Source organism: Nocardia sp. NPDC004604 (genome assembly GCF_040609795.1).
GTDB lineage: Bacteria > Actinomycetota > Actinomycetes > Mycobacteriales > Mycobacteriaceae > Nocardia.
Map to the genome: position 1 here is coordinate 1 of NZ_JBEXLC010000050.1, position 55616 is coordinate 55616.

A 55616-nucleotide genomic window follows, 5' to 3' on the forward strand; every position below is an offset into this window, starting at 1 on the left:
ACCACGCTGAATACCATTTCCACGATCGGCGCCTTCATCCTCGGCGCGTCGATGCTGCCGTTCATCTGGAACGTCTTCAAGAGCTACCGCTACGGCGAAGTGGTGACGGTCGACGATCCGTGGGGTTACGGCAACTCGTTGGAGTGGGCCACCACCTGCCCGCCGCCGCGGCACAACTTCTACGAGCTGCCGCGGATCCGTTCCGAGCGACCCGCTTTTGAATTGCACTACCCGCATATGGTCGATCGCATGCGCTCGGAATTGCATGTCGGCTGGGGCTCGGGCGCCAAACATGCCGCGGCGGTCGCCGAACACACCGAAGCCGAGGCCGAAGCTCCTCGGGCGGAACCGTAGCCAGCGCGCTACGGGCCATAACACGCACCCCGATAGCCGCATTGATCGGGGAATTCGAGTAGTCGGTACGCAGGAGTTCGGGTGTCGGCCGAGTGAGAATCGGGTCGTAATCGATAAGTCGGTCGGGGCCTGATAGTGGATCGGTGTGTCATGACCACCCTACGTATCGCCACATTCAATGTGGAGAATTTCGACGAGACGGTGCCGAATGCGAGCACGCCGTCATTGGCGGATCGGATCGCGGTAATGCGACCGCAGCTCGAGCGGTTGCGGGCCGATATCTTATGTCTGCAAGAGGTGCACGGACAGGAACGGCCCGGCCAGCCACGGGCGCTACTCGCACTGGCCGAACTGCTGTCCGGCACGAAATTGGCTGGGGCAAATATTGTTTCGACGCAAACCGCCAATGGAGAAGTATTCGATCAGCGCAATCTGGTGCTGGTCACCTCGCTGACGGTGACCGGGCATACGCAATTGCTCAATACGCTCGTCGCCGCGCCGATCTATCAGATGCTGACCGCGGATCCACCCGCCGTCGCGCCGCAAGCAATTCGAGTCGAGCGGCCGATTCTGCATGTGGAGCTGAACGTCGACGGCGCACCCCTGCATGTGATCGTGGTGCATCTGAAGTCGAAACTGCCCACCGATATTCCCGGGCAGAAGCTCAATACCTTCACCTGGCGCAGTGCGGGCGCGGCCGCCGAGGGTTCGTTCATCTCCTCGATGAAGCGGATGAGCCAGGCGCTGGAGGTCCGGCGGCTGGTCGATCAGATCCTGGACCAGGACCCGAACGCGCGCATCGTGGTCGGCGGCGACTTCAATGCCACCGCCGAGGAGGTGCCCCTGGTGGCCATTCGCGGCGATGTCGAGGACACCGGCAATGGCGCGCTGGCAGGACGGGTGCTGGTGCCGCTGGAGAACACCATCCCCGAATCCGCGCGGTACTCGCTGTTCCACCAGGGCAAGGGGCAGATGCTCGACCATATCCTGGTCACCCGCAATCTGCTGGCCCACTACCGCGGCGCGGAGATCCACAACGAGCTGCTGCACGACGAATCCGGTGCATTCGCTACCGACGTCAAATATCCGGAATCCGATCACGCTCCGGTCGTTGTCACCTTCGACTTCGCCTGAGCGATTCGCCAAGTTTTGATGATGCCGCGACAGGGAAATATGGACCGGAGATCAGAATAAAAAGGACATAACCGGGTATTCGTCTGTTCTCGGTCCTCGAATTAGAGCGGATATCGACCGGAAAACCCGGTCATCCCCCAACTTCTCGACAGTCCGAAGGGGGCCGAAAGTCCCTAGTAGACTACGTGAATCGCAGAGATGATAGTTGCAAGGCAAATCATAATTGGATGAAACGCTTCTTTCTCGCGTTTCGTGCTCGAGCACCAATTCGGTGCAAGGTTCAAGTGAGAAGGCAAGAAGATGCACACCAAGATCGCAAGTTCCATTGCCGCAACTGCAATCGCACTATCCCTTGGCGTTGGCTCCATTGTGGCTCCCACCGCCTCCGCGACCGAGGCTCCAGCTCCGGTAACGCCTACCCAGGGGTCGATTGCCATATGCTTCCCCATCTGGCTGGGATCGGTGACCTGGGTCCTGTGTCTGTAGATTTTCCAAGGAACTGAAATAGGCTGGGGTATCGACGAATCCGGTGCGTTCGCCACCGACGTCGACGATCCGGAATCCGATCAACGCCCCGGTCGCGGTCACCTTCGACTTGCCTGAGCGATCCACCATGTGACGCTCGTCGCACCGCCTGCGGCCCGGGAACCAGCACCGGGCCACAGTCGACTTATGTGCGAGGGCTGGCACATCCGCTGCCCGTCACACATCTTCGGTTGCCCGGATTGGTGGAAAAACGTGCAGGTGAAGCGCTCGCCCGACCACTTCATCTGGCTGATTGCGGCGGTTGCCGCCGGTGCCGTCGTCCTCATCTCCGTCATCGCGGCCGGAGATATGCCCTACCGCCGGGCCGGGCTCGCATATCCGGGCTTCCCCGATGTCCTGATCTATGTCGCGCTGCGGGTGGTGGCGGCGCTGGCGGGCGCGGTCACCGTCGGCGCGCTGATCTATGCGCTGTGCTGCACCGTGGTCACCGCGCGTGGACGCGTCGATGTGGACGGATATGCCGGGGTCCGGGTGGCCGAGCGGGCGAGTCTGGTGTGGCTGGTCGCGGCCCTGATCTTGATTCCGGTCAGCGCGGCCGATGTGGGCGGACTGTCGATGAGCACCGCACTGGAGCGGGGTGCGATCGGCGCGCTGATCGATGCGAGTGAGAAGCCCAAGGCCTGGATCGTGGTCGCGGTGCTGGCCGGTGTCGTCGCGCTGGTGACGCGGCTGACCTTGGCCTGGACCGGTCTTGTGATACCGACAGTGCTCGCGCTACTGGCGGTGCTGCCGCCCGCGCTGGTCGGCAATGCGGGTGAGGGACCAGATCACGACTTCGGGACCGGCGCGATGATCATCTTCCAGCTGGCGGTCTCGGTGCTGCCGGGCGCGGCCTGGTGTGTCGCGGCGCAGCTGGGCCGTGCGGGTTCCCAGGTAGCGACCGCGGTTCGACGCTACGCACGCATCGGCCTGTTGTGTCTGGCCGCGGCCTCCGCGAGCGGTCTGGTGCTCGGTGCGATCCTGTTGCCGTGGTCGGCGTTGTTCGATACCGGCTATGGGCGGCTCGCGCTGGTGGTGGTCGCAGCGGCCATCGGCATCGGACTGATATTGAGAAAGCTTGCGGTCGAACCGGATTCGTCGCCTCGTACGCGACAGCTGATCGCCGGTTCCGGTGCGCTGTCGGTGTTGGCGACGGCCGCATTGGTAGCGATGGCGGTACAACCCGCCCCGGCCTTCGCCGATCGGTCGTTCACGGCACAGGAGGTCTTCCTCGGTTTCGATCTGTCGGGCCGGGCCGACCTCTGGCGGCTGATGACCATGTGGCGCTTCGATATCGTCCTCGGCAGCGCCGCGTTGGCTGGCATCGGGTTGTACTTTGCGGGTGTGCTGCGACTGCGGCGGCGCGGCGATACCTGGTCGCCATGGCGCACGCTGTCGTGGACCAGCGGCTGTGCGGCCCTGCTGATTTCGACATCATCGGGCATCGGCACCTACGGCTACGCCATGTTCAGCATGCACATGATCACGCATATGGCCCTGAATATGTTCGTGCCGGTGCTGCTGGTGCTCGGCGCACCGGTGACCCTGCTGCTGCGCACCGTGCCCGCGGCCCCGAAGGATACGGTTCCCGGTGTGCGCGAATGGGTGCTGTGGATCCTGCATTCGCGCCCGACCGCGATGCTGGCCCATCCCGGCACCGCGATCACGGCCTTCGTGCTCTCCCTCTACGGCCTGTATTTCACGCCGTTGTTCGCGAACCTGATCCGCTATCACTGGGGGCACGTGCTGATGAACGTGCACTTCCTGATCATCGGCTATCTGTTCTACTGGGCGATCATCGGCATTGATCCCGGCCCGCGCCGCCTGCCGCATCTGGGCCGGCTCGGCATGCTGTTCGCCATCATGCCCTTTCACGCCTTCTTCGGTGTCGCGGTGATGTCGATGAACACCATTATCGGCGAGCGGTTCTATCAACAACTGGAACTGCCATGGCATCTGGACCCGATGGCCGATCAGCGGGTCGGCGGCGGCATTGCCTGGGTCTCCGGTGAAATCCCGATCCTGCTCGTGGTCGGCGCACTGCTGACCCAATGGGTGGCACAGGATCGCCGCACCGCGGTGCGCACCGACCGCAAGGACGACGAGTACGGGGATTCCGAACTCGCCGCCTATAACGCGATGCTGGAGAAGTTGGCGCGATCGCGCCGCTGACTCAGCGTACGAGCCGAACGCGACGCAGTCGCAGGCTATTGGAGACCACGAAGAACGACGAGAACGCCATGGCCGCACCGGCGATCAACGGGTTGAGGAACCCGAGCACGGCCACCGGAATGGCGATCACGTTATAGCCGAAGGCCCACACCAGATTTCCCTTGATGGTGCGCAGGGTGGCGTGCGCCAGTTCGATGGCATCGGCGACCGCCCCGAGATCGTCACGCACCAGGATCACATCGGCGGCCGCGATCGCGACATCGGTGCCCGCCCCGATCGCCATGCCGAGGTCGGCGGTGGCCAGCGCCGCCCCGTCATTGATGCCGTCGCCGACCATCACGATGCGGCGGCCCTGCTCCTGCATGCGGGCGATGAGTTCGACCTTGCCCTCCGGAAGCAGTTCGGCGACAACCTCATCGATGCCGACCTCATCCGCGACCGACTGGGCGGCATAGGCATTGTCACCGGTGAACATCATGACGCGCAGGCCGAGCGCATGCAGTCGGGCGATGGCGTCGGCGGCGGAATCCTTGACGGTATCGGCGACCGCGATCACCGCGCTGGCCGCACCGTCGACCGCGACGAGCACCACGGTGCGTCCGGAACGTTCCTCTTGGCGCACAGCGCGACTCAGCGGTCGCGGCACATCGATACCGCGAGCGTGCAGCAGGCGCAGGCGCCCGACTATGACCTCGCGGCCCGCGACGATGCCACGTGCGCCCAATCCCGGTAGCGCCGTGAAGGATTCGACCTGCGGCAGTTCGTTCCAAGCTGCGGTGGCGTGCCGGGTGATGGCCGCGGCAACGGCGTGTTCGGAGGCCGCCTCCACCGCACCGGCCAGCCGCAGCACCTCGGCTTCGGTCAGCGTGTCGGTTACGGTCACCGCGACGACGCTCATGACCCCATTGGTGACCGTTCCGGTCTTGTCCAGCACCACCGTATCCACATCGCGGGTGGCCTCGAGCGCCTGATGTCCCTTGATGAATATGCCCAGTTGCGCACCGCGTCCGGAGGCCACCATCAGCGCGGTCGGAATCGCCAGCCCCAGCGCGCACGGGCACGCGATCACCAGCACCGCCAAGGCGGCCGCGGCGGCCCGGTCGATACCGGAACCGAGCAGCCACCAGGTGAGGAAGGTGCCAGCCGACACGGCGAACACGAATGGAACGAATACCGCCGAGACCCGGTCGGCGATGCGCTGCATGCGCGCCTTCCCGGTCTGCGCCTGCTCGACCAGTCGGATCATGCCGGACAGCTTGGTATCCGCGCCCACCGCGGCGGCCTCCACGATCAGGCGACCGGTGAGTGCGGTGGTGCCGCCGATCACCGCCATCCCCTCGGTCACATCGACCGGTATGGATTCGCCGGTCATGGCACTGGCATCGACGCTCGACGCACCCGAGACCACCAGGCCGTCGGTCGCGATGGTCTCGCCGGGCCGCACCACGAAGCGCTGTCCCTCGACCAGTTCGCCGATGGGGACACGCATTTCGCGATTGTCACGGGTCAGCACGGTGACCTCACGGGCGCCCAGCGCGGCGAGCGCCCGCAGCGCGCTGCCCGCCGACCGCTTGGCCTTGGCCTCGAAATACCGTCCGGCGAGCACGAAGGTGGTCACGCCAGCGGCGGCTTCGAGATAGATCGAATCACCGGACCAGAACGCGTCCCATACGCCATCGGGAGTTGCGGTCCGGTCCGCGTGCAGGAACATGGTGTCCAGCGACCACAGCGTCGCGGTCGTCACACCGACCGATACCAGGGTGTCCATGCTCGCGGTGAAATTCTTCGCCCCCGCCAGCGCCTTTCGGTGCAGTGGCGCGGCCGCCCACACCACCACCGGCAGTGCGAGCACGGTCAGAATGACCTGCCAGCCGGTGATCCTGGCCGCTGGCACCATGGCGAACATGACCGAAAGATCGGCGAGGGGGAAGAACAGTAGCAGCGCGACGACCAAGCGGCGGAACAGATCTCGGACCGCGGCCTCCTCGGGGGCCGCGGAGATCGGGCCGGTGCCCTCGGTGATCGGCTGCGCGCCGTAGCCCACCGCGACCACCGCGGCGCAGAGCTGTTCGGCCGAAATATCCTCGGCGGCATCGACGGTGGCGATGCCGGTCGCGTAGTTCACCGATGCCAGCACGCCGTCGACCCTGTTGAGTTTGCGCTCCACCCGATTCGCGCAGGCGGCACAGGTCATGCCGGAAACCGCGAGCGAGATGCGAACGGTGGTGCGTTGCGCCGCGGTGGCGAGGTCGGGCTTGTCCGTCGCGCGACCGCGCTCGGTCAATGCTGTAGGCCCACCCGCCGCCCGACCGCCACCCATTATCGAATCGCTGCGCGATGCTGTGTCCATTTGGTTCCGTTCGGTCAGGCGGCGGGGTCTTGGGTCGAGCGATGCTGGGTCGAGCGCAGATGGCCGGTGCGGCGGCCGAATCGGGCGCCGGGTGGCAGGACGAGTTCGGCGGGCACCGGATTGCTCGTGCGGGTCGGCGGTGCGGTCTCCGGTCGGCGGGTGCGATGTACCACCACGACCAGCACCAACGCGGCGACCAGGATGCCGTGCGAGAGCACCCGAGAGACCGTCACCACTCCGGAATACAGATCACCGATGACGAATGCGGTGAGCGTCGCGACCAGTACGCCGAGCACCGGCAGCACGCCCGAGGTTGCGTGCGGCCGCACCGCGCAGTACATGAATCCGATACCGATCGCCAGACTCCACGCGGTGGACTCGTTCATCAGATGCCGGGTCAGCTCGGCGCCGTGGTGGTGGGTCATGCCGAAGTCGAATCCGGCGAACTGGCCGATCGCCAGTGCGCACTGCACGATACCGAGCAGGCCCAGCAGCAGCCGGGTCCATTCGGACCAGCCAACTCCGGACAATGCAGTGCGCCAGCGCGATCCGCGCGGGCGCTCCAGGTCGGCGGCGGCGAAGATGGCGTCGGTGAGATCGGGCGCGTAGCCCGAACCGCCGCGCAGCAGGCGCGAGATCGCCACGGCGGCGGCGTACCAGGAACAGCACTCCGGGCACTGTTCCAGGTGTTCGTCCACGCGCGCCGCGGGCACGGTTTCGCGTTCGCCATCGATCCGCGCCGATAGCGCGGTCCGGCATACCTTGCACTCCACGTCCACATTGTCGGATCGGTGCACTACAAAGTTCCCGCGGGTTGTACCTGATGGCGGCGCAGCCGGGCCTACGGGCTCGCCGACATCGTGGAGCTGAAGTTGCTGCTCGCGGATCTTTCCGACGATCGGCGCGAGGCATTGGTGCTGACGCAGGTGCTGGGGTTGTCCCATGCCGAGGCGGCGGCGGTATGCGGATGTCCGGTGGGCACGGTGCGGCCCCAGGTGGTGCGTGCGCGCGAAGATCTCGTCGCGGCCACCCGCCTCGGCGGCAAGCGCCGCGCCAACGGCTGACCCGGCGGGCAGTTCTTTGGCGTGCTGTTCCGTCCGGCGCGTAACACTCGGTTTCTCTGCGCTCACCTCTCGGCGCGAGTCCCACCTTCGAGGGGCCGCACTTGCATACCCCGCGTCGGTGCTCGATCGAGTGCGGAGCCCGACCGGCAGTGCAGCCCCCGAACCGGCACTACTCGGAGGCCAAAGGCTGTGCGGCGTAATGCAATCGGACGATGCCGTCGTCATGTTGCTCGGCCCGCGCATTGACGCCGAAGACAGTGCGCAGCAGCTCGGGCGTCATTACCTCGAGTACCGTCCCCGCCGCGACGACCCTGCCGTGATCGAGCACGACCAAACGATCACAACACCGGACCGCAAGGTCGAGTTCGTGCAGCACCGCGAGTGTGGTGATCCCGGTCGAACGAACCAGGTCGAGCAGTTCGAATCGGGCGCGCACGTCGAGATGGTTGGTCAACTCGTCGAGGACGAGCAGCCGCGGATGCTGTGCCAGCGCCCTGGCCAGCAGCACGCGCTGGCGCTGGCCGCCGGACAGGGTGCCGATCGGCCGATCGGCGTACGCGGTGACACCCGTTCGCGCCATGGCCTTTTCGACGGCCGCGTGATCGGCGGCGGTATCGCGGCTGAAGAGCGCATGATGTGGATTGCGGCCGAGGCCGACCATTTCCGCGACGGTGAGCTCGGGTGATCCGGCCCCGTTCTGCAGGACCGCGGCGGTGGTCCGAGCCGCTGCCCGCACGGACATGCCGGTGATATCCGCGCCGTCGATCAGCACCATGCCCCGATCCGGCCGCAACGACCGGTAGATCGTGCGCAGCAGCGTCGTCTTACCGCTGCCATTCGGCCCGACCACGCCCACCACCGACCCGGGCGGGGCCTGCAACATCACCGCATCCAATACCCGCGCACCCCCGATCGCCACGCTCACCCCGACAACCGATAGCTCGGCGGTGCGGGCATCACGTGGCTCAACCGAGCTGCCCGATTTATGGAACGGTGGCCCGCTCATGCGATGCCTCCGTCGCGGCGCAGCAGCCAGAGGAAGAAGGGTGCGCCGAAGGCGGCAGTGAAGATGCCGAGCGGGAGTTCGTTGGGCGCGTCGACGGTGCGCGAAAGCAGGTCCACCGCAACCAGATACGCCGCGCCGAGCAGTGCCGCCAGTGGCAGTACCCGGCGGTGGTCCATGCCGAATGTCAGGCGCACCAGATGCGGAACCATCAAGCCGACGAAGCCGATTCCGCCCGCCACCGCGATCAGTACGCCGGTCAGCAGGGAGGCGAGTACGAGCAGGACCATGCGGGTGGTGCGGACGTCGACGCCCAGTGCGGTGGCCTGCTCATCACCGGTGCCGAGCACATCGAGGCGTCGGCCGAAGGCGAGCACGATCGCGACGACAACGAGAACCACGAGCGTGACCGGGCCGAGTCGCGACCAGCTCGCACCGGACACACTGCCCATGGTCCAGAACATCACCGCGCGCAGCTCATTCGGGGTGGCGCGCAGTTGCAGGTAGTTGGTCGCCGCCAGCAGCAGATATCCGACGGCGACACCGGCCAGTACGAGGCGGGTGGGGGCCAGTGTGCCGCGCCGCTGTCCGAGTGCGAAAACCACTGCGGCAGTACCGATGGCCCCGAGGAAGGCCGCGCCGGATACACCGATACCGCCGAGTGCCGCACCGGCGGTGACGATCACCGTCACCGCACCGAACGAGGCGCCGGAAGACAGGCCGAGCACATAGGGGTCGGCGAGCGGATTGTTCACCAGCGCTTGCAGAATCACGCCGGAGACCGCGAGCCCGCAGCCGCACAGCGCGGCCAGGATGACCCGGGGCAGCCGATAGTTCCAGACGATCTGGTCGACGGTGAATCCGACATCCGGTGTCCTACCCGATAAATGGGCGAAGATGACCCGGCCGGTATCGGCGATCGACACGGTGACCGATCCCGCGCCGATGGAAACCAGCATTACCGCGCACAGGATTGCCACTGCGACGGCGATCGCGACGGGCAGGGGTGTGGTGGCCAGCAGTCGCTGTTGTGGAAGGGTGCGCATCGGTCAGAACTGTTCGGGGTGAACGAGCCTGGCGATCTTCGCCACCGCGATGTCATTGCTCGGGCCGAGGTAGATCGAGTCCGAAAGCACCGTGTAGTTGGTTGTCTTGCTCGCATTCCACTGCGGGAACTGTTCCAGGATCCGCTTTGCCGTCCCGTCGATATCGGAATTGCGGTAGTTGACCACGATCAGGCCGTCGATCGGAGTGACGGCGAGCTGCTCCTTGCTGATCGTCACGAAAGTCGTGCCGTCCGTGCGGTTGAACGGGTTCACCGCACCGGCCCGCTCGATGATGTCGTTCCAGATGCCGCCCGCCGCAATGGCCGAGAAGTCGCCCGTACCGCCCATATCCATACCCGGGAAGATGAGCAGCACATTCTTCTCGGGCTGTCCGGCGACCCGTGCGGCGGTCTCGGTGATCTTGCCCGCGATATCGTTGATGAGCTGTTCGGCTCGGCCGGGTACGTCGAAGATCGTCCCGAAGTCGCGCAGCATGGCGTAGCTGTCCTCGATGGTCGGTGTGCCGGTGACCGCACCGGTCATACCGCAGTTCGCCCGGGGCACATAGGTATTGGCGCCCGCATCGGACAGCTCCGCGCGGGTGGCGAAGCCCTGATCGGCCGAGAAGCCGCCACCCCCGGTGGAGATGACGAGATCGGATCGCTGGGCGAGCATGGCCTCGCGGGGGATGTCCTGCAGGTTGTTCGGGGTGATGCCGCCGGTCGGGAGTGCCGCAATGGCGGCGGCGCGGCCGGGCACGTCGGAGGTGCCGTAGGACTGGGCGTTAGCGATGATGCGGTCGCCGACGCCGAGGGCGACCAGAGATGAGACCTCGCCGATGGAGCCGCCGTTCATCACCGCGACTCGCTTCGGTGCCTCGGTGAAGGTGTAGCTCTTACCACAGTTCTCGATGGTGATCGGATATTTGGTGATGCCCTCGGTCGCGGCGGGTGCGGTGGTCGCGGATTCGGTGACCGTGGTCGAACATCCGGTGACGGCAATGGCGCCGATGGCCATGGCCAGCACAGCGGCACGTTTCACAGGCGGGGTCGAGCTCTCGATGCGTCCGGCGCGGTCGCCATTGGCCGCACGCCGACGTGCTGCCAGTGCTGTGTGTTGCATGATCACTTGGTCGTTCGATACGGCGGTCCGGTTCCCGGGAATCGCGGCACGCGCCGTCTCTGTACAGACCCGGCGGACCCTGCTTCACTGATGTGACCAGGTCTGCACCCGGACCGCAGGAGCCCGCGTATGTCCACCCACTTCGCTTATCCGGCAGGGCGACCCGCTGACCGTGACAGACCGGAACACGGTGAGTGCGTCGATATTTCGACCGCGCCCGGAGCTCGGATCATCCAGTTCTCGGTGAGCCACCCACGCTGCGATGTGGCGCTGGTGGTCGTCACTGGCGAAGTCGATCTGTGCACCGCGCCACAGCTGCGGGATAAGCTATTGCGCGCCTTCGATTCTCAGGAATCGACCATGGTCGTCGATCTCTCACCGGTCACCTTTTTCGCCGCCGCCGGGCTCACGGCCCTGATCGAGGCCCAGGCGGCGGCCGAAAAGGCCGATCGCCGAATGGTGTTGATCACCACCGTGCGCTGTGTCGACCGCGTCATCGAGATCACCGGGTTGTCCACGACGTTCCGCCGCGTCGGTTCCCTGGCCGCGGCACTCGCGGACACCACGCCGGGATGTGCGGCCCCGGTGTAGTTCCGGCGATCGCGCCCGGCGCAGATCAGTGGCGCCGCCCCTCGACGCGTGCCCTGGCCTGCGCAATCCGCTCCTGTGCCAGCGCCATCCGCTCCTGGGCTTTGTCGAGACGGCGCAGGGCCCTATCGATCCCAGGCTGCGCCTTCTGAGCCCGGCGCTCGGCCTTCGCGGCTAGGCGCGCACCACGCTTCTGCGCCTTCGCCGACAGCCCGGCGCCGCGCGTACGCGCGGTCGAAGCCAATTCGGGCCCACGCTCTTTGGCGAGTTCAGCGAGTTCGGCCCCGCGGTGCTGGGCCTTTTCGGCGAGTTCGGCCCCGCGGTGCTGAGCCTTTTCGGCGAGTTCGGCCCCGCGATGTTGGGCGATCTCGGCCAGTAGCGTGCCGCGTTCGCGTGCGACCGAGGCGATTTCGGGCCCGCGTTCCTTGGCGATCTCGGCGAGTTCAGCAGCCTTCTCGGCCAGCTTCGCGCGGCGTTCCTTGGCGAGCTCGGCCCATTCGGGGCCGTACTCTTTGACCATATCGGCGATTTCGGAGCCTCGCTCCTGCGCGACCGCGGCAACCTTCGCCGCGGCGACATCGCCGAGTTCCCTGGCGCGCACGGCGGTGTCGTGCGCATGTTGACGCAGCGCCTCACCGGTCTGCGAATCCGCCGCCGCGAACGGCAAGGCGGCCGAGACCGCCGCGCTGGCATTGCTCGCGGCCCGGCGGCCACGCCAGCCGAGCGAGGGTTTGCCTCCGGTATCCGCGCTGGCGATCATCAACCCGCCGAGCAGACTCACATCCTTGAGAAAGGCGTTGCGCTTGGCCAGCCTGCGATCCGGATCCTTCTCCGCCCAGAAGTCCTGTTCGGTGACCGTTGCGGGAATCACCGTCGCGGCCAGGGTGAGCGAGGCCAGCCGCGGCATTTTGCCGAGCGCCAGCAACGCACCGGCCGAGACCTGGGCGATCGCATTGATCTTGACGGCCGTCCCCGGATCCGAGGGCAGTTTGGCGGCGAAATTATCGGGCAGTGATTGCTGGCCCTGCTGTACCAGCCCCGCGGCGGCCTTGGTGCGCTGCTCGGGGTGGGCGAGTGCGTCGACACCATCGGCGACGAATGCGGTCGCCAGCAGTGGACGGGCAAATCGGCGTAGCAACATGACGTCCCTTTCCTCGGTGTTTGAGGTTCGGTTTCCCGCGCTTCGCTTCGCCAAACAACCATATCAACACCCTGGAATCAGGGTTTGACCTGGTGTTTCTCTGATCGGTACTGCCGCACCTCCTTGGCGGCGAGGAAGGTGGTGATGGCATTCGTCACGGTCTGCGGCTCCTCGACCATCGGCAGATGTCCGCATTCGGTTAGCTGGATCCGGGTGTGCGTCCGCAGCGTCTCGTCGAGTTGAGCGCCCGCCCGCGCCGACAGGATGCGGTTCTGCTGACCCCAGATGGTGCAGATCGGCGGGAACCCGGGGCCGGGAGTGAACACATCGAGTTCGGCATAGGTCGGGAAGTCCTGCACCAGCCCGTGCAGCGCCTGCAGCCGCCCCTTATCGCCCCAGTATGCCCTCAGCCGCGGCGAGCGGTGCAGATTCCGGCGCCGCCCGTCCGCACCCAACTGGTCGGCAATGATTCGGGAGACGACCGCATCGGGCAGCGCCAGCCTGCGCGCCACCGGTGCGAGCGGGAGCCTGGCATCGACCCAGGCCAGTCCGGCTTGGCGTCCGGCGCGGACGGTATGCCAGGTCAGCGGGTTGCACAGCACCAGAGCCCGGACGTTGTCCGGATGCGCCATCGCATACCGCAACGAGGTGGCGGCCCCGAGGCAGTTGCCGATCAGCACGACATCGTTGAGATCCTGCGCGGCGAGGAAGGCCTCGAGCATCCGCACATAGTCCGCGAGCCGGTAGCCGTCGGCCGGCTGGTCGGATTCACCGTAACCGGGCAGGTCGAGTGCGAAAACCTCGTAGTGATGCCGCAATTCGCCGACCTGATCGTCCCAGATATGACGCTGGGTGCCCGCATTGTGCAGCAGCACGATGGGTGGCCCGCTGCCGACCCGGTCGTAGACCACATTCCGACCCTGGTGCGCAAATATCGCCACATCGCCTCCTTGCGAGTGGATAAGCGAACACCTGTGTTCGCCAGTAACAGATAAGGTAGCGCGGATCGGACGGCGACGCGAATCGCCGAGTGGCCGGTCGGTATGGCGGGGCGGATCTACTTTGCCGCCGTATTCGACGATCAGGTCCAAGAACGTGTCCACCGGATGCAGACCACCGCGCCAGCACTCGCCCCTGCAATCGTCTCGATCTCCGGTTCCACCTGCGCTCACAGCCGCATGCCCTCGTGTCGTACCGCACCCCGGTAGCAGTGGGAGTGTGGGCACTGCGGATCAACGATCCCGGCCAACGTCCACCCGTTCTTGCGCTCCAGGTCTGCGACCAGCCCCGACACATAGTCCCGCACCCGAGAACGCGGCTCCGACCTGGCGAAACGGGAACCGATCCGCTCCATCAACGAATCCAACTCTGAGTCCACAAAGGACTCGAAGGCGATCTACTGTGCACTCGGGAGGGATTGCGGCAGGCCGAATTTGGGGAGGACAGTGTTTTCGAAGACGGTCATGGCGCCGATTCGGTCGCCGGCGAGGGTGAGGACGAAGAGGCCGGATCCGTGGTTGCCGGTGGGGGTGTGTGAGTAGACCCCGAACGCCGGCTGACCGTTGGCTCGTGTCGGCACCAGTTCGAATCTCTGTCCCGAGCCGAAAATGGGTGCGAAGAAGCGGGCCACGATGTCTCGGCCCTGGTATTCCAGTGGCATCGGTGGCATCGACATGAACACGTCGTCGGTAAGCAGAGCCACCAACGCGTCGATGTCGGCGGATTCATAGGCGGTGACGAACTTCGCCACGATCGCGTCCTCGGCAGGTGAGTCGTCGGCAGTTGGCTGCTCAGTTACCGGCAGTCGGCGCTGCATTCCTGCCCGCGCGCGTTTGAGGGCGCTTTTGACCGATTCGACGGTCGTGTCCAGCATGTCGGCTACTTCGTTCGCGTGGAATCCGAGGACGTCGCGCAGGATGAGGACGGCGAGCTGGCGCGGCGGCAAGATCTGCAGGGCGGTCACAAAGGCCAGGGAAATGGATTCGGTTTGCTCGTAGCGCGCCTCCGGACCGAGCGGCACACTGATCGCACCGTCCAGAAGGGCGTCGGGATAGGGCTCGAGCCAGTGGATTTCGCCGAGTCCGGTGGGTTCCGGTGGTTCGATTCCCGGGATGTCCCACTGCTTTGCAGGGCGTCGGCGAGCGGAGCGCAGCGCGTCGAGGCACCGGTTGGTGGCGATGCGGTAGAGCCAGGTGCGAAGTGAGGCGCGCCCGTCGAATCGTTCGAGACCTCGCCAAGCGGCGAGCATCGTGTCCTGGAGAGCGTCCTCGGCATCGGAAAACGATCCGAGCATCCGGTAGCAGTGCACCTGTAGCTCGCGACGGTGTGGCTCGGTCAGCGCTCGGAATGCCTCGCCGTCGCCGGCCTGTGCCCTCGACATCAGGTCCGTTCGCGCCAACTCCACTCCCGCCACCTCATTCCTTGTGTGCAGTTCCATCCTGTATGGACGCCGGCCAGGGCGCGAACGGGGCGGTCGCGCAGCGCCCCCTTTTCCGACGCCGCGGCGTCCATACCCGTGACAGCCGACAACATTGTCAAAGGAGCACGGAAATGGGAAAGATCATCCTCACCTCGAATGTGACACTCGATGGAGTGGTCCAAGACCCGGACGGCGCGGAGGGCTTCGAGCGGGGCGGCTGGTTCCACCAGTTCGTCGGGGCCGGGGACCTGCAAGATTGGACCGCCCGCGAGACGCAGGAAGCCCTCGATGCCGAGGTGCTGCTGCTGGGCGGGCGTACCAATGAGTGGTTCGCAGACCGGATGACAGAGCGCAATTTGGCGGAGGGCCGTGTGAGCCCCGAGTGGGCGAACAGGGTGAGAAGCATGCCCAAGTACGTCGTGTCGTCGACTCTGGAAGATCCGCGTTGGGGCAACGTCACGGTCCTGGGCGGTGAGGTGGTGAAGGAGGTTTCGGAGCTGAAGCGGAAAGTGGACGGGGAAATCCTGATCTACGCCAGCTATCAGCTCGCGCGCACACTGATAGAACACAACCTGCTCGACGAACTGCGGATGGTAGTTTTCCCGGTCGTGCTGGGATCCGGCCTGCGTTTCTTCGACGAGATCAGCGACAAGAAGCCGCTGCACCTGGTCAACACACGAAAGATGGGTGACGGTCTGGTGTTCTACGCCTACGAATTCGTGCAAGGTTAACGACTGTAGACGGCGACCAAGTCGCGTTCGTCGGTGTTGACGTAGCGTCCCCCGGTTTGACGCAATTCGGGGAGAAGCTTGGTGGCGGGCGGGTTGATGGGGTCGCGGATGCTGTCGTAGGTCATGAACGAGACCCACTCGGTGTTGACGTCGAGCTCCATCGCCCGCACCGCGCCCGCACGGTTCAGCAGTTCGGCGAGTGTGCGCACGGACGCCGAAGGGCCCATGGCGTAGACGATGTTTCCGGCCGCGGTGATGCCGACGCCGGAGCGCCAGACGAAGTAGCGATTGTCGACGGTGAAGCGTAGGAACCGCAGGTTGTAGAAGGCCATATTGCGCAGGTGTGCACCGGCATCCGAAAAGCCCAGTTGCACACCGGGATCGGCCGCGAACTTGTCCAGCACCTGCGGCCGGTGGTTGGAAATGGTTGTCCGTCAACGCACTTTGCCGCAGTATTCGACGACCAGATCCAGGAACGCGTCGACCGGATGCAGTCCACCGCCCCAGCTCTGATGTCGTCGGCGCGGCTGTACCGCGGTTGCGAACCGTGCGGAGCCTGTCCAGAGTCATCCAGTGGCGGCGTCGGCATTCCCGGAATTTGTGGTGCCATCGGAAGTCTCCCCCAACCGATATAGCAGTCTCACCACCTCGAGCCCTACCCCACTCCGCCGCGACCGGCGTATCAACGACCGGCCCGCCGATCGGCAACCTTCAGCAACGGCTCCGGGCTAGCGCCGCGTCCAGCTAGCTCCTGCCGTGTCGAGCCCCGGGGCCGGGATCTGTCGAACGTATTCGAATGGTCGTCGCCCAGGCGCATTCGACCGCCCTATGACTACGCTCGACGGGCAGTCGCAAGGAGACCGGCCCGAACCGGCGCAAGCGCGGATGGCGTCGACTACGACGAGACCGGAAGGGCGGAACGTGCAACGGGGTGGTTCGATCCAGCGCCGGAACTGCACGCGTTGATCGGCGGGGCTCGGCAATGCGATGGTGCCGCCGGTACGGACCACCGAGACGTTGAGCCGGAACATTTCCGCGAAAAGACTGTTGTCATCGGGCAGGTCCGGCCGTACCAAATATGTCCACCGAGACGACCGCGGATGCGACAGGATCGGACCGACATCGCGGTCTTCGCGTTGCATGCGCGCCTTCACCGCTTGCCCGAGCGGGAGCGGCATCATCAGCGCCCAAACGAAGTCGGCGCGCACGATGATCCGACCCAAGTGCGGCGGGTCGATGGTCGCGGGAAGGTCGCGCACCTGCCGGTAGTAGACGCAGCGTGATGCGGGTGTGTCACCAAATGCTGTGTGCTCCACGAGTTTTAGACCCCCTGGTCGTGGTGGTCGGTGCCGGGTTGCTCGGCGGTGCTCCATTCGCGTAGCGCGTCGGCGAAGAGTTCGACCACATCGACGGTTGCGCCCGTGTAGGGGGCTGGTGGTCCGATGATCGGGATTCGCTGTGGAAGTTCATGTTTCGGCATCTGCCGACCTCCCGTACCTCGATGGTTCAAGGATTGGCGCAGCCCCAGTACCATCAGCATCGCGGCCTGAGCCGTGCTGAGTCATGGCGGTCGGTGTCCCTTCGGGTTGGTTGCTCGGTAGGCGAAGGAGGGATCACCGCGGTTTGGTGTTGGAGGGAACGGTGCGGCCGGCTTCGACGAGAACCTGGAGTGCGGCAGCTTTTCTCGGGCAGCGCCACGCCCGGCAGGCGACGTGGAATCGCATGATCTGGTGGGCTTCACCGGAGCTGAACGGTTCTGTCGGCGCCTGGTGATCTTCCTGTTCGATGAGCACGTTCAGCTGGTGGATGGCGAGCGAATGCATAGCGGATCTCTTCCGGTTCGGGGCTTCTCGACCGGTGAGGCCGAGGCGGTGGTACCCGGTACCGGGGGCGTTTGCTACCAAACCCCAGGCCGTCCAGGGGCCGGTACGCCTTCCGAGGGGTAAAGGCGTCACCCCGGTACCGGGTACCGGTCCCGACCGTAAGCCGCCGTTTGGGCCGTTGACCGGCGCAAATAGCCGAACCTTCTGAAAAATAACTGAAACCGTATAAAGTGCTTTCGGGGGCGAAAAGCGTTGCCGGGCAAGGGGTCCGGATATCCGATTCGTTCTTGCAGATGCACGTTCATGAGAGAGCGGGATGCACATGAAAACGGGCGAGGTCATCCGCCGTATCCGCAAGTCGCTCGGCATGACCCAAGCCGAACTGGGAGCCATTCTCGGCTATACCCAGCCCGCCATTTCTCAGCTTGAACATGGCGGTGCCGCAGTGCACGACGTGCGGGTACTACGCCGAGTAGCCAAGGCGCTCCACGTTCCACTTGCCATACTGGTAGTGGAGTCTGACGAGGAGGCGGATGTGAACCGTCGCAATTTCCTACGAACTGGTGCCGTCGGTGCTGGCGCGGCAATCAGTTCGGCAGCGGCTCAGCAGGCAGGGGCAAGCACCCCGTCAGCAGCGGGCGGCGTCCGCATCGGTGCCAGCGACGTCGCCGAGATCAACGCGACGGTGAACCAGATTCACGAACTGGACCTGCTCGTAGGCGGCGACCGGCTGTGCCGGGTAGCAGCCAATGAAGTGCGCTACGTCGGGCAGCTGCTGGACAACGGCACCTACACCGACGAAGTGGGCCGGGCCTTGACCACTGCCACGGCTGAGATGATGACCGCCGCAGGTTGGGTCCACTACGACGCCGGACGACTGGACGATGCGCGTCGCTTCTATGCCGATGCCGCTCAAGCCGCCACCGCGGCCGGTGATGGCATCGCGGTGGCGCATGCCCTGGGCAACGCGAGTTCCTTGCTGACCGAATGGAATGGCGGCACCCCGGCAGGCACACGGCAAGCGGTGCAATATGCTCAAACAGCTTCGCGGGCGGCGATGAGTCACGGTGGCCCAAAGCTGCGTTCGCTCATGGCGATTCGTGAAGCAGATGCGCTGGGGATGCAAGATCCGAGCGGCAACAAATCGGCCGTGACGGATGCACTCAGCCGGGCCTACCGGGCGTATGAATCTACTCGCGGGTTCGATCCGGAATGGGTCTATCTGCCAGATGCCTTGCTGAGCGGCATGACCGGGATCATGCATATGTACCTCGGCGAATGTACGGCTGCGTCGGAACAGATCCGGGCGGCGATCGACGGATCGGCGGCTTGGCCGCGGGAACAAGCAGAGTGGCAGGTGCAGCTTGGCCGCAACCTGGTGCAGGCCGGAGACATTGCCGAGGGCTGCCAGGTTTTGACCGACCACTACGACGCGATCAGTCAGATCGGGTCGACACGGGTTCATCAGAAGCTGGACACCGTCGCCACGGCGGTCCGGCCGCATGCCAAAGTGCCGGAAGTACGGGAGTTCCTGGGGATGTTGGCGGCGCGCTGAGGCGGTGAATTACGTTCCGCCACTAGCGGATCGTGGTTGCCGCCGCCCCATTGCTTGACCGATTAGTACCCGAGCGGCTTCACCGATCACCGCCTGCCCAAGGAGCGTTTGGAATACCTGCTCATAGAGCACCAGTTCCCGCGGTTGGGTGATGGTCAGTTCAGCCGAGATCGTTTCGACGTGGGCGACCCTGCGGTCGAAGATGACGAAGTTCGTCGTCGGCACCTGGTAATCAGACATGGTCGGGATGACGCTTACCACCACATTTGGCAGGCGCATCACGCTCAGGAGGTGATCCAGCTGGCCGATCATGATGTCGTCAGATCCGACCGTGGTGTACAACACCTGTTCGGCCAGAACGAAATTGAACCGGTGGTTGCCGTGACGGAGAACCTGCTGCCGTTCGATCCGGGCAGCGATACCCTCGTCGACCGGTTCATCGTGGCTATAGAAGGCTGACACCTTGCCGAGCATCGCCCGCATGTACTCCTTGGTTTGGAGCAGGCCCGGCATGATGACCGGCTCGAACCAGCGGGTCAGCCGCGTCTCGGCTTCCAGTCCGTGAAGTTGCTGCTGCTTGCGCCGTATGCCGGCGATTCGTTTCCATTCGACATAGGCCGCTTCAACGTTGCGCAGCGTGGCGATCAGATCGGGCACCTGCGGCTTGGCCTTGCAGTGGCGGCACCAGATCCGGATGTCAGCCTCGGACGGTGCCTGCTTGCCGCTCTCGATCTTGGATATCTTCGAGGAGTGCCACCCCGTCAGCTCGGCCAGCTGGACGCCAGAGAGGCCCGCGTCTTTGCGCAGCTCCCGAAGACGGGCGCCTAACGCCTCTCTGGCATCACGAACGCTGGAGCTGGTCACTTGGCAGCAGCGAAGTCGCTCTCCACGTAGTCAGCGTGCGGGACACCGAGGCCCCACACTTTGTCACGAATGGCGACGCAGTGAGCCGCGATCACCGGATCCTCGGTGACGGCGAACCCGCCGAAGTCACCATCTTCTTTGAAGGTGACGAAGACGACCAGGCGGTCATCAAACAGCCAGTAGTCGTCGCCGGCCAGCTCGGTGGAGTCGATCAGGGGGCGCGGCAGCCACTTGATCTCCTCGCCCGCTTGGATGTTCAGCGGGGCGATCGTCAGGCCGAACCGGGTGTAGTCCACATGCGGAATACTGACCAGCCGGACGCGATGAACCTGCTTGCCGGTTGACGTCACCTCGTTGATCAGGGTATCCCAGGAACGGCACCACTCGTAGTCGTCGGGCTCTCCGGCCAGAAACTTGCGGAACGGTTCATGCTCGTCAGCGATGAGGTACTCGTCCTGGGTTTCCAGGTGAAAGGCCCGCTTCCAGGCACCAGCGCGGAAGAGGTCGACGAATTCCTCGCCCTGGATCAGCTTCATACGGGCCGGATTTCCTTTCCTATTGGCACCTCGATGGCGGTTTCATGGTCGGGGAGGTTCATCTGCTGCAAGGCTTCCAGATCGGTCACCGGGGTGCCGCTGAGGGTGAAGGTTCCGCGTCCGGTATCCGTCAGCTCGGCACCGAGGCAGGTCCCCTGCTCCAGGAAACCCAGCAGCATATGGGGGATCTCGATCACCGAGCCGTCCGGCCCGATACGCCACCCCTGGATGACATACGTCCCCATGTCGGAAGCGAAAAGCGTTGGGCACGTGCCGTTTTGACTACCGACACCGAGGCATCGTAAACGCATGGCGACCATCCTTGATCTCATGATGCGTGTATTTGCTCGAACATCGTCATCGTGGCTTGTCGCGGGACGGTCGGTCAACGGTCCAGGCATGCCCGAAGCAAATCCGAGCAAAAGCGTGGCAGACAGCAAGCTCGCCGCTCTAGCGTCGATGAGCAGGCGCTCGGCACCAGATGAAAACCTGCTCAGGACATCACTGCGGCGGGATACCCCTGGTGCCGAGCTGCTCTACCACGGGAGCGAGGGGAGTGAATCGCGTTGCGCCAGTACTTGGTCAAGGTGCACTGCTGCGGCAGCCGGTGGCTGGTCCATGTGCCGGCGTTTGATCGCTGGACGCCGGTCGATGACAAGAAGGCCATTGCGCCGACAGCGAAGACGATGATCACTGCTCTCACCGGCGCCACTCCTGACACTTTCGGCATCGACCTTACCGAAGCCCGAGTGGTCGCCAGCATCGAAGAATTCGCCGCAAGCGCAGCAAGGCTTCAGCTCTGGCATGGGGATGTTCCGACCGGCGTTCCCCACGAGTGAATTACCGATAATTCAGCACATTACCTGGACGGCCTGGTTACACCGTCTGGGCTGCTGCCGTCCGGCTTCATAGACCTCAAAAAATAGCTCATACAATCGAAAAGGGCCGTCTATGTCTCACTTTGTGCCGTCAACTCGGGCTGAACATGTCCTGCGAACCGGCAGAATAATTGCTGCCGATGAGACACCCGCAGCGATGGTGCAGCGCGTCACCAAGGCTTTGGCTTGCCAGGAGGTGGAGTTCTCGGGCCAGAAGTCGGGAGCACAGTTTGCCGAGGCATTTGGAACGGCGCTCTGTAGCAAAGAAATTGTGATGAGTACGCCTGTCATGACTAACGCGGGCCGTTACATAAATAGGCCCCTTGCAGCGTGCACCGTGCCGACAGTCGATTTTGATCCAGTCAGTTCAAGGCGACTCAGAGAAGAGATCATCAAGCTGCATGAGCAAGGCATGGGTACCGGCTTCAATCTCGATGAGACTGACGATCCGGTCGCTACGCTCCAGTTTCTTAACCAGGTCGCCTTTGAAAGCGCCAACAATGGGCGAGAAGATCGGCCGGTGGGAAACATGGCGGTCCTGAGCGTCCGGCATCCAAAGATTTATGAGTTCATCAACGCCAAGGTGGACGCTTCGTCGGACGGAGCCGATTGGAAGTTCAATACTTCCGTCAACATTGACGGTGCATTTATGGAGGCAGTCGAGGCAGGGCATGGCATTGAACTAGACGACGAGCGGCAGGTTGATCCCCGCCACCTCTTTGACGAAATTTGTAGCGCTGCAACCATCTGCGCCGACCCCGGCCTTGTATTCCTCGATCGAATGAACGCACGCAACCCTATTCCCGCAATGGGCGCATACACGACGACGGCGCCGTGCGCCGAGGTTGGATTGATTGCTGGCGAGACCTGCCAATTCGGCTACATCAACGTCCGGAAGTTCGTCGCCACCGACACCGCGGGGCGGGTGATTATCGACTTCACGAGGCTTGCGCAAACAACGCGGCTGATGACGCGCGCTCTGGATAACAGTATCCAGATCAGCCAAAAGAACCTCGACGGGACGCGGGCGCAGCATGTCTCACGGCAGAAACGCAAGATCGGTGTTGGCCTCTGCGGCATCGCGGATGCATTCAGCGCCACAGGTCTTCCCTATGATTCTGATACGGCCCGAACCTTGATGGAGGATATGCTGTCCTTCGTCAACTTCGCGTCGAAAGAAGCCTCGGTGCGTCTTGCCGAGGAGCGTGGGCCATTCGGCGCGATGCGTACCACTGTGATTGGAAACTGTCACCGGGAGACACCGGGGCATATCGAGAGGCTTTATGGGCACCTGACTTCTGGCACGGTGACAGCCGACGAGTGGTGCAAACTGTCCAGGCATATTGCGGTGACCGGCATGCTGCGCAACGTGTCGACGATCGCGCTTCCGCCAACCGGCCGGAGCGCCTTGATTATCGACGCCTCTACGGGTATTGAGCCCCATTTCGATACCTTCGCGGCAAATGAAGAGGTGCTTGCTGCTTTGGAGCGAGTCGTACGAGCAAACTATGGCGAGTCTATCTATTCGGACTCTGCCACCCATTCGCAACCGGTCAGAGAGATTCTGGCATCCGCGTCTGACATAAGCCCTGCCGGGCATATTGGTATGGCGTCTGCATTGCAGCGGTACACCGATGAGGCCGTCTCGAAGACGATCAACCTACCACTCGGTTCGACGGCAGACGACGTGCGTGCAGTATACTGCGCGGGCTACGGGGCGAATATGAGTGGCGTGACCGTCTACGTCGACGGCACACGCAAGGCGCAGCCCAGGAAATTGCGTCAATTAACACGATGAGGAGCAATATGAGGGGCACCACTCATTTCCAGTACTGCCAAAAGCTCGTAGTGATCGACCCGGCGACAGATAGTATTCTTCTTGCACGCCGCAAGGGTGAGGCTGACTATGACGGCGTCTATTCCTTCATCGGCGGGAAAATGGAAACAACCGACGGTACTATCCTCGATGCTATCCGCCGCGAGAAGGAAGAGGAAATCGGCCAGGCTGCGACGATCCTGATCGCCGAAGACCTCTCGTACAATATTCTCTTCAAGAAGAAGGACGGCAACAGTATGATCCTGCCGCACTTCTATGCGGAGTATGCAGGCGGCGAGATCGAGCTAAACGAGGAGTACTCGGATTACGTGTGGGTTCCGAAGGACCAGCTGGATTCTTTCGGACCGATGATCCAGACGATTCCCGAGGCGGTCCGTTGGGCGGCTGAAATTGGTGAGATGGTCAAGAAGGGGCAGGGGCTTACGAAGCTGTAGCGCCCCTTCACCGTGTATTCCTCTCTGGCGATTGCTACCGGCCAAGGTGTGACCTTTAGGGAGATTTACCCAGTGCTGATCCGACACCACGTCCGCGGAGAAGGCCTCGGCGATCAGCGAATCGCCGGTCGGTACGGCTGGTCAGCTCTTCGTCGTGCCCGCCCGGAGGAACCGACCCGTGCGCTCGGTGCCCAGGACCGGCGCGGCCTCACCATCGCCGAAGACGTATTCACCCCCGACGAGCACCGCGGTCACGGTCGCATCGTTGCGGTTGACCATCCGGGGGAGGTCGTCGAATACCTCGACCGGATGTTCGGCGTAGGCCTCGACGGTCTCGTCGAGATGCGCTGGATCGATGACGACCAGGTCGGCGCGGTCACCCGGGCGCAGATGGCCCGCGTCGATGCCGTACCAGTCGGCGAGTTCGCCGGTGATCCGGTGCACGGCCCGTTCCAGGGATAGGAACGGTCGGCCCGCGCGCTCGGCGTCGTGCACCCGGCGCAGGAACCGCAGCCCGAAGTTGTAGAAGGCCATATTGCGCAGGTGCGCACCGGCATCGGAAAAGCCCAGCTGCACACCGGGATCGGCCGCGAACCGGTCCAGCACCTGCGGCCGGTGATTGGAAATGGTTGTCCGCCAACGCACTTTGCCGCCGTATTCGACGACCAGATCCAGGAACGCGTCCACCGGATGCAGTCCACCGCGATCGAGGCCGACCTGACCGAAGGTCTTGCCGAGTACCGATTGATCCGGGCACGCCACGATTTCGGCATCGAAGAAGTCGCGATGCCAGACCCGCGGCCCGAACTTCTTGTCGTAGTCCTTGCGGAACCGGCGTCGATAGCCCTCGTCGCGCAGCAGTTCCCTGCGCTGTTCCAGTTGGTTGGACAGGTGCAGGGCCGCCGCACCCGAACCGAACTCCTCGAAGACCGGCAGATCGATACCGTCGGAGTACACCTCGAACGGCACCGGCAGATGTTGCCAGCGGAAGTCGCCGCCCAGCCGGTTGAGTACCCGGGCGATCAGCGGAAACATCTGGGCGACAGCAGGAATGGCCTTGATATCGGCCGCTGAGAGCAGGCTGACCTTGAGCGGCTTGCGGAAGATGCCGAGGCTGCTCGCCGCCATCGCGACCAGACTCTGCGGCCGCGCCACATCCGGACCGCCCTGCAGCGCCCGGCCGCGGCTGCGCAGGATGGCATTGAGTCTGCGGCGTTCCCGCGTGGTGGCATAGGTCGATGGCAGGGTGCGCGAGCGGCACACCTCACCGTCGAGTTTGTCGAACAACAGCTGCTGGGAGGACATGCCGACGAAGCCCGCGTCCAGCGCCTCATCGAGTTTCGCGGCCATGGCCGCCAATTCGGCCTCGGTGGGGCGGACCTCCTTGCGGGTGGCGCGATCCAGTCCCATCTCGGCGGCCCGGATATCGGAATGTCCGATGAACGCGGCGAGATTCGGACCGAGCGGCAGTGCCTCCAACGCCGCCACATATTCGCGCGCCGATGTCCAGGATTTGGTTTCGGTCATCGCCGCGACCACATGTTTGCGCGGGATGGCCTCGACCCGCCCGAAGAGATCACCGGCGTCGGATGCGCCGACGTGCACCGTGGACAGCGAGCACGAACCGAGCAGTACGGTGGTGATGCCGTGCCGGATGGATTCGGCGAGTGCCGGACTCTGCAGCACCTCGACGTCGTAGTGGGTGTGGATGTCGATCATGCCGGGAATCACCCACTTCCCGGCGGCATCGATGACATTCGGGCAGTCGGTCTCATCGAGCGGTTCGGCCGAGACCACGGCGATAACGCCATCGCGAATGCCGAGGTGGCGGATGGCCGATGGGGAGGCGGCGCCGTCGAACCAGCGTCCGCCGCTAATGATGGTGTCGTACATGACTTCTCATATCTCAGTGCTGATCCGAGGCCGAGTCGGCAGACAGGGCTTCGGCGATTCCGGCGCGCACGACCTTGCCGGTCGCATTGCGGGTCAACGGTGTGGTGGTGAGCTGCCAGCGCGCGGGGACCTTGTAGTAGGCGATGCGCTGCTTCGCGAACTCGATGAGCTCCTGTTCGTTTGTGGCGGAAAGACTCTCGACGACAACGAGCGCCGCGACCTGTTGCCCCAGATCGTCATCGGGCAGGCCGACGATGGCGCATTCGCGGACCGCAGGATGTTCGTCCAGGCACTGCTCGACCTCGGTCGGATAGACGTTCTCGCCCCCGCGCAGGATGAGATCCGAACGCCTCCCGGATAAGCGGAGTCGACCCTGTTCGAGTACGCCTATATCGCCGGTGCGCAGCCAGCGGTCGGCGGTGATGGCAGCGGCGGTCGCGGCATCGTCGGCCCAGTAGCCGAGCATGACATACGGGCTGCGCACACAGATCTCGCCTTCCACCCCCTCGACGACCGGCTCCCCGAGCTCATCGCGGATCTGCAGCTCGACTCCGATTACCGGGCGGCCCACGGTATCCGGGAAGGCGGCGAGTTCGGCCGGAGCCGCGATGGTCGCCGCGGTACTGCATTCGGTCATGCCATAGCTGGTCACCAGCGCGGTTTTGGCGACCGGAAGCTGGTCGCGCAATTGCTGTTGCAGCGCGGCTGAGGACGGCGCGGAGTTGAGCGAGAAGGCGGCCAGCGATGACAGGTCGTACTTCGACATCTCGACCTCGAGCAGTCGACTCGCCATCGTCGGCATGGCGCCCCAGTTGGAGATCCGCTCCCGCTCGATCAGCCGCAGTATCCGTTCGGCATCGAATGCGCCCTGGTAGATGACGGCGGTATCGCCGGTCGCCATCCGCGGCAGCACCAGATTGTGCAGGCTGGCGATGTGGAACAGCGGGGAGGTGAGCAGGAAGCGACGTCCCTTCGGGCCACCGTCGTCGGCACCGCCCTGGAAGGCGGCGGCGAGTGCGTCGTTGAACCGGTGATAGTCGATGACCGCCACCAGGTTTCGATGGGTGTGCACCGCGCCCTTGGGGCGGCCGCTGGTGCCGCTGGTGTAGAGGATGACCGCGGGATCGTCCTCGTCCACCGCCGCGTGCGGCACCTCGCCGTCGCCGAATTCGGCGATCAGCGCGGGCAGATCGTGCTCCATGGTGAGCACGGGCACCTGAGTATCGAGCTGCGCCACCTGTGCCGCGCGTTTCGCATCGACGATCAGCACGGCGGGACCGGTGTGTTCGAGGCCGTAGGCGATTTCGCGCGGCATCCACCAGGCGTTGTAGCCGACCGCGATCGCGCCGAGCGCCTGCGCGGCCCAGAACGTCACCACCCATTCGGGAGTATTGGCCGCGAGAATGCCGATCCGGTCGCCCTTTCCGACGCCGTAGCGTTCCCGCAACGCCCGAGCCAGCGCATATACCGCGGCCGCATGCTCGGCATAGGACATCCGCCGGTCCTCGGTCACCAGGTAATCGCGATCGCCCAGCGCCACCGAATTCGCGAGGACATCGCCCAACGCGCGCACGCGATCCCTGATCACCGGAATCGGTGCGCCGAGGACATCCTCGACCGTCATCTCGAACTGACCACCCGGCCCGGTCAGCCGTGCCACGGCCTGGGCGGCCATTGCCTGTGGATCGAAAGGCTTTGTCATAAACGGCACTTCCTCATGGGTCATTAGGGCACCAGCACTGCGCGGCCGGTGATGAGTCCGCGTTCGAGCTGGTCGAGGGCTTCGCGGCCGTCCGCGAGATCGAAGCGTTCGACCTCGACGGTGAGCCTGCCCGATCGGGCCAGTGCAATGGAGTTGATCAGATCGGATTTGGTGCCGCCGTAGGACTTTCGAACCGACGCACCCCAGGGCCAGCCGGGTCCACCCGCCGGTCCCGCGGTGATCTCCGGTGCGCCGCCGCCGAGTCCGATCATCCGGTATGCGCCATTGGGGGCAACCGATTCCACGGCGAGGGTCGCGGTCGCGTCCACGCCGACGAAGTCGAATACGGCATCGGCGCCGCGACCGTCGGTGCGGTCCAGGATTTCGCGTGCGGTGTCGGCGCCGCTGAGCAGCCCCTCGGCCGCGCCGCAGCGGGCGGCGAGGGCGAGTTTGTCCTCGCTGATATCGACCGCGATCACCTGTGCCGCGCTGGTCGCGGTGAGGATCTGCACCGCGACGTGGCCGAGCCCGCCGATGCCGATGACCACCGCGACCGAACCCGGTCGCAGCTGTGCCCGTGCGCCCTCGATGGCGTGATAGCTCGACAGAGCCGCGTCGGCCAGCGGTGCGGCCTGGAGGAAATCCAGGTCGCCGATGGGTACGAAAGAGCTTGCGGGGATGCGGATGTACTCCGCCATACCACCGTCGGGACCGAGTCCGGGACATGGCGGCATGGCGGTCCGACCGGCGGCCAGACAGACATTCTCATTGCCGCTCACACACTCTCGGCACACACCGCAGGACCAGCACAGATAGACGATGCCCCGGTCGCCGGCCACCCGCCCCTGGACATCGCTGCCGACCGCTTCGATGGTGCCCGCGACCTCGTGTCCGAGCGTCAGCGGTTCCTCGCGCATCTTGAACGGGATATGCAGCACGTGCAGATCCGAATGGCAGATTCCGGCCGCGCCGACGCGCAGCAGCAGATCTGTCGGCCCGATCTCGGGCACCGCCACCTCGCGCAGCTCCAGCACACCCGGATCGGTGAGCTGCAATGCCCGCATCATGACCGCACCACCGAAAACACCTCGCGCAGATAGGCATTCGCGCGATCGGAGCCGATGAGTCCCGGTGCCATCTTGTTCATGGTGTAGGCGAAGGTGACCCGGTGCTCGAGGTCGTTGACCACGATGGCGCCGCCGAATCCGGCCCACCAGCAGACCCGGCCGCCGGGGACCTCCGGTGCGGTCTGCGGTTGGGGGAGTCCGTACCCGAGTCCGAAGCGCAGCGGCAGCAGCAGCGCCAGATCCGCACCGTCGGACTGCTGTTCGAAGATCAGGTCGATGGTCTTCTCCGACAAGAACCTGCGTCCGTTCAATTCGCCACCGCAGGACACCAGCGATTGCACGCGGGCCACCGAACGGGCATTGCCGTGTCCGTTCACCGCGCCGATCTCGGCCGTGCGCCACGCGGCGCTATTGGCCTCCGGAATATCGAGCAACGGGCTGGTGAGCGTCTTGACCAGGATGCTCTCCTGATCGAGCGCCGCCATATCGAATTCCAGCAGCGGCGGTGGGACCAGCGGCGCGATCCGGTCGTGATGTTCGGGGCCGGTGCCGATATGGAAGTCGGCATCCAGCGGTCCCGCCAGTTCCTCGGCGAAGATCTGCCCGAGCGTGCGGCCGGTGATGCGGCGGATCACCTCGCCGACCAGATGTCCGTAGTTCAGCGCGTGATATCCGGATGCGGTGCCCGGTTCCCACCAGGGCGGCTGCGCGGCGAGCCGGGCGCTGGCCGCTTCGGTGTCGTAGATATCGGCCAGTTCGATCGGCCGTTCCCAGCCGGAGACACCGGAGGTGTGCCCGAGCAGATGGCGGATCTCGATATCGGCCTTGCCGTTGGCGGCGAATTCCGGCCAGTAGTGCGCGACCTTTTGCTGCACATCCAGCTCACCGCGGTCGACCAGCAGCAGCGCGGATAGCGCGGTCATGGTCTTGCTGATGGAGAAGACATTGACCAAGGTGTCCTCGGTCCATGGCACGGTGCGTTCGAGATCGCGGTGTCCGCCCCAGATATCGACGACCGGTTCGCCGTCCACCAGCACACAGATCGCCGCGCCGAGCTCCTCGCCCGAGGCAATCTGGTTCGCCAATTCCGTTCGCACACCGTGGAATTCGTCAGCGCAGAATCCTGACGTCGTCATGATGAGCGCCCCCTCACGCATTCTCGAACGCGCGGGCGGGCACCGGCAGCGCATGGCCAGCGGCGGCGGCGCGCTTTGCGCCCCTGGCCAGTTCGCGGTTCATATCGCGCACGTAGGGCTCGAATTCGACCTGGATCGTGTGCCGGGGCGAGTTGTAGTACCGCCCGCTGCGGCGCTCCTCGGCCGCGGTGATCTCCGCGTTCATCTCCGCTTCCGACGGCGGCAGGTACTTGCCGGTCAGATATGCCGCGACCAACTTGGACTGCTGTTCGGCGAAATTCACCAGGGTCGGCAGCGGTTGAGCCAGGCCGAGATAGAACAGATTGTCCACACCCGGCTTCATCATCTGCTTGAACAGCGGAATGCGATTCTGCTCGTCGGGCACCAGTTTCGGATCCGAGAAGAACGGGAAGCTGATGTGATAGCCGGTGGCGCAGACGATCACATCCACCTCCTCGGTGCTGCCATCGGCGAAGCGCACCCGCGGACCCTCCAGCGCGGTAATGGCCGGTTTGAAGGCGATATCGCCGCATCCGGCGCGATGCAGGAACTCCTCACTGGCCGAAGGATGCGCCTCGAACGGCTTGTGATCCGGCTTCGGCAGTCCGTAGAACTCCATATCGCCGCGGAACTTGCGCACGAAGCGCTGCTTGAGCTTCATGCTGACCTTGCGCGGAATCCACGGCGGCACACTCTGTTTGTCACCGACCGCGCCGTGCACATATTTCGGCAGCACCCACACTCCGCGCCGGGCCGAGACGGTCAGCTTCTCGGCGATGAAGCGCTGCGAGAGCTCCGAGGCGATATCCAGCCCGGAGTTGCCCATGCCGACCACCACGACCTTCTTGCCGCGCATATCGACCGGGTCGAACGGATCGTTGTAGGCATGGCTGTGTATCAGCACGCCGTCGAATTCGCCGGGATAGTCGGGCGTGCGCGGATCCCAGTGGTGGCCGTTGCAGACGATCAGTGCGTCGTAGCCGCGGGTGCGACCGTCGCTCGCGGTGACCAGCCAGCGGCCGTCTTCCTGCCGTTCGGCCGCGGTGACCTTGGTATCGAAGAGGATCTTGTCGCGGAAGCCGAAATGCTCAACATAATCGCGGAAGTACTGGAACAGCTGCGAATGGTGCGGGAAATCCGGCCATTCCTCCGGCGCCGGGTAATCCTCGAACGCCAGGCGGAACTTGCTGGTGTCGATATGCAGCGACTGGTAGCAGGCCGACATGCCATTGGGATTCTTGAAGTACCAATTGCCGCCGACTTCATCACTGGCCTCGAAGACATCGAAGGGAATATCGAAGTCCTGCAGGCGTTTTGCGGCGGTGATACCGGAGGGGCCCGCGCCGATGACGCATACCCGGGGCAGATTGCGTTGAGTCAATTCACTGGTCCTCGTCTGAAGGATTGCCGTCACCTATCGGCGGCACCGGATGCGGTGCCCGAACCATCCGCCAGCCGCCTGCGACCGTGGAGTGACGTAGGCAACAAAGTAGCACTGGCTAGACTTGGTGTCTAGTGAATGACATGATGTCTAGCGAAGCCCGCGTTCTCGGACTTCTCCGACGACCGACCCGAGGTGGCCGCACCCCATGCCGACCAAGTCGAACCCGCTGAGTCTGCGCGATGAGCAGAAGTTGCAGACCCGCGCGAAATTGCTGGATGGCGCGAAAGCGCTGTTCGCCGAGCGGGGCTATGCGGCGGTCCGGGTGGACGACATCACCGCTGCCGTCGGCTGCAGCCGCGCCACCTTCTACTTACACTTCGCTAGTAAGCAGGAGTTGCTGCGGGCCATTGCCGAACAAGGCACCGCGCCGACCGCGCTGCACTTCTACGAGGATCTGGACCGGGTGCTCGATACCGGCTCGCGCGCGGAGTTCGTGGACTGGGTGGCCCGGGCTATCGCCTGGTTCCAGGAATACAAGGATCTGCTGCCCGCCTGGGACGAGGCCACTGCGCTGGAACCGGAGTTCCGCGAACTCGCCCGGCAGGGCATCCTCGCCCTGCCCAATGCCATGACCTCCTACCTCGCCCGTTGGCCCGCCGACCGGCAGGACGAGGCCCGGTTGCGCGTGGAACTGCTTGTCGCCCAACTGGAACGCTTCTTCACCCGCTGGGCCATGCAGGGCACCATCGACGTTACCGCCGACCGGGCCGCCGAGGTCCTCGCCGAAATCTGGTTCCCCGCTCTGCAGGCGCCCACGACGTAGGAGCGGATCCGGCTATCCCGAGCGGGCGCCCCGCCGCGCTGATAGCTAATCATTTGCTGAAGTTCGGAATCTTGCCTGCTCCTGGGCGGATTCGGTGGCGGCCTGTGTATCTGTCGGTGGCGTGCGGCATCATCTGTGCACGCAGCCATCCACGAATACCGCTCGGAGTGCACAATGCCGTCCCCAAGAACGAAACCACAGCCGTTGTCGGACACTGAAATTCAGCAGATCGCCACGGACATCGCTGGCGGTCGCCCGCCGATGGTGTGGTTCACCGCGGCCGCGGTTGGCGTGCCGGAGGGACGGTCCGGCAAGGTGGTCGAGATCGGTGATCGATCCGAAAGCGACTTCCTGCGGGTCAAGCCGACCGGATCGAAGGATGTACTGTCCTTTTCTCCGACCGAAGTCACGTTGACCAAGCCGCCGCGGGATAAGGCGGCGCCCGCTAGTCCTGCCCAGCCGAAGTCGACAACCAGGAAGGAATCCACTGTGACCCAGCCGTCGACCTTGACGACGAGTATCGCCACTCCACCGAGCCCGGCGCCGAGCCCGACCCCGGCCGCGCCGAAACCCGTTGCCCCCGCTGCCGAACCGGCCAAACCTGCCGCCGCCACGGGTGCCGCGAAGCCCGCCGCCAAGGCGACCGCCGCCCGCGCCAAGCCGAAGGCGCCCGAGGTCACGGTGACGCTTACCGGAACCGCGGACGGCGAATGGTCGGTCGATGTGGTCAGCGGTAAGAAGAAGTCCGTGCGCGGGCTGCCGGTGACCAGCTCGGCGGTGGCGCAGGCGGCCAAGGTGCTGCATCCGGAGGTGGCCGAGGTGGTGGCCGGAATCCTGGAGGCGGCCCGCGTGGTGCAGGAGTCCAAGGTGCAGCAGTTACAGACGGAGTTAGCCGAAGCGAAGCGGCTGCTCGAGGAGTTGTCGGACTAGACCGCGGTACTGGCCGGAGCAACTGGCGGTACTGGCTGACCGGACCGCGGTGCCGGGTTGACCGGACCGCGGTGCTGGGCTGATCGGACCGCGGTGCTGGGCTGATCGGACCGCGGTGCTGGGCTGACCGGACCGCGGTGCCGGGCTGACCGGACCGCGGTGCCGGGCTGATCAAACCGCGGTGCTGGCCGACGTCCCGCTGGCATTGTGCGACCTGCCGCTCGGGCGCCAGATCCGGCGTCCCGAGTCGGCGGTGCCGTGGCGGGTGTCGCTGCCATGGCGCGTGTCCGTACCGTGGCGCAGATCGTCATGGAATGCGTAGCCGAGCGAGTACTCCTTCGCGTGGTACATCGCCGAATCCGCATACCGGATGAGGTCGTAGATGGTGTCCTCGGAGCTGTGCGGGCTGCCGCAGGCCAGTCCGACACTCGCGGTGATAGGGATTTCGCCCGCGCTCAGCTCGAACGGCCGAACGAAGGCGCCGAGTAGTCGTTCCGCGAGCATGGCCGCCTCCTGCCGCTCGAGCGACGCGAGCACCACGAATTCGTCGCCGCCGTAGCGGGCCACCACATCGTCGTGCCGTATGACGCGCCGGATCCGGGATGCCGCATTCGCGATCAGCTCATCGCCGACCGCATGGCCATAGCTGTCATTGACCATCTTGAAGCCGTCGAGATCGATGAACAGCAGACACAATGGCTGCTCGATCCAGTACTCGCGGTTGCGATTCAGCGCGCGCAGCAGGGCGGACCGGTTGAGCAATCCGGTGAGCATATCGTGATCGGCCTGGTACTGCGCGCGCCGTTCACTGCGCGCACTGCGCACGATGGCGCGTTCGCTGCGTACCAGCACACCGATGAGCAGCAGTGCGCACAGCGAGGAGACCACCGCCCGATCCAGGGTGTCCAGGCTCGAGCCGACCACCGGAACCAGCGAGGCCACGATCAACGCGACCGCGATGAAACTGGCCCGCTGCCGCGAGTGATGTGGGTGGATGCGCCGGGGCGCACCGAGGGTCGCCATGGTCGGATGCAGTGCCGCGACACCGACGATCAGGTAGGCGAGCAGCAGTGGCGCCGGCAGTATCTCGTGTCCGACGGGTGCGCTGCCGACGGTATCGAGGCTGTAGCCGAGATCGCCGATGAGCACCGCGATCAGGCCGACGTGCAGTAGGCGCAGCGAGGTCTCCGACCGGGTCGCGGTCGCCATTGAATGCGCGACGAGGGTCAGCAGCAATGCGTCCAGTACCGGATAGGTCGCGGCAACCAGGGTGTTCATCGTGGTGTCGTGCGATTGCAGGATCGGTGAGATCAGAAAGGTCCACGAGGCCAGCAGGGCACCGAGCCCGATGAGCGCGGAGTCGAGCAGCAGGTCGTAGTTGGCCCGGACCTGGCGCGGGCGCAGCCACAGCGTCGCGGCCACGCCGATGCCGAAATAGCCTGCGAGAGTGAACAGATCGTCGATCGGGTGCATCGCGTGATCGTCGATCTCCCGGGTGGCCGTGCCCGTGGCGAACAGCACGGCCGAGGCCGAGAGCAGATACCAGGGCAGCGGCCGCTCTGGTCGGTGCCGCCACAGGCCGATGCCGATCATGGTGAGCGCGCCGATCACCACGGCGGCCATGGTCAGCAGCGACAGGGGCTGCCGATCGACCAGGAGCAGTACCGCGAGCCCGATCGCGATACCGGCGAGAAGTACTGTGCTCCACCACATTTCGAGACGGTGGCGGGCGGTCATCGACTGCTCTTCGCTGACTGTCATCAGCCCCCCTAGGTCGCTCCATCCCCAGTGAACCGCGCCGCGTAGTAGGTCTGTGAATCCTCCACCGCGACTTCGACGTTCGCCTGTTGCTCATCGAGCACCGCTCGAATGCTGTCGGCGAAGGAAAAACGAGTGTTGTTGTACGAGCAGATGTCCCAACCGACCGCGGCGCGCTCGGCCACCAGTACCTGGACAACTGATTTGATCATGGCATGGAACGCGGCGCCTTGTCGTGCACTTGGCGCAACAAGGGTGAAACCGGCGTAGTAGATCGCATTGCGCGCCGCGTACTCGGGATAGCGGGTGGTGAAGTACTCCGGGCTGATCCACGGCACGGTCTCGAGATGTTTGGTCAGCGTGGTCACCCCGATGGGTTCGCCGGTCGCGGTGCGCGCGACATGTTTGGCGACCCGCGGATCGACCATCTCCTCGTGGAATTCGGAACGGTGCAGGACCTGTCTGGCAATGGCCTTGGTCCGCAACGGGCCGAAGGCCTCCTCGTAGAGCCGGTGGAACATTTCGATCCGGTCGTCCGGAATGCGCGATTCGATAGTGACGTGCAGCCCACCCGTCGTTCGACCGCCAACCCGCGTCGAATCGCTGCGCGCTGCCGCCGTCATCGCTGCCCCCACGGGGTGGTGTGGTACGCGGCCAGTACCAGCGCGCAGGTCGGCGTGCCATCGGAGCGGGCCTCGGTGGTGCACAGCTGAATCGGGCCGAACCGCTCGGGCCGGTTGCGGGTCATATCGGTCAGACTGGATCGGATCAGTCGCGCCACCTCCGCGGCGGTTTCGGCCTCGTGTTCGACGAAAAGTCCGGCGCCGGAACCGTCGTCGCGCAGTACCCAGCCGATACCGGCGCTGGCCCGCTCACCCGCCGCGTGCGCATGCTGCGCGGCGTAGACACAGTAGAGCCGATCTCCCCAGGGGATCGGCTTGCGGACCCGACCCGTGCGGGCCAAGGTGGCGCGCGGCGGAATGACCGATGACAGGCGAATCAAGTTGGCATCACCTACTCCCAGGTCACGCAGTGCCGCATCGAAGGCCGACATAGCCGTCGGGCCCGCCCCGGTCGCCGCGCCGATCTCGATCGTCAGTGGAGCTCCGGAGTCACGCTGATCGTCGCGATCCGGCCTGCCCATAGGCGGGAGTAGTCGATCGATCCACTGCAGCCCGAGTAGGCCGCTGCGTGGGGTCGTGTGAATCATAATGCCCTCCCGAAACCGTCGGCCGATTTTGCAGGCCGGTATTGCGTCAAATTCGACTGTGCGTCAAGAAGATCGATCGCGCATCCGCGCCGACCGAAGACCGTGCTCGCGCGGCGTGTCTCGTAGGGTGTGGTTCCGGTGGTTGCTGGGATGGCAGGCGTGGGCACTGGCCGATAGACCGAAGTGAGGAATTCGTGCCGAAGTGGGTGGCGCCCGGGCGGGTCAATATCATCGGTGAGCACACCGATTACAACGACGGCTTCGTGCTGCCCATCGCATTACCGCTGGTAGTCGAGTGTGTGGCCGAGGTCCGCCGAGACGGACTTGCGCGGGTGGCGTCGCGGCAGCGCCCCGGTCAGGTGGTGCTTGTCGAGCCGGGTGACCTTGGCGCGGAACGGGATCGGCTGCCGCCGTGGGCGCGGTATCCGCTGGGCGTTGTGTCCGAATTCGTACGGCACGGGTATCCGGTCGACGGGGTCGATCTCGAACTCGACGGCGCGGTGCCGATCGGCGCTGGCCTATCCTCCTCGGCCGCGTTGTCGTGTGCGGTGGCGGTTGCCCTGCGAGATCTGTTCGCGCCCAGCGTCACCGATCGGGAGTTGATCGATCTCGCGCGCGCCGCCGAGAACGACTACGTGGGAGTGCCGACGGGCGTGCTCGATCAGTCCGCCTCCATACTGTGCCGGGCGGGACACGCGCTCTTCCTCGACGTCCGTGACTTTCGCAGTGCGGCGAGCCGTGGCGGTGGATACGAACAGATCCCGTTCGACCTGAACCGGTTCGGATTGGAACTACTCGTGATCGATACCGGGCAACCGCACGAGTTGGTCGACGGGGGTTACGCCACCCGGCGCGCCGAGTGCGAGGCGGCGGCCATCGAACTCGGCGTATCCGCACTGCGCGATGTCGATTCGATCGTGGCGCTCGATCGGATCGCCGATCCGGTCCTGCGTCAGCGGGCTCGACACGTTGTCACCGAGAATGCGCGAGTGCTGACAGTTGCCAAGAAGTTGCGGGCCGGTGTGGATCCGCGCGAGATCGGCCCGATACTCACCGCGGCGCACGCATCCCTGCGCGATGATTTCGCCGTGTCCACACCGGCTCTGGACACGGCTGTCGCCGCGGCGCTGGACACCGGGGCGCACGGTGCACGCATGGTCGGCGGCGGGTTCGGCGGCAGTGTCATCGCGCTCACCGATCGCAATGACACCGCGACGGTCGCCGAAGCGGTGCGAAACCGGTTCGTGCAATCGGGCTTCGACGCACCGCGCACCTTCGTGGTGCTGCCGGGCGCTGGCGCCCACCGCGTCGACTGAGCAGCCGATCGGGCGATACATCCGACCTTTGTGCGTGAATGTGCCGCGTGGGTGAGGCACAATCACGCACAGTAGAACGCACGACTGGCTCGACGCCCGGTTTAATACCTGGAGGGACGACGCTGTGCCGCTTGCCGATTCGACCGTTTTCATAGCAGCGCCGGATACCGTCTCGGTACAGGCCTCGTCGACGCTGCGCCTGGATGCGCAGCCGGTGGACTATGTGCTGGTCGCGCTGTATTTCCTCTTCGTACTCGGCATCGGTCTGCTGGCCAGGCGGCGGGTCTCGTCGAGTATCGACTTCTTCCTCTCCGGCCGATCGCTGCCCGCCTGGGTGACCGGACTGGCCTTCATCTCCGCCAATCTCGGCGCGGTCGAGATCATGGGCATGTCGGCCAATGGCGCCGAATACGGCTTCCCGACCTTCCACTACTTCTGGATCGGCGCGGTGCCCGCCATGCTGTTCCTCGGTGTGGTGATGATGCCGTTCTACTACGGCTCCAAGGTGCGCAGCGTGCCGGAGTTCATGCGGCGGCGCTTCGGCACCGGCGCACATCTGGTCAATGCGTTGAGCTTCGCGATCGCGCAGGTGCTCATTGCCGGAGTGAATCTGTACCTGCTCGGCTCCATCCTGAATGTGCTGCTCGGCTGGCCGCTGTGGGTGTCGGTGATCGTCGCGGCGGCGATCGTGCTCTCCTACATCACCCTCGGTGGACTGTCCGCGGCGATCTACAACGAGGTGCTGCAGTTCTTCGTCATCGTTGCCGCGCTGCTGCCGCTGACCCTGGTCGGCCTGCACAAGGCGGGTGGCTGGGAGGGGCTGCGGGACAAGGTGACCGCATCACCGGGCGGCGCCGAACAGTTGGAGTCCTGGCCGGGCACCGCGCTCAGTGGCTTCTCCAATAGCTTCCTCTCCGTAGTCGGCATTGTGTTCGGACTCGGATTCGTGCTCTCGTTCGGATACTGGACCACCAACTTCGTCGAGGTGCAGCGCGCCCTGGCGACGCATTCCATTTCCGCCGCGCGGCGCACCCCGATCATCGGCGCGTATCCGAAGATGTTCATTCCATTGATCGTGGTGATTCCCGGCATGATCAGCGCGGTGCTGGTGCCGCAGATGCGCGAGTACAAGGCGGCGGTGACGGCCGATCCGAATTTCTCCGGTGATGTCACCTATAACCAGGCGCTGCTGTATCTGATGAAGGATGTGCTGCCGAACGGGCTGCTCGGCGTCGGGCTCGCCGGATTGCTCGCGGCGTTCATGGCCGGGATGGCCGCCAATGTCTCCGCATTCAATACGGTGTTCAGCTATGACCTCTGGCAGCAGTATGTGCGCCGGGATCGACCGGACGGCTACTACCTGACGGTGGGGCGGCTGGCCACGGTAGGCGCGACCGTCGCGGCCATCGGAACCGCCTTCATCGCGGCCAATTTCAGCAATATGATGGACTACCTGCAGACACTGTTCAGCTTCTTCAACGCGCCATTGTTCGCGACCTTCATTCTGGGTATGTTCTGGAAGCGGATGACACCGACGGCGGGTTGGATGGGGCTGGTCTTCGGAACCCTCTCGGCCATTGTGGTTTTCATCCTGCACAAGACCGATGTCTTCGAAATGTCGGGCCAGGGGTCGAGTTTCGTCGCGGCCGGTGTCGCCTTCGTCGTGGATATCGCCGTCAGCGTCGCGGTCACCCAGGTGACGGCATCGAAACCGGATGCCGAACTCGTCGGGCTCGTCTATTCGGAGACGCCCAAACAATTGCGCCACGATCCGGACGAGGCCAGCCTGCCCTGGTATCAGCGTCCGGTGCTGCTCGCGGGCATTGCCCTGGTCCTGGTCATCGCCCTCAATATCATTGTCGGATAAGGAGGCCAGCCGATGCTTTTCGATATCCGGACCATTGTCGGCGCACTGCTCGGCAGTTATGCCGTCATCTTGATCGTGACGGGGCTGGTGCACAATACCGCCGCCGAGGAGGCCAAGACCGGTGGTGTGAATGTGAACGTCTGGGCCGGTGTCGGCATGGGTGCGGTGGCCCTCGCCTTCCTGGTCTGGGTGCTGTTGCGGCCGGTGTCCGTGCCGACCGAGACCGCTGCGCCTGCCGCCGAGGCGGATTCGCCACCCGAGCCCTGACCGGCGCGGATCGGTGACCTTGGAGTGTTAGGTCGGAACATTCGAGATCCCGCGCAGGAGCCGGTCATCGAGCCGGTTCGCTGGTCAGGTATGGGCTGATATTGCCCATCGCGCGTGCCACGTAGTCTTCCTTCTCGCCGACCGGAGCGACGTAGTGCAGAGCGCTTTCGGCCGCTTCGACACTTTCCAGGCGGGCGATCATCCAGGCCGCGAGGTAGTGCGATGCGAGGCAGCCGCCCGCGGTGGCGAGGTTGCCCTTGGCGAAGAAGGGCTGCTCGAGCACATCGACTCCGGCTGCCTGGACCCACGGTTTGGTCGTCAGATCGGTGCAGGCCGGTACACCGTCGAGTAGTCCGAGCTTGGCCAGCACCAACGTCCCGGAACATTGTCCGGCCAGCAGTTGCCGAGACGGGGCGAGTCGCAACCGTGCCATCAGTTCCTGGTCGGCGACAACTTCGCGGGTCTGCATCCCGCTGCCCACGATGACCGCGTCCGCGGCGCCGGCTTCCTCCAGGGTGGCCGTCGACTCGATGACCACACCGTTCATCGAACGGACTCGCCGGGTAGGACTGGCGATCGATACCCGCCAGTCGGTCTTCTTGACTCGATTGAGAACGCCGAGCGCGATGAGCGAGTCGAGTTCGTTGTAGCCCTCGAAGGTGAGGATGGCGATATGCATGTCGGTTGCCTTTCCCGGTCGCTACCGGGCACCGTACGGCCGTGATCCAATACAATCAAGAAATTGTCATGCATACAATCAGGGCGTGGCGGTCTCGAGATACAAAGGCATCGTGGACGCGTTGGCGTCCGATATCCGGGCGGGGCGGTTGCCATCCGGGACGCGGCTCCCGACCCATCGCCAACTCGCGGCCAGGGAAGGGCTGGCGTTGGTAACCGCGTCGCGGGTCTATGCCGAGCTCGAAGCCATGGGGCTGGTGAGTGGGGAACCCGGCCGAGGCACCTTTGTTCGTGAGATCGCGCTGCCGCCCAGCCATGGCATCGACCTACAGGCGGCTGCGGCTGACGTGGTGGATCTCAACTTCAACTACCCCGCACTACCTGGTCAGGCCGATATGCTGCGGCAGGCTTTGCGTCAGCTGGCGTCCCAGGGTGACCTCGAGGCCCTGTTGCGCTACCAGCCCCATGGCGGCCGACCCGATGAGCGGGCCACCGTAGCCCGCCATCTGCGACGGAATGGATCAGCGGTCGGCGCCGATCAGGTGCTGATCGTCAATGGCGCTCAGCATGGATTGACCGTCACCGCCATGGCGATGCTGCGGCCCGGTGACGTCGTAGCCGTCGATGCCCTGACCTATCCGGGCTTCAAGGTGCTCGCCCATGCGCTCCACTTGGAACTGGCACCGCTTCCCGCGGCGGGCGACGCGCCCGATCTCGACGCGCTCGAACAGCTCTGCGCGACGCGGCGGGTCCGTGCCGTCTACACAATGCCGACGCTGCACAACCCGTTGGGATGGGTCACCGGGGAATACCACCGTGAGCAGCTGGTCGAGATCGCGCGCCGATACGAACTGCTCATCATCGAGGACGCCGCGTACGCCTTCCTGGCCGAGCAGCCACCACCCCCACTGGCGGCGCTCGCACCGGAAAGGACCGTCAACGTTTCCGGGCTCTCCAAGAACGTCGCGACCGGCCTGCGCTTCGGATTCGTCACTGCTCCAACCACATTGGTGCCCGCCATCGAGCGCGCGATCCGCGCCACCACCTGGAACACCCCTGCGGTGATGACAGCGATCGCGTGCCGGTGGCTCGACGACGGCACCGTCGCCAGGCTGGAGACGCAAAAGCGCGATGATGCGAGGATCAGACAGTCGATCGCCCGCGACGCGCTGGCGGGGCTTCCTCAGGTCAGCCATGCGTCGTCGTATTTCCTCTGGCTCCCGCTGCCCGAGGACGTACGGGCCGACCAAATAGCAACCGCGCTGATGAGCGAACACGTCCTGGTGTCCACGGCGGAACCGTTCGCCACGTCCGCGCACGTGCCACACGCGCTCCGGCTGGCTCTCGGCTCGACAAATCTGGACACCCTGCGCGAAGCGCTGGACAAGGTAAGACGGGTCGTCGATGCATACACCCATCGCTGAGTCGGCAAAGATACGGGTCGCCTCCGGATTGCCCTGTAGCACACGGGACAAGGCCGTGGTCGTCGCTAGCGGCAGCGTGCCTCGAGCGAATGCCCCCGCCCAATTGTCTTGGGTTCTAGGAGTCGTCGAGGCGGCAGTATCCTCCGACGGGCATGAGTTCCGCCGGACCGAAAGGGTGCATCGATGTCGTCGCCGATGCCGGGAGTCGTGGCCTGGGCGGTGATCGGCTACCTCGCGGTTGGGCTGTCGGGTTGGCTGTGGCTCGTCCGTGGCACTGATGTCGATCGGTTCGACAACCGCATGGGCCGACTCGTAATCCACATGGGCCTGTGGTGCATCGTGGCCCTGCTGATGTACCGGTGCGCATCGACGCCGACCATCGATGACCCGGCGAATCAGCTTGCCTTGGGCTGCGTTCTCATGACCACCACGTACCTGTACAGCATCGGTCGGCTCATCAGCGCCGATTCCGTGCCGGAGACCGTATGGCGCAACCAGCGCAACGGCGGTCTCGTCGCCCTGGTCGCAACGGTCTCGATAGTCCTGACCGCGGCATCGGTCAGATACTCGGGACGCACCGTCGACCTGCGCCGTGCGTGGGATGGACTGGGCATCGGTTGCGCCTTCGCCGTACCACTCACCTACAACACGTTCGTGTTCGCTCGCGGCTGCCTCGGCGCACTCCGCGATATCGATACGCCGCGCGCGGCTCGGATCGTGTCTTTCGGCATGATCGGCAGCATTGCTGTTATCTGGGGCGCGCAGGCACTCTCGCTTTCCCAGCTGACCACCGGATGGCCCGACGGACCACCACTGTCGCTGGTCCCGGCTGCATTCACCCTGTTCGTCGCGTTAGGTTCGACGCTGCTCGCGGTACCACTGGTCGCGGAGCTGATGCTGCGAGCGGGTATGGATCGCGCCACCCGAACCTGCCGTCGGCTATTGCCGCTGTGGCGTGATCTCACTGCGGCGGTCCCGGAGATCGTCATGCCCGTCGACGCGCGACACGGCTCGGATCCAGCCACCCGTCTACTGCGGATGACTGTGGAGATCCGCGACGCAATGCTCCACCTGGGTGCTTACCTCCCGGCCGAATCCGATGCAACGCAACGCAATACCGTGCGAGAGCCCGAATCGAACCGGGCGATTGCCGATTATGCCCATCGGCTGATGCGGGCGGCGCAGGCCAGAAAGGCGGGCCTACCGCCCGCCGGCACCGGAGTTCCACCGCCATTGCCCGTGATCGCGCACGATTTCGACACCGAGCTCGCGCACCTGATCGACCTGGCCCGCATCTGGCCGCAGGCCAAGGCCGCGGTGGAATGAGCCGATCGCGCAGCGCGCGGGGTGGATCGCCGGTCGCCACAGGGGTATCCCATCGCGTTTCGGACGCACCTTCCGCGGTCGCCGCCAGCGTGCCTCGAGCGAGTGCCCCGCCCGATCGTTATCGGCCGGGGCACTGTCTTTCGTTGTGCCGCAGGCTACTTCGCCGGTGCGTTGAAGGACTGGCCGAGCGTGGTGAAGTACTGGATCGCCGCACCGATCGCGACCGGTGCGGTCACCAGGATCTGACCCGCGAGCACACCGAGCGCGCCGATCGCGACAATGCCGCCGACGCAGCCGACGGCGGCGGCCGGAATGAACGACCGAATAGGCCGACGATGGTGGCCGAGGCGACCGTCGTACCGGCGATACCGCCGAGCACGCAGCCGACGGCGCCGCCGCCGATACAACGGCCGTACCTCTGACGTCCGGTAGGTCGAATTGGTAACTGCCGGAGCCCCTCACGCCCCGGCGGTATTCAGCTATGCCGTGGCGCGGCCGCGTGCGATCAGGCCGACGATGACATCGACGGCGAGGAAGGCAAGCAGGCTCAACCCGACCAGTGGGACGAACCAGCCGACGACCAGCGCGGCCGCCACAATGGGCAGCGCCAGCCACGACGAGGTCCGGCGCAATGCGCCGCGCCGGGGTGCGCGCCCGATGGCCAAGCGCGACGAACCGCGGGTCGGCCGTCGCTTCCACCACATCAGGTAGCCGAGCACGAGCACGGCGATCAGCCCGATCATCACCACCAGCAGCAGCAACTGGTTGAGCAGCCCGAACATCAGGCCCATGTGGAACTGGATGCCCCAGTTGGTGAGTTGGGCCATCAGCGGCCAGTCGGCGTAGGGCAATGTGCTGGTGACCGTGCCGGTCGCGCCGTCGACGGCGACCGCGTCGACGGTATAGGTGCCGGGCATGCGCCGTTCCTTCACCGCGAATGCCACGCCGGGCTTAGCCGGAATGCTGATCTCCGCACCCTGGGTAATGCCATTGGCGCGCGCCGCCGCGTACACCGCGTCGAGTTGCGCGATCCGCGTCGGCGTATCGACCGCCGCGGGCGCGTGGTCGCCACCACCGTGGTGATCGCCCCCGGCGTGTTCGGTGGCAGTCGCGCCCGGCAGCGCGGTGCTCACCGCAGGGGTGGTCCAGCTGAGCTGCTGGCGCAGTTCGGTGATGTTCTCGCCCGCATAGGTCGACCAGGTCATACCGGTCGCCGAGAGCAGCAGGATCACCGGCATGATCCAAACTCCAACGGCGCCATGCCAATTCATCGACCGGCCGCGCCCCTGCTGGGCGCCGTCCGGTGCCAGCAGCCAGGCCGCCGAGTTCCGGTTGCGGCGGCCGCGGACCCGGCGGATCCACAGCACCAGACCGGCCAGCGCGACAACCCACAGCCAGGAGGCGGCGAGTTCGCTGTAGATGCGTCCCGGCTCACCGAGGTGCAGATCCCGGTGCAGCCTATCGATCCAGGTGCGCAGCGGAAGCGCACCCGAACTGCCGTAGACCACATCGGTGCCGACCGGCTGCGCGGCATAGGGATTCACGAAGACAGCGCGTCGTTCGGACTCACCGAGTGACGGGTCATCGAACAGCACACGAGTGGTGTCGTCGGCCTCGGGTGCCGGAGCCACCGCGACCAGCTTCAGCGTCGGCTGGGTGGCGACTGCCGCGGTGACCTGTTCGGACAGCGGCCGCATCGCGCCGTTCGGCTCGACCTTCAACAGATCGTGCGAGGTTATCGATTCCAGGGTCGGGGAGATCGCGTAGAGCGCTCCGGTGACCGCGGCGATGAGGATGAACGGTGCGATGAATACGCCAGCGTAGAAATGCAGCCGCATGGCCAGGGGATAGAGGCCATTGCGCGGCCGATTAGTTGTTTTCGCTGCCGGATCAGATGATTCGGCATCCGGTGGGCTGATGTCCGTAATTGTCATGGTGATTCGTTTCTGGAGTTCGGAAAGCACCCGGAATCGTCCGTCGTCGACAAGCGCCGTCGGAATCCACCGAACGCCTTAATCGCGGCGATACGCGGAATTCATGACGGACAGCGGATCCCGGCGTTTCGCCGGGCGCGAAGAGCGCTGCGCAACAACCGGGTGCGATCGACGGCAGAGCTGATCGGGGCACCCGTGAGTCACGGAATCGATGTCACACGGTGATGTGAAATCTCGTCCGCGGAAGAGGATGTGCGCGGGTGACGGCGACGCACGAGCGGAGCCCGTGCACCGGGTAAAGGAGAATCAGTAACCGAACACCAGCGGCGGGCCGCGCGTGCGCAGTGAGTCCGCGGCGAAGATCCGCAGAATGACGCGATCGCGATGGGTCAGGCGCAGTGGCACCGGCCCCGGAATCGCGGGCGGGCGATAGCGCATCGGCAGCACTTGGGACAGCACCGCACAGCCGATCCGATACGCGGCTTCCGCGCCTCGGATCACCATTGCCGCGACTATGGCCGCGACAATGTGCGCGGCCAACATCCCGGGGCTGAGCTGGACGTCGCCGTGATGCATATGCCCCGAGCTCCACCCCATGGTGAGGTGGCCGTGCAGTTGACCGATGGCCAGCACGACGACCAGCCCGATCGAGCTATGGCGCAGCGATGCGATACCGGCGACGAGCGCGCCGACGACGGCCGCGGCGGCAGCGAGCAGTGCCAGGGTGGTACCGCTCGGCGCCATACCGCCGGACGCCCACCCATGTGCGGCAACGGATATGGCTCCGGAGATCGAACCGGCACATGCGCCGCGCACTCGCGCGACGGCGCTGCGTTGCCCCGCAGCGGCCGGGCCGAACTCGATACTCACGCGCTGATGATAGCTGACGAATTACCAGTCGATTGCTGCCCCGGTCGACCGCCGAAATTCATGGGTGCATCGAGTTTCCAGGTGGAAGAAATACAAAAGCCGCACACCTTCGGATATCCGAACGAATTCCGCGGCCGGGAAATCGAAGGTGTGCGGCCCCGAGTTCGAATCAGCTTGCGTCGATTTCCATTTCGATCAGCGGCTTGCGCAGCAGCTTGCCGGTTGCATTGCGCGGCAGTTCATCCAGGAAGATCACCTCGCGCGGCACCTTGTAGCGCGCCAGATTCGCCTTGACGTAATCCTTGATTTCCTGCGCGTCGCGCTTGGCGTCCGGACCGGGAACGACGAAGGCGCGCAACCGCTTTCCGAATTCGCGATCGTCCACGCCGACCACGGCCGCCTCGAAGATATCGTCGCGGCCCGCGATGAGGTTCTCCACCTCGAGCGGGAAGACGTTCTCGCCGCCGGAGACGATCATGTCATCGTCGCGGCCGTCGATGTAGAGCAGGCCATCGGTATCGAAATGTCCGACGTCACCGCTGGACATCATGCCGTCCACGATCTCCTTGGTGCGGCCGTCGGTGTAGCCGGTGAAGGCGAAACCGTTGTCCACGAAGATGGTGCCGGTCACATTGGGCTCGGTGATCGGCTTGCGGTTCTCATCGAGCAGCACGATCCGGATGCCGACCGGCGCCTTGCCCGCGGTGGTCGGGGCCTTGCGCAGATCCTCCGGGGTCGCGACGGTCATCACCGCGCATTCGGTGGAGCCGTACAGGTTGTAGAGGCTGTCGCCGAAGTAGTCGAGGGTGCGGGTCACGACATCGGGCGCGATCGCCGAGCCCGCCGCGAAGATCACCTTGATGCTGCTCGGGTCGTACTTGGCCAGCACCGCGTCGCCGAGATCGAGGATGCGCTGCAGCATGGTCGGGACCACGACCAGCGAATCCGCCTTGTATTCGGTGATATTCGCGAGCGTGCGCTCCGGATCGAACCGGCGCTGCTGGAAGATCACCCGATTGCCGAGCGCCAGACCGAGGGTGAACTGCGATAGGCCGGTGCCGTGGAAGATCGGCGCGGCCATGATCATGGTGCCGTTATTCGGCAGCGGCACCCGGTCGACGAACTGGGCCGAGGCGAACGGGCTGACCCGATCGCGCGGTGCGCCCTTAGGAGTGCCGGTGGTGCCGCTGGTCAGGATGACCATGCCACCCGGCTTCGCGGGCGCGGGCACCGGTTCGGTCGAGCGGCCCGCGATCAGCGATTCGATGGTCGGCACCGACGGATCAACATTGTCCTTCTCGTCGACCCAGGTGAGCACGCGCGGGATCTCGGCGGGAATCGCGCTCATCAGATCGAGGAATTCGCTGTCGTGCAGTACGGCCTTGACGTGCTCGCGCTCGGCCACATCGGCGAACTGCGGTTTGGCGAAGCCGGTATTCATCAGCACGGTGCGGACGCCGAGTTTGCCGGTCGCGAGCAGGCTCAGCACCATGCCACGGTGATCGCGGGCCAGCAGGGCGACCACGTCGCCGGGCTCGAGACCCTGCGCCTCGAGACCACGCGCGAGCGCGCTCGACTGCTCATTGAGCTGCCCGAAGCTCACCTCGCCGCGTTCGTCGACAATGGCGGCTGCCTCCGGCCTGGTCTGTGCCGCATGCATGACGACACCGGCGAACGGGCCGAACTTCAGCACGTTGAATGCGGACCGGACCGCATGATCGGGCCGCAGCGGATTGAACAGCCGCCGCTTGACCATGACATTCACGCCCTGGGCGAGATCGCCCGCCTTCCGAACGGAGTCATTCAACGCAGGCAGAGATAGAGACATTCGACAACGCCTTCCGCAGTCCGCCCACCGGGACCGGGGGTGGTGTGGACCGCAACTTCGAGATCCAGTGCTGCCGCTAACAATAGCAAGCATCTGTGACTCGGTGTGTCATGTATCTCACCGGCCCGGACGCGTCCGGGCTCGTCAGCCGTGGGATACGTGAAACGCGCTGGTAAACTCCGGTTTTCGCCGGGGCGGCCGCGTTCGGCTACGCCTTGACGTCGTACTCGACGAGTACCCGGCGCAGCAGTTTGCCGGTGGGATTGCGCGGCAGATCGTCCAGGAAGATGACGTCGCGGGGCACCTTGTAGCGGGCCAGGTTCTCCTTGACGTAGGTCTTGATCTCCTCGCCGTCGGGGGAATGCCCCGGCTCGGGAACCACGAAGGCGCGCAGGCGTTTACCGAACTCGACATCGTCGACGCCCACCACCGCCGCGTCGAATACATCCGGCCGCTCCAGCAACAGGTTCTCCACCTCCTGCGGGAAGACGTTCTCGCCGCCGGAGACGATCATGTCGTCATCGCGGCCGTCCACCATCAGCAGGCCGTGCTCGTCGAAGTGCCCGACATCGCCGCTGGACATATAGCCGTCGATGATCTGCTTATGCCTGCCGTCGGTGTAGCCCTCGAAGGGCGCGCCGCTGCGGATGAAGATGCGCGCGGTGGTGTTGATCGCGGTGACCTGCTTGTCGTTATCGTCGTAGAGCCGGACCTCGCAGGTGATCGGCGCACGGCCCACGGTGCCGGGCGCGAGCGCCAGATCCTCTGGATTTGCGACGGTGGCGACGGCGCATTCGGTCGACCCGTAGAGGTTGTACAGGACCGGGCCGAAGACTTGGGTCGCCTTGACGCACAGCTCCGGAGCGAGCGCCGAACCCGCGAGCAGAATGCATTTCAACGAGGTGGTGTCGTATTTGGCGCGGATCTCCGGTGCCAGTTCGGTCATCCGGTGCAGCATGGTCGGCACCGCGACCAGCATTTCGGCCTTGTGATCGGCCACCATCTTCAGCGTGGCCTCGGCGTCGAAGCGACGGCGCACCACAACTTTATTGCCCATAGCGGAGGCGACCAGATAGGTGCCGAGCCCGGTGCTGTGGAAGATCGGCGAGACGATGACCTGAGTTCCCCGGACCGGGAACGGGATTCGGTCCACCATCTGTGCGGTGGCCAGCGGGGTGACCTTGCTGCGCGGTGCGCCCTTCGGCAGGCCGGTGGTACCGCTGGTGAGGATGACGAAGCCGCCCGGTTTGGACGGCGCGGGCAGGTCCGCGGTCGAGTTGGCGGCGATCAGATCATCGAGAGTCTTTGCGCCCTCGGGCAATTCGGTGCCTTCGTCGACCCAGGTGAGGTAGCGCGGGAGATCGATCGGCAGCGCGTCGAGCAGTCCGAGGAACTCGCTGTCGTGCAGGACCGCCTTGACCTTCTCGCGCTCGCAGACCTCGGCGAACTGCGGCTTGGCGAATCCGGTGTTCATCAGCGCGACCCGCACGCCGAGTTTGCCAGCGGCGGCCATGGCCAGGATCAGGCCGCGGTGGTCGCGCGCCAGCACACCGACCACGGACCCCTCGGTCAGATTCGCCTGCCGCAGCCCGCGCGCGATCGCGGTCGACTGCTCGTCCAACTGCCGATAGGTCAGTTCGCCGCGCTCGTCCACCAGTGCGGGGGCATTGGTCGCGACCCGGGCCGAATGCCGGATCAGCGTCGCCTGCGGTCCGTAGACCTGCGATTCCTTCGCGGTACGCAGCGTTTCCACGGGCTTCGTGGGATCGCTGACCCCGCGCGCCCGCAGCACTCCCAGCGCCTTGACAACCTCGAGCGCATGCGCCAACTTCATTGTCGAATACCTCCACAAGGAACTCGCGTCGGCCCTCGACCTAGCGATATCGAACGGGCGTCTATGTGTGACCAACCGTATCAGCGTATGGCGTGCGTCACAGGTTGCTGTCGAATCGCGCCGGTTCCTGCTGATCTCGAGCGTCACCGTCGCGCGGTCGTCAATGCGACCAACAGTGGGACGACCCGGTTCGGGGGTACTTCGAAGCGGCCGCGGCCCACGGTGTGCAGCCAGCCGGTCGCGGCGAGTTGGCGCAGGTGGTGGTAGATCTGACCGGAGGTGCCCACCTCGTCGAGGTCGGTGAGTTCGGCAGCAGTTCTGCTGCCGCGGATGATTTCCCGCAGAATGCGTAGGCGCACCGGACTGCCAAGGGCGGCAAGGCATTCGGCGGCATCATCCCAGTCGTAGGCGACGATGTCATCGGTGCTGAACTGGATCTGCCAGTTGTACTGCTCCGCACTGGGCAGTCGGCCCGAACCGGCGAACATCACCCCACCATTGCGCTCGTCCGCGAACTGCTCCCGCAGCGGCCGCAGCGCCCACCCTTCCGGCGGGACAGATACATTCGCTCGACCGTTGCTATCACCGGCGAGTTCCATGGAGTCGAGTCGGCGTTCGAGCTCCGCTAGTCGTTCTTCCAGGCTCACTCGCGCAAATTTACGGAATTACGTAATTACTGGCAATAGTTCAGCATTGGGTGTCGCAATGCAGAAGCCCGGCACGGAAATCCGTGCCGGGGCTCGCGTGCCGGGGTCAGTTGTAGAAGGTCCCGAAGGACGGGATGGAGATGGTGCCCATTTTGTACTGGAAACCGTCCGGGTTGGCATCGCTGACCGGAACGGGCCAACGGTGCCACAGTGTTCCGTAGACCGCGGCGACGACCAGGCCGCTGCCGAGGTCGAGGGTGCGGGTGCGGATGGTGGTGTCGACCGTGGTGTCACTGTGCTCGTTGAGCGTCTCGGTGCCGCTGCGGCCGTTGGACAGGTTGATCCACATCACCTGCAGTCTGGCGCCGTCCTGGATCGGGGAGATCGTGCCCGGTCCGCCGAAGAATCCGAATCGGAACCCGTCGTACCCGAGGGCGACCCCGGACCCGTAGACGCCCGGCCCGTCACCGCGCCCGATATCGGATTGCGCTGGCATCTGGAACGGCTGTGCGGGCAGTGCCACCTGAGTGACAACCTGTCCCGAGGCCAGCAGCCGGTCCACGGCCTGCTCGGCCGCGGGATTGCCGCTGGCCGCCGCCCGCAGCTGCTGCACAGCCGCATTCCAGTCGATCGCGACCGGTTCGGCAGCGGCATGGCCAACGAAAACAGCTGCGAATGCGGTGGCGGCCGCGAGTGCGGCGGTAAAGCGACGTATCAAAACCAGTCTCTGCATAACCAGTCTCCTTGCGGGGTCTTGGTACAGCTCGGTGGAATTCGTCCGCTGAACGATCACAGCCAACATACCGGTCATTACTTTGCCGATGGTCTGCGGCACCCGATACTGCCGGGCAGATCCCGATGCCCTGCGATCGAGGAACAGAAAACCGGTGGCGATCCGCATTCGGACCGCCACCGGTTCTGCCTTGTGCAACTTGCTATTTCAGCTCGGCGCTGGTCTTGCCGAGCACTCGGCGCGCGACTAGATGGGGACGATACATTTGCGCCAAGAGAAATTGACTGGGCAGTTGCATGTTCGGCGCGAGTTGAGGTTGGTCATGGAGCAGTGCCAAGCCGCCGAATGTTGCTACGCGTCCTCCCATTCGACTTGCTGAGGGCACCCGTGCTCCTCGCAATGAGGGCTGCCGACGTCTGCGGTGTCGAACTTCCTCCCGAACTGCTTGTCCTCGAGAATGGTGTATCTCTGAACAAGGGGCCGTCCGCACTCGTCAGAGCATGTTGTCGGCCGGATCGCATAGGGCGAGAGCACCTCCGGTCGAGAGGTGCCGGACTGGGTCCACCCACCGTGCCCAGGAGGGGGTGGGCATAATAGGCGACGCTCGCGCACCTGAAGGGCTGCTTTGCTGCTCGGATACTGCTGCCCCTGCGTGCGCGGGAGCCCATTACTCACACCTCGAGGGGAAACCATGACCAAGTCGCTGTCCTTCGCCACGGCGTTCACTGCGGCTGCTGCCGCTCTACTCTTCCTTCCAGCCACGCCCGCGTACGCCCAGTCCCCCAGCTGCGCCAAGGCCATCGAGCTGATCAACATTGCAATCGACCAGAGTGGCGGCACCATGGACCAGGCGACGGCGACAGCCCTTTCCGAGAGGCTGACCGGTCTGGGCGATTTCGCCCAAGGGGCCGAAAAGGAGGCCATCACGGCCTACGCTCGAGCGCTGATCGATGACGGCGTCGCAGAGCTCAACCCCTACACCGACGAACTGAATCGCGTCTGCGCCTGACCCGCGCTCAGCCGAAGAGGCCGCACACTTTTCGGCAGTCGCTCGGTGCCACGGCGTGCCGCTGCTGCGATGTCCATCAGTTGTGGTTCGAGGTGTGAAGATCCCCGGTTCACGCTCCGGGTGTACATGCATCCGCTCTCGTCCAGCAATGAGCGTGCCCGTCAGGCCATGGATGACACAGCGGCAGCGTGGGATCTATCGGCCTGCTGACGGCCTGAGATTGCGTGTAGCCGTGGATGCTGACCCCAGCAAATAGAAATCCGGTGCGAGTCATGAAGTCGACTCGCACCGGATTTCTGTTGTGGCACTTGCTATTTCAGCTCGGAGCTGGTCTTGCCGAGCACTCGGCGCGCGACGATCAGCTGCTGGATCTGCTGGGTGCCTTCGAAGATATCGAGGATCTTCGAGTCGCGGCCCCACTTTTCGAGCAGGGTGCGCTGGGAGTAGCCGATGGCACCGGCCAATTCGACGGCCTTCAGGGTGACATCGGTGCCGGTCCGGCCGGCCTTGGCCTTGGACATGGAGGCCTCGAGCGAATTCGGCTTCTTGTTGTCGGCCATCCAGGCCGCGCGCAGGGCGAGCAGGTAGGCGGACTCGTAGTCGGCTTCCATGCGCAGGAATTCGGCGGCCGCGGCGTGCTGGTTATTGGCCGGAATGTCATAGGAGATCTCGACACCGGCTTCGGTCAGGATGGCACGCAGTTCCTCGAGCGCCGCCCGTGCGACACCGACCGCCATTGCCGCGACCAGGGGGCGGGTGTTGTCGAAGGTCTGCATGACCCCGGCAAAACCCTTCTCCACATTGACTTCCGGGCTGCCGAGGATGTTGTCCTTCGGAATCCGGCAGTCCTGCAACAGCAATACCGCGGTATCGGAGGCCTTGATGCCGAGCTTGTGCTCGAGCCGCGCCACCGAAAGGCCCGGAGCGTCGCGGGGCACGACGAACGACTTGATCGCGGCGCGGCCGAGGCTGCGGTCCACCGACGCCCACACCACGATGTGGGTGGAGCGCTGGCCCGCGGTCACGAAGATCTTCTCGCCATTGAGCACCCATTCGTCGCCATCCAGCACGGCGGTGGTGGTGACGGCGGCCGAGTCGGAGCCGAAGGACGGTTCGGTGATCGCCATCGAGGCCCACACCTTGCCGAAACGCTTCAGCTGCTCATCGGTGGCGACGGCCGCGATGGCCGCGTTGCCGAGACCCTGGTAGGGGATGGAGAGCATCAGGCCGACATCGCCCCAGGAGGTCTCCAGCGCGTTCAGCAGCGCGGACATATTGCCGCCGTTGGTGTTTCCGAGCAGTTCGGTGGCGTGCTCGTCCGAATCGGAGCGGCCACCGGCTGCGCCGCCGATCTTCTGGGTGCCGGAGTCGGCCAGTCCCTCGACCATGGCGGCCATGGTGTCCAGCTCGACCGGGTACTCGTGCTCGCCGAGGTCGTACTTGCGCGAGATCGGCCGGAAGATCTCCTGAGCGACCTGATGGGCCTGATTGGCGCTGGCCCGCAGCTTCTTGGGGAGTTCGAGATTGATCATGGAATATCTCCTGGAAGTTGAGGAACCAGCCGGTTAGATGAGCACGACACCTTCGGCGACGCCGATGGCCCGCAGATCGCGGTACCAGCGCTCGACCGGGTGTTCCTTGGTGAAGCCGTGGCCGCCGAGCAGCTGCACGCCGTCCAGACCGATCTGCATGCCCTTATCGGTGGCGAGCTTGCGGGCCAGCGCCGCCTCGCGGCCGTAGGACAGACCCTGCTCCGCGCGTGACGCACCCCGCAGGGTCACGAGCCGCAGGCCGTCCAGTTCGATTGCCATATTCGCGACCATGAACGCGACTGCCTGGCGGTGCGAGATCGGCTCGCCGAACGCCTCACGCTCGTTGACGTACGGAATCACGTAGTCGAGCACGGCCTGACCGGTACCGATGGCGAGCGAGGCCCAGCCGAGGCGAGCCAGCCGCACCGCGTCGGCGTACTCCTCGGCGCGGGTCTTGGCGTCGCTGTCGCCGAGGATGGCGTCCGCGCCGACCGCGACATTGTCGAGCAGCAGGCGGCCGAGGCCAGCGGCCCGCAGTCCCATGCTCGGATCGGCCTCCACGACCAGACCCTGGGCGTCGGACGGCACGATGAACAGTGCCGGGCGGCCGTCGAGTTCGGCGGCAATGATGAACAGCTCGGCATCACCGGCGGCCGGGACGAGGCTCTTCACACCGTTGAGGCGGAAGCCGCTCGGCGAGCGGGTCGCCTTGGTCTGCAGTGCGAACGGGTCGAACAGGGCGCGCGGCTCGCTGATCACGACCGCGGACTGCGGCACATTCTCGCCGGTGAAGGCGGGCAGGTAGGTCTGCTGCTGGGCATCGGTACCCCACTGCGACAGAGCGACCGCGACACCGCTCGGCGCGAGAATCGGCAGGGCCAGGCCCATATCGCCGTGTGCGAGCGCCTCGGCGACCAGCGAGTTGGTGACTGCGCCGCGCTCGGCGGCCGCGCCTTCCAACTCCTCGGGCACATTGATCACGGTGATACCGAGTTCGGCGGCGCGCTCGAGCAGATCGCGCGGCGCCTTGGCGGCATTGTCGGCCTCGTAGGCGGCCGGGCGCAGGATCTCGGCGGCGAATTCCTTCACCGTCTCGACGATCATCTGCTGCTCGTCGCTCGGGGTCAGGTCGAAGTAGCCCTTCTTCTTGGACTCGTTGTCGGCAAGGCGCTTCGGAGCCCCACCACCGGCAACCTTGCCGAATGCGCGAGTGGCGGCACCGAGGGTACGGAACCCGGTCTTGGTGCCTTCGTAGGTGACTCGCTCGATCGGCTTGCGCAGGTTGTACTTCTCGGCGAGCTCCGAACCGGTAAGGGTCGTCATCACCCGCATGGCCGCGCCCATCCAGTCCCGCTTGGGGTGGTTCAGGCCGACCGCGGACGTGTCTGGACTTCGCTTCGTTGCGCTGTCTCGAGTGCTCATCATCACCTGTTTTCTCGGATGGGTGTGGTGCGGTCTTGTCCCCAGCTATCTTACTCCTGAGTAAGGCTATCTTACTCTTGAGTAAGAAATGCGTCGAGGTGCAGCCTATGCCGCTGAAGTGTGTCAGGCTGGACGAGTGCCCAAAATCGCGGCGCGACCGCTATTCGCCGTCGCCGTTCTCTTTGTCGCACTACTGGCCGCCTTTGCCGAGCGCTATGGCTATCACCGGGATGAGCTGTACTTTCTCGCCGCTGGCCGCCACCTCGATTGGGGCTATCCGGATCAGCCGCCACTGACCCCGCTACTCGCCCGCACAATGGCGGCAATCGATGCCGATTCGTTACTGCTGCTGCGTCTTCCGTCGATCGCAGCGGCGACGTTGGTTGTCGTGGCCGCAGGGCTGATGGCGCGCGAACTCGGCGGTGGTCGCGCGGCGCAGGTGCTGGCGTCGGCCGCGGTCGCAAGTGCGGCGATGGTGTTGGGTATCGGTCATCTGCTGACCACGACGTCCTTCGATATGGCGGCATTCGCGTTGGTCTGCCTGCTGGTGCTGCGGCTGCTGCGCGATCCGGAGGTGCTGGCTGCGGGGAGGGGCGGGCGCGGAAGGCTGGTGGGTGCGCGCTCGGGTGTGGTGGACGGTGCGGGTGCGGAGCGTGACGGTGTGGAGGGTAGGGGTGCGTGTGCGGGCGTGGAGCGCAAGGGTGCGGACCGTGAGCGTGCGGAGTGTGGGGGTGCGGAGTGTGGGGGTGCACGTGTAGCCGGGGAGCGTGCCGGTGCGGGGGCGGACGCGAGCGGATGCCGAATGGCGACGGACCCGCGGTGGTGGCTCGGGGTGGGGCTTGTCGTCGGGATCGGGTTGCAGAACAAGGCGCTGTTGGTCTTTTCGGTCGGCGCGCTGGTGTCGGCGCTGGTCTTGGTGGGGCCGCGAAAGATATTCGCGACCAAGTACTTTCCGATGGCGGTCGGGCTCGCGGTGGTGCTCTGGTTGCCATATCTGTGGTGGCAGGCGCACCATGGCTGGCCGCAATGGCAGCTGAGCCGGGCGATCGCGGGTGGCTCCTCCGGCACCTCGGACTCGCCGGTGGCGTTCGTAGTTCTGCAATTCGGGCTGATGGGTCCGTTATTGGTGCCGCTGTGGATGTTCGGGCTCTGGCGTCTGTGGCGGGATGCGCGCTGCCGGGCCTTCGCGGTCGCCTACGCTTTGATGTTCGTGGTCTTCGCCATCACCGGCGGCAAGGCGTACTACCTGGGCGGGATGTATCCGCTACTGCTCGCGGCCGGTGCCGTACCGGTCGCGGAGTGGCTTGCGAATCGGCGAATCCGTTGGGCGGCAATCGGTTCGGTTCTCGCGGTGAACCCGATGTCATTGTGGCGGCGGGCGGCGACGGCATGGTCAACCTGGTCCTCAACGCGATGATGGATCCCGAGACGGACCGACCGCGGCGCGCAG

The 55616-nt window shown here is 65.0% G+C and carries 49 protein-coding genes and 4 pseudogenes; 20 read left to right on the forward strand and 33 right to left on the reverse strand.

From position 1 onward, the window contains the following. The 3 genes and pseudogenes from ABZW16_RS19375 to ABZW16_RS19385 all read left to right on the forward strand — a co-directional run. Positions 1-354, forward strand: a pseudogene (locus ABZW16_RS19375) (cytochrome ubiquinol oxidase subunit I); the annotation flags it as partial. A 150-nt stretch (positions 355-504) separates the two neighbouring features. Continuing rightward, positions 505-1488: an endonuclease/exonuclease/phosphatase family protein gene (locus ABZW16_RS19380; protein WP_354957301.1), complete on the forward strand. Its 984-nt coding sequence runs from the start codon at positions 505-507 to the stop codon at positions 1486-1488. A gap of 738 nt (positions 1489-2226) precedes the next feature. Then, on the forward strand, positions 2227-4185 hold the full coding sequence (locus ABZW16_RS19385) for a cytochrome c oxidase assembly protein (RefSeq protein ID WP_354957302.1): 1959 nt from the start codon (positions 2227-2229) through the stop codon (positions 4183-4185). A 1-nt stretch (position 4186) separates the two neighbouring features. Here ABZW16_RS19385 and ABZW16_RS19390 read toward each other — a convergent pair whose 3' ends face one another. Further along, on the reverse strand, positions 4187-6535 hold the full coding sequence (locus ABZW16_RS19390; protein ID WP_354957303.1) for a heavy metal translocating P-type ATPase: 2349 nt from the start codon (positions 6533-6535) through the stop codon (positions 4187-4189). 14 nt (positions 6536-6549) lie between these two features. Then, a complete protein-coding gene (locus ABZW16_RS19395; RefSeq protein ID WP_354957304.1) occupies positions 6550-7308 on the reverse strand; it encodes a zf-HC2 domain-containing protein in 759 nt (252 codons plus the stop codon). 81 nt (positions 7309-7389) lie between these two features. On the opposite strand from ABZW16_RS19395, the pseudogene ABZW16_RS19400 reads away from it, so the two are divergent. Next, positions 7390-7599: pseudogene (locus ABZW16_RS19400) on the forward strand (sigma factor-like helix-turn-helix DNA-binding protein); the annotation flags it as partial. A gap of 169 nt (positions 7600-7768) precedes the next feature. Here the strand turns inward: ABZW16_RS19400 and ABZW16_RS19405 are convergent. The 3 genes from ABZW16_RS19405 to ABZW16_RS19415 are packed head-to-tail and all read right to left on the reverse strand — an operon-like array spanning position 7769 to position 10770. Beyond that, positions 7769-8605 carry an ABC transporter ATP-binding protein gene (locus tag ABZW16_RS19405; protein WP_354957306.1) on the reverse strand — a complete coding sequence of 279 codons (837 nt, stop codon included), beginning with the start codon at positions 8603-8605 and terminating at the stop codon, positions 7769-7771. After that, positions 8602-9648 carry an iron ABC transporter permease gene (locus ABZW16_RS19410; protein WP_354957307.1) on the reverse strand — a complete coding sequence of 349 codons (1047 nt, stop codon included), beginning with the start codon at positions 9646-9648 and terminating at the stop codon, positions 8602-8604. The genes ABZW16_RS19405 and ABZW16_RS19410 overlap by 4 nt, the downstream gene beginning before the upstream one ends. Before the next feature lie 3 nt (positions 9649-9651). Beyond that, a complete protein-coding gene (locus ABZW16_RS19415; protein WP_354957308.1) occupies positions 9652-10770 on the reverse strand; it encodes an ABC transporter substrate-binding protein in 1119 nt (372 codons plus the stop codon). Between the two features lie 129 nt (positions 10771-10899). On the opposite strand from ABZW16_RS19415, the gene ABZW16_RS19420 reads away from it, so the two are divergent. Next, a complete protein-coding gene (locus ABZW16_RS19420; RefSeq protein ID WP_354957309.1) occupies positions 10900-11361 on the forward strand; it encodes an STAS domain-containing protein in 462 nt (153 codons plus the stop codon). A 25-nt stretch (positions 11362-11386) separates the two neighbouring features. Here ABZW16_RS19420 and ABZW16_RS19425 read toward each other — a convergent pair whose 3' ends face one another. From ABZW16_RS19425 to ABZW16_RS19440, 4 genes are all read right to left on the reverse strand, one after another. Next, on the reverse strand, positions 11387-12499 hold the full coding sequence (locus ABZW16_RS19425; protein WP_354957310.1) for a DoxX family membrane protein: 1113 nt from the start codon (positions 12497-12499) through the stop codon (positions 11387-11389). Positions 12500-12576: 77 nt separating this feature from the next. Next, positions 12577-13440, reverse strand: coding sequence for an alpha/beta hydrolase (locus tag ABZW16_RS19430; RefSeq protein WP_354957311.1), 864 nt, complete (start codon positions 13438-13440; stop codon positions 12577-12579). Between the two features lie 227 nt (positions 13441-13667). Continuing rightward, positions 13668-13853, reverse strand: coding sequence for a hypothetical protein (locus ABZW16_RS19435; protein WP_354957351.1), 186 nt, complete (start codon positions 13851-13853; stop codon positions 13668-13670). Between the two features lie 42 nt (positions 13854-13895). Further along, on the reverse strand, positions 13896-14897 hold the full coding sequence (locus tag ABZW16_RS19440) for a sigma-70 family RNA polymerase sigma factor (RefSeq protein ID WP_354957347.1): 1002 nt from the start codon (positions 14895-14897) through the stop codon (positions 13896-13898). Positions 14898-15049: 152 nt separating this feature from the next. Between ABZW16_RS19440 and ABZW16_RS19445 the strand changes: the two genes are divergently transcribed. After that, positions 15050-15649 (forward strand): dihydrofolate reductase family protein, encoded by a 600-nt coding sequence (locus ABZW16_RS19445; protein ID WP_354957312.1) that lies wholly within the window; start codon positions 15050-15052, stop codon positions 15647-15649. Positions 15650-15951: 302 nt separating this feature from the next. On the opposite strand, the pseudogene ABZW16_RS19450 reads toward ABZW16_RS19445, so the two are convergent. The 3 genes and pseudogenes from ABZW16_RS19450 to ABZW16_RS19460 all read right to left on the reverse strand — a co-directional run. Beyond that, positions 15952-16149 (reverse strand): annotated as a pseudogene (locus ABZW16_RS19450) (hypothetical protein); the annotation flags it as partial. An 821-nt stretch (positions 16150-16970) separates the two neighbouring features. After that, positions 16971-17129 (reverse strand): hypothetical protein, encoded by a 159-nt coding sequence (locus tag ABZW16_RS19455; RefSeq protein WP_354957313.1) that lies wholly within the window; start codon positions 17127-17129, stop codon positions 16971-16973. 133 nt (positions 17130-17262) lie between these two features. Next, complete coding sequence (locus tag ABZW16_RS19460) at positions 17263-17472, reverse strand: hypothetical protein (RefSeq protein ID WP_354957314.1); 210 nt, start codon at positions 17470-17472, stop codon at positions 17263-17265. 322 nt (positions 17473-17794) lie between these two features. Between ABZW16_RS19460 and ABZW16_RS19465 the strand changes: the two genes are divergently transcribed. Continuing rightward, complete coding sequence (locus ABZW16_RS19465; protein ID WP_354957315.1) at positions 17795-19027, forward strand: helix-turn-helix transcriptional regulator; 1233 nt, start codon at positions 17795-17797, stop codon at positions 19025-19027. Positions 19028-19036: 9 nt separating this feature from the next. Here ABZW16_RS19465 and ABZW16_RS19470 read toward each other — a convergent pair whose 3' ends face one another. Genes ABZW16_RS19470 through ABZW16_RS19480 form a run of 3 tightly spaced genes read right to left on the reverse strand, consistent with a single transcriptional unit; the run spans position 19037 to position 20672 of the window. Further along, positions 19037-19891, reverse strand: coding sequence for a helix-turn-helix transcriptional regulator (locus ABZW16_RS19470; RefSeq protein WP_354957316.1), 855 nt, complete (start codon positions 19889-19891; stop codon positions 19037-19039). Next, a complete protein-coding gene (locus ABZW16_RS19475; protein ID WP_354957317.1) occupies positions 19888-20427 on the reverse strand; it encodes a DUF6879 family protein in 540 nt (179 codons plus the stop codon). Before ABZW16_RS19475 ends, ABZW16_RS19470 begins: the two co-directional genes overlap by 4 nt. Next, positions 20424-20672, reverse strand: a complete 249-nt coding sequence (locus tag ABZW16_RS19480; RefSeq protein ID WP_354957318.1) for a hypothetical protein — start codon at positions 20670-20672, stop codon at positions 20424-20426. Before ABZW16_RS19480 ends, ABZW16_RS19475 begins: the two co-directional genes overlap by 4 nt. Positions 20673-20993: 321 nt before the next feature. Between ABZW16_RS19480 and ABZW16_RS19485 the strand changes: the two genes are divergently transcribed. The 3 genes from ABZW16_RS19485 to ABZW16_RS19495 all read left to right on the forward strand — a co-directional run bounded on the left by ABZW16_RS19485 (position 20994) and on the right by ABZW16_RS19495 (position 23576). Further along, positions 20994-21266, forward strand: a complete 273-nt coding sequence (locus ABZW16_RS19485; RefSeq protein WP_354957319.1) for a hypothetical protein — start codon at positions 20994-20996, stop codon at positions 21264-21266. A gap of 112 nt (positions 21267-21378) precedes the next feature. Continuing rightward, positions 21379-23103 (forward strand): ribonucleotide reductase N-terminal alpha domain-containing protein, encoded by a 1725-nt coding sequence (locus ABZW16_RS19490; protein ID WP_354957320.1) that lies wholly within the window; start codon positions 21379-21381, stop codon positions 23101-23103. 8 nt (positions 23104-23111) lie between these two features. After that, positions 23112-23576: an NUDIX hydrolase gene (locus tag ABZW16_RS19495; RefSeq protein ID WP_354957321.1), complete on the forward strand. Its 465-nt coding sequence runs from the start codon at positions 23112-23114 to the stop codon at positions 23574-23576. Positions 23577-23717: 141 nt separating this feature from the next. Here the strand turns inward: ABZW16_RS19495 and ABZW16_RS19500 are convergent, their stop codons facing one another. Genes ABZW16_RS19500 through ABZW16_RS19520 form a run of 5 tightly spaced genes read right to left on the reverse strand, consistent with a single transcriptional unit; the run spans position 23718 to position 30755 of the window. Continuing rightward, a complete protein-coding gene (locus ABZW16_RS19500; RefSeq protein ID WP_354957322.1) occupies positions 23718-25469 on the reverse strand; it encodes an amidohydrolase family protein in 1752 nt (583 codons plus the stop codon). Between the two features lie 13 nt (positions 25470-25482). Beyond that, positions 25483-27171, reverse strand: a complete 1689-nt coding sequence (locus ABZW16_RS19505) for a class I adenylate-forming enzyme family protein (RefSeq protein WP_354957323.1) — start codon at positions 27169-27171, stop codon at positions 25483-25485. Between the two features lie 23 nt (positions 27172-27194). Beyond that, positions 27195-28235: an NAD(P)-dependent alcohol dehydrogenase gene (locus ABZW16_RS19510; protein WP_354957348.1), complete on the reverse strand. Its 1041-nt coding sequence runs from the start codon at positions 28233-28235 to the stop codon at positions 27195-27197. Beyond that, on the reverse strand, positions 28235-29374 hold the full coding sequence (locus tag ABZW16_RS19515; RefSeq protein WP_354957325.1) for a serine hydrolase domain-containing protein: 1140 nt from the start codon (positions 29372-29374) through the stop codon (positions 28235-28237). Before ABZW16_RS19515 ends, ABZW16_RS19510 begins: the two co-directional genes overlap by 1 nt. Before the next feature lie 13 nt (positions 29375-29387). Then, positions 29388-30755 (reverse strand): NAD(P)-binding domain-containing protein, encoded by a 1368-nt coding sequence (locus tag ABZW16_RS19520; protein ID WP_354957326.1) that lies wholly within the window; start codon positions 30753-30755, stop codon positions 29388-29390. Between the two features lie 208 nt (positions 30756-30963). Between ABZW16_RS19520 and ABZW16_RS19525 the strand changes: the two genes are divergently transcribed. Both ABZW16_RS19525 and ABZW16_RS19530 read left to right on the forward strand, forming a co-directional pair. After that, positions 30964-31581: a helix-turn-helix domain-containing protein gene (locus ABZW16_RS19525; protein WP_354957327.1), complete on the forward strand. Its 618-nt coding sequence runs from the start codon at positions 30964-30966 to the stop codon at positions 31579-31581. A 204-nt stretch (positions 31582-31785) separates the two neighbouring features. Continuing rightward, entirely contained in the window at positions 31786-32511 is a 726-nt protein-coding gene (locus tag ABZW16_RS19530) for a DUF6319 family protein (protein WP_354957328.1), read from the forward strand. A gap of 171 nt (positions 32512-32682) precedes the next feature. Here ABZW16_RS19530 and ABZW16_RS19535 read toward each other — a convergent pair whose 3' ends face one another. The 3 genes from ABZW16_RS19535 to ABZW16_RS19545 are packed head-to-tail and all read right to left on the reverse strand — an operon-like array spanning position 32683 to position 35479. Next, positions 32683-34272: a GGDEF domain-containing protein gene (locus ABZW16_RS19535; protein ID WP_354957329.1), complete on the reverse strand. Its 1590-nt coding sequence runs from the start codon at positions 34270-34272 to the stop codon at positions 32683-32685. Between the two features lie 8 nt (positions 34273-34280). After that, positions 34281-34892 (reverse strand): hypothetical protein, encoded by a 612-nt coding sequence (locus ABZW16_RS19540; protein ID WP_354957330.1) that lies wholly within the window; start codon positions 34890-34892, stop codon positions 34281-34283. Continuing rightward, positions 34889-35479 (reverse strand): pyruvoyl-dependent arginine decarboxylase, encoded by a 591-nt coding sequence (locus tag ABZW16_RS19545; RefSeq protein WP_354957331.1) that lies wholly within the window; start codon positions 35477-35479, stop codon positions 34889-34891. Before ABZW16_RS19545 ends, ABZW16_RS19540 begins: the two co-directional genes overlap by 4 nt. A gap of 194 nt (positions 35480-35673) precedes the next feature. Here ABZW16_RS19545 and galK point away from each other — a divergent pair, with 194 nt between their 5' ends. The 3 genes from galK to ABZW16_RS19560 all read left to right on the forward strand — a co-directional run bounded on the left by galK (position 35674) and on the right by ABZW16_RS19560 (position 38929). Next, a complete protein-coding gene (gene galK, locus ABZW16_RS19550; protein ID WP_354957332.1) occupies positions 35674-36795 on the forward strand; it encodes a galactokinase in 1122 nt (373 codons plus the stop codon). A gap of 151 nt (positions 36796-36946) precedes the next feature. After that, positions 36947-38662 carry a sodium:solute symporter family protein gene (locus ABZW16_RS19555; protein ID WP_354957349.1) on the forward strand — a complete coding sequence of 572 codons (1716 nt, stop codon included), beginning with the start codon at positions 36947-36949 and terminating at the stop codon, positions 38660-38662. Positions 38663-38674: 12 nt separating this feature from the next. Continuing rightward, entirely contained in the window at positions 38675-38929 is a 255-nt protein-coding gene (locus ABZW16_RS19560; RefSeq protein ID WP_354957333.1) for a hypothetical protein, read from the forward strand. Between the two features lie 64 nt (positions 38930-38993). On the opposite strand, the gene ABZW16_RS19565 is transcribed toward ABZW16_RS19560, so the two are convergent. Then, entirely contained in the window at positions 38994-39608 is a 615-nt protein-coding gene (locus ABZW16_RS19565) for a DJ-1/PfpI family protein (RefSeq protein ID WP_354957334.1), read from the reverse strand. Between the two features lie 85 nt (positions 39609-39693). Between ABZW16_RS19565 and ABZW16_RS19570 the strand changes: the two genes are divergently transcribed. Together ABZW16_RS19570 and ABZW16_RS19575 are read left to right on the forward strand one after the other, a co-directional pair. Continuing rightward, positions 39694-41031, forward strand: coding sequence for a PLP-dependent aminotransferase family protein (locus tag ABZW16_RS19570; RefSeq protein WP_354957335.1), 1338 nt, complete (start codon positions 39694-39696; stop codon positions 41029-41031). Between the two features lie 183 nt (positions 41032-41214). Continuing rightward, positions 41215-42357, forward strand: a complete 1143-nt coding sequence (locus ABZW16_RS19575) for an MAB_1171c family putative transporter (RefSeq protein ID WP_354957336.1) — start codon at positions 41215-41217, stop codon at positions 42355-42357. Positions 42358-42512: 155 nt separating this feature from the next. Here ABZW16_RS19575 and ABZW16_RS19580 read toward each other — a convergent pair. The 7 genes and pseudogenes from ABZW16_RS19580 to ABZW16_RS19610 all read right to left on the reverse strand — a co-directional run. After that, positions 42513-42757: pseudogene (locus ABZW16_RS19580) on the reverse strand (hypothetical protein); the annotation flags it as partial. A gap of 79 nt (positions 42758-42836) precedes the next feature. Further along, on the reverse strand, positions 42837-44291 hold the full coding sequence (locus ABZW16_RS19585) for a PepSY domain-containing protein (RefSeq protein ID WP_354957337.1): 1455 nt from the start codon (positions 44289-44291) through the stop codon (positions 42837-42839). 306 nt (positions 44292-44597) lie between these two features. Beyond that, complete coding sequence (locus ABZW16_RS19590; protein ID WP_354957338.1) at positions 44598-45161, reverse strand: hypothetical protein; 564 nt, start codon at positions 45159-45161, stop codon at positions 44598-44600. Between the two features lie 169 nt (positions 45162-45330). Next, positions 45331-46989, reverse strand: a complete 1659-nt coding sequence (locus ABZW16_RS19595) for an acyl-CoA synthetase (protein WP_354957339.1) — start codon at positions 46987-46989, stop codon at positions 45331-45333. Positions 46990-47197: 208 nt separating this feature from the next. After that, the gene (locus ABZW16_RS19600) at positions 47198-48823 is read right to left on the reverse strand and encodes an acyl-CoA synthetase (RefSeq protein ID WP_354957340.1); all 1626 of its coding nucleotides are present in this window, start codon (positions 48821-48823) and stop codon (positions 47198-47200) included. 143 nt (positions 48824-48966) lie between these two features. Then, positions 48967-49470 (reverse strand): winged helix-turn-helix domain-containing protein, encoded by a 504-nt coding sequence (locus ABZW16_RS19605; protein WP_354957341.1) that lies wholly within the window; start codon positions 49468-49470, stop codon positions 48967-48969. A 106-nt stretch (positions 49471-49576) separates the two neighbouring features. Then, positions 49577-50203 (reverse strand): hypothetical protein, encoded by a 627-nt coding sequence (locus ABZW16_RS19610; RefSeq protein WP_354957342.1) that lies wholly within the window; start codon positions 50201-50203, stop codon positions 49577-49579. A 691-nt stretch (positions 50204-50894) separates the two neighbouring features. On the opposite strand from ABZW16_RS19610, the gene ABZW16_RS19615 reads away from it, so the two are divergent. Then, positions 50895-51212: a hypothetical protein gene (locus ABZW16_RS19615; RefSeq protein WP_354957343.1), complete on the forward strand. Its 318-nt coding sequence runs from the start codon at positions 50895-50897 to the stop codon at positions 51210-51212. A gap of 311 nt (positions 51213-51523) precedes the next feature. On the opposite strand, the gene ABZW16_RS19620 is transcribed toward ABZW16_RS19615, so the two are convergent. Both ABZW16_RS19620 and ABZW16_RS19625 read right to left on the reverse strand, forming a co-directional pair. Then, positions 51524-52744: an acyl-CoA dehydrogenase family protein gene (locus ABZW16_RS19620; RefSeq protein WP_354957344.1), complete on the reverse strand. Its 1221-nt coding sequence runs from the start codon at positions 52742-52744 to the stop codon at positions 51524-51526. 33 nt (positions 52745-52777) lie between these two features. Next, positions 52778-54169, reverse strand: coding sequence for an acyl-CoA dehydrogenase family protein (locus tag ABZW16_RS19625; protein WP_354957345.1), 1392 nt, complete (start codon positions 54167-54169; stop codon positions 52778-52780). 133 nt (positions 54170-54302) lie between these two features. Between ABZW16_RS19625 and ABZW16_RS19630 the strand changes: the two genes are divergently transcribed. Both ABZW16_RS19630 and ABZW16_RS19635 read left to right on the forward strand, forming a co-directional pair. Next, positions 54303-55583, forward strand: a complete 1281-nt coding sequence (locus ABZW16_RS19630; protein ID WP_354957346.1) for a glycosyltransferase family 39 protein — start codon at positions 54303-54305, stop codon at positions 55581-55583. Then, positions 55556-55616, forward strand: a 61-nt coding sequence (locus tag ABZW16_RS19635) for a hypothetical protein (protein WP_354957350.1), incomplete at its 3' end; no start/stop codon positions are given. The genes ABZW16_RS19630 and ABZW16_RS19635, both read left to right, overlap by 28 nt.

Excerpts from the sequence above, each read along its gene's own strand:
- ABZW16_RS19380 (WP_354957301.1), top strand. The coding sequence starts at position 505 with ATGACCACCCTACGTATCGCCACATTCAATGTGGAGAATTTCGACGAG.
- ABZW16_RS19390 (WP_354957303.1), bottom strand. The coding sequence starts at position 6,535 with ATGGACACAGCATCGCGCAGCGATTCGATAATGGGTGGCGGTCGGGCG.
- ABZW16_RS19405 (WP_354957306.1), bottom strand. The coding sequence starts at position 8,605 with ATGAGCGGGCCACCGTTCCATAAATCGGGCAGCTCGGTTGAGCCACGT.
- ABZW16_RS19410 (WP_354957307.1), bottom strand. The coding sequence starts at position 9,648 with ATGCGCACCCTTCCACAACAGCGACTGCTGGCCACCACACCCCTGCCC.
- ABZW16_RS19415 (WP_354957308.1), bottom strand. The coding sequence starts at position 10,770 with ATGCAACACACAGCACTGGCAGCACGTCGGCGTGCGGCCAATGGCGAC.
- ABZW16_RS19420 (WP_354957309.1), top strand. The coding sequence starts at position 10,900 with ATGTCCACCCACTTCGCTTATCCGGCAGGGCGACCCGCTGACCGTGAC.
- ABZW16_RS19425 (WP_354957310.1), bottom strand. The coding sequence starts at position 12,499 with ATGTTGCTACGCCGATTTGCCCGTCCACTGCTGGCGACCGCATTCGTC.
- ABZW16_RS19435 (WP_354957351.1), bottom strand. The coding sequence starts at position 13,853 with ATGGAGCGGATCGGTTCCCGTTTCGCCAGGTCGGAGCCGCGTTCTCGG.
- ABZW16_RS19445 (WP_354957312.1), top strand. The coding sequence starts at position 15,050 with ATGGGAAAGATCATCCTCACCTCGAATGTGACACTCGATGGAGTGGTC.
- ABZW16_RS19455 (WP_354957313.1), bottom strand. The coding sequence starts at position 17,129 with ATGCCGAAACATGAACTTCCACAGCGAATCCCGATCATCGGACCACCA.
- ABZW16_RS19460 (WP_354957314.1), bottom strand. The coding sequence starts at position 17,472 with ATGCATTCGCTCGCCATCCACCAGCTGAACGTGCTCATCGAACAGGAA.
- ABZW16_RS19465 (WP_354957315.1), top strand. The coding sequence starts at position 17,795 with ATGAAAACGGGCGAGGTCATCCGCCGTATCCGCAAGTCGCTCGGCATG.
- ABZW16_RS19475 (WP_354957317.1), bottom strand. The coding sequence starts at position 20,427 with ATGAAGCTGATCCAGGGCGAGGAATTCGTCGACCTCTTCCGCGCTGGT.
- ABZW16_RS19480 (WP_354957318.1), bottom strand. The coding sequence starts at position 20,672 with ATGGGGACGTATGTCATCCAGGGGTGGCGTATCGGGCCGGACGGCTCG.
- ABZW16_RS19490 (WP_354957320.1), top strand. The coding sequence starts at position 21,379 with ATGTCTCACTTTGTGCCGTCAACTCGGGCTGAACATGTCCTGCGAACC.
- ABZW16_RS19495 (WP_354957321.1), top strand. The coding sequence starts at position 23,112 with ATGAGGGGCACCACTCATTTCCAGTACTGCCAAAAGCTCGTAGTGATC.
- ABZW16_RS19500 (WP_354957322.1), bottom strand. The coding sequence starts at position 25,469 with ATGTACGACACCATCATTAGCGGCGGACGCTGGTTCGACGGCGCCGCC.
- ABZW16_RS19505 (WP_354957323.1), bottom strand. The coding sequence starts at position 27,171 with ATGACAAAGCCTTTCGATCCACAGGCAATGGCCGCCCAGGCCGTGGCA.
- ABZW16_RS19510 (WP_354957348.1), bottom strand. The coding sequence starts at position 28,235 with ATGCGGGCATTGCAGCTCACCGATCCGGGTGTGCTGGAGCTGCGCGAG.
- ABZW16_RS19515 (WP_354957325.1), bottom strand. The coding sequence starts at position 29,374 with ATGACGACGTCAGGATTCTGCGCTGACGAATTCCACGGTGTGCGAACG.
- ABZW16_RS19525 (WP_354957327.1), top strand. The coding sequence starts at position 30,964 with ATGCCGACCAAGTCGAACCCGCTGAGTCTGCGCGATGAGCAGAAGTTG.
- ABZW16_RS19535 (WP_354957329.1), bottom strand. The coding sequence starts at position 34,272 with ATGACAGTCAGCGAAGAGCAGTCGATGACCGCCCGCCACCGTCTCGAA.
- ABZW16_RS19540 (WP_354957330.1), bottom strand. The coding sequence starts at position 34,892 with ATGACGGCGGCAGCGCGCAGCGATTCGACGCGGGTTGGCGGTCGAACG.
- ABZW16_RS19545 (WP_354957331.1), bottom strand. The coding sequence starts at position 35,479 with ATGATTCACACGACCCCACGCAGCGGCCTACTCGGGCTGCAGTGGATC.
- ABZW16_RS19560 (WP_354957333.1), top strand. The coding sequence starts at position 38,675 with ATGCTTTTCGATATCCGGACCATTGTCGGCGCACTGCTCGGCAGTTAT.
- ABZW16_RS19565 (WP_354957334.1), bottom strand. The coding sequence starts at position 39,608 with ATGCATATCGCCATCCTCACCTTCGAGGGCTACAACGAACTCGACTCG.
- ABZW16_RS19575 (WP_354957336.1), top strand. The coding sequence starts at position 41,215 with ATGTCGTCGCCGATGCCGGGAGTCGTGGCCTGGGCGGTGATCGGCTAC.
- ABZW16_RS19585 (WP_354957337.1), bottom strand. The coding sequence starts at position 44,291 with ATGACAATTACGGACATCAGCCCACCGGATGCCGAATCATCTGATCCG.
- ABZW16_RS19595 (WP_354957339.1), bottom strand. The coding sequence starts at position 46,989 with ATGTCTCTATCTCTGCCTGCGTTGAATGACTCCGTTCGGAAGGCGGGC.
- ABZW16_RS19600 (WP_354957340.1), bottom strand. The coding sequence starts at position 48,823 with ATGAAGTTGGCGCATGCGCTCGAGGTTGTCAAGGCGCTGGGAGTGCTG.
- ABZW16_RS19610 (WP_354957342.1), bottom strand. The coding sequence starts at position 50,203 with ATGCAGAGACTGGTTTTGATACGTCGCTTTACCGCCGCACTCGCGGCC.
- ABZW16_RS19615 (WP_354957343.1), top strand. The coding sequence starts at position 50,895 with ATGACCAAGTCGCTGTCCTTCGCCACGGCGTTCACTGCGGCTGCTGCC.
- ABZW16_RS19620 (WP_354957344.1), bottom strand. The coding sequence starts at position 52,744 with ATGATCAATCTCGAACTCCCCAAGAAGCTGCGGGCCAGCGCCAATCAG.
- ABZW16_RS19625 (WP_354957345.1), bottom strand. The coding sequence starts at position 54,169 with ATGATGAGCACTCGAGACAGCGCAACGAAGCGAAGTCCAGACACGTCC.